This is a genomic window from uncultured Plantibacter sp. (assembly GCF_963518075.1).
Classification (GTDB): domain Bacteria; phylum Actinomycetota; class Actinomycetes; order Actinomycetales; family Microbacteriaceae; genus Plantibacter; species Plantibacter flavus_A.
This window is the reverse complement of the sequence record NZ_CAUQHZ010000006.1, coordinates 114,034-171,704: the sequence shown is the minus strand read 5'-3', so window position 1 is coordinate 171,704 and position 57,671 is coordinate 114,034. Positions and strand designations below refer to the sequence as shown.

Sequence of the window (57,671 nt, the reverse complement as noted above, 5' to 3'; positions counted from 1 at the left end):
GATCCCCTCGGCCTTCATCGCCTGCACCGCCTCGCCTCTGGCGAGGTGCTGCTGGGCCATGACGATCTGGCGCGGATCGTCGAGCGTCGATTCGACCACCGAGATGACGTCGAGGGCGAAGCCGGGCTCCGCGGGGTCCAACAGCTCGAACGCGGCGAGGGCGAACGGTGACAGCGGAGCGTTGAGCGCGAAGTTCGGCTGCAGTTCGACCGTGAGACCGATGACGACCTCACCCGTCTCGGGGTCGATCGTCTGGGTGATCACCCCTGCCGTGCGGAGGGTGCGGTAGATCTCGAGCGCCCGCCTGGCCAGGGCGAAGCGTCTCGCCCGAGGCTCGTGGTTGTCGAAGACGAGGGAGTGGATGGTGCCGAAGCTGTCGCCGCCGCGTGCGATGACGCTGAGCATCATCGCGTGGGTGAGCTGCATGTGGCTGGTCAGCGTTTCAGGCTCGGCCGCGACGAGGCGCTGGAAGCTCGGCTCCCCCCAGGACACGAACCCCTCCGGCGCCTTCTTCCGGATGATCTTGCGGCGCTTCTTCGGGTCGTCGCCGGCCTTCTCGATGAGCTTGAGGTTCTCGGTCTCGTGCTCGGGAGCCTGGACGACGACGGTGCCCGCGGTGTCGTAGCCGGCCCGACCCGCACGACCGGCGATCTGGTGGAACTCCCGGGCGTTCACCTGGCGCATCTTCGTGCCGTCGTACTTCGTGAGCGCCGTGAACAGGACCGTGCGGATCGGGACGTTGATCCCGACGCCGAGGGTGTCCGTCCCGCAGATGACGCGGAGGAGACCACGTTGGGCCAGCTGCTCCACGAGGCGTCGGTACTTCGGCAGCATGCCGGCGTGGTGCACGCCGATCCCGCTGCGGACGAGCCGGGACAGCGTCGTGCCGAACGCGGTGCTGAACCGGAAGTCGCCGATGGCGTCGGCGATCTCGTCGCGTTGCTCGCGGGTGACGACCTTGAGGCTGGTCAAGGCCTGTGCCCGCTCGAGCGCCGCCGCCTGCGCGAAGTGGACGATGTAGATCGGAGCCTGTCCCGTGTGGAGGAGGTCCTCCACGGTCTCGTGGATCGGCGTGGTCGCGTAGGAGAAATGGAGCGGCACAGGTCGTTCGACGCCGGTCACGATGGCGGTCTCACGGCCGGTCCGGCGCTCGAGGTCGCGCGCGAGGTCGCCGACGTCGCCGAGGGTCGCGGACATGAGGACGAACTGCGTGTCCGGGAGGGTGAGGAGGGGCACCTGCCACGCCCACCCGCGGTCGGGGTCGGCGTAGAAGTGGAACTCGTCCATCACGACCTGGTCGATGCCGGCGTCCTCGCCGTGCCGGAGCGCCAGGTTGGCGACGATCTCCGCGGTGCAGCAGACGATCGGCGCGTCGGCGTTCACCGAGGAGTCCCCGGTGACCATCCCGACGTTCTCAGCGCCGAACATCTCGACGAGTGCGAAGAACTTCTCGCTGACGAGCGCCTTGATCGGGGCCGTGTAGTAGCTGCGGCGACCGGAGCTCAGCGCCGCGAAGTGTGCGCCGGCGGCGACGAGGCTCTTGCCGGTGCCCGTCGGGGTGGAGAGGATGACGTTGGCGCCGTCGACGATGCCGATGAGCGCCTCCTCCTGTGCCGGGTACAGGCTGAGTCCGCCGGCCTCGGCCCAGGAGACGAACCGGTCGAAGACGATGTCGGGGCTCTCCCCCGTCGCAGCGATCAGCCGGCCGCGTTCCGCTGCGTCAGCCACCGGGTCAGAACGGGAGCAGCGGGTCGATGCCGACGGCGAGGAACAGGAGGGTCAGGTAGGTGATCGACCCGTGGAAGACGCGCATCGGCGAGACGTGCTCGTGACGGATCGCGAGGTTGTAGAGACGGTGGGTCTCGTAGACGAACCAGCCGCCGGACAGGAGGGCGACGGTGCTGTACAGCAGCCCCATGTCGGCCACCGGGATGAGCAGGAGCGAGCAGACGACCGTCGCCCACGCGTACAGGATGACCTGGAGGCCGACCTGCGCGCGACCGCGGACGACGGCGAGCATCGGCACGCCGACGGCCTGGTAGTCGCTGCGGTACTTCATGGACAGCGGCCAGTAGTGCGGCGGCGTCCAGAGGAACACGACCGCGAAGAGGATGATCGGAGCCCACGAGAGCGAACCGGTGACGGCGGCCCAGCCGATGACGACGGGGAAGCAGCCCGCGATCCCACCCCAGATGATGTTCTGCTGGGTGCGTCGCTTCAGCCACAGCGTGTACACGAAGACGTAGAAGAGGATCGCGCCGACGGACAGTGCGGCCGCGAGCCAGTTGGTGGTGGCGAGGAGCCAGACCGTCGAGACGACGCCGAGCGTCCACGCGAACACGAGCGCCTCGCGCGGCGTGAGCTCGCCGGTCACCAGGGGGCGCTTCTTCGTGCGGTCCATGACCGCGTCGATGTCGCGGTCGATGTAGCAGTTGAACGCCGCTGCGGAGCCGGCGCTCAAGGACCCACCGATGACGGTCGCGATGACGAGCCACCAGTCGGGCAGACCGCCCTTCGCGAGGATCATGACGGGGATCGTCGTCACGAGGAGCAGCTCCATGACCCGCGGCTTGGTCAGGGCGATGTACGCCTTCGCCTTGCGTCGGAAACCGAGCTTGGGGCTCGACACACGTTCTGCTACAGCGACGTCCATTGCTCCTCTAACGTTCGGTTCACCACGCACTGCTCGCCCGGTGCGCGGTCCGCAGACGATTCTACGACACGCGCAGGCGGCTCCCTACTCACGGTGCGCAGGCGCACGGTCCCTCACCAGGTGACGCCCGACGTGCAAGCGCTGCAACGATCCGTGACGTCGCGTGTTCGCGCTCGTCGAACATCGACCCCCGGCTGCAGGGGTTCGCTATGCTGGGAAGTGCTCGCCAGCCACTGTGCACGCGTGCGCCCCCCTTCACCCAGTTCGAAGAGCGGTGTCGTGTGCTCGGACGCCGAAGACGACGTGGGCCGCGAACGCACAGAAGAAGGCTCGACCGCTCGTCGGCCTCCTGTTCCGATGAGAAGGGTCAGTATTCAGTGGCAGATCTGCAGTGGGAAAGCATTGACAGCAAAGCAGTCGACACGGCGCGCATCCTCGCCGCCGACGCGGTGGAGAAGGTCGGCAACGGCCACCCGGGAACGGCGATGAGTCTCGCCCCCGCCGCCTACCTGCTGTTCCAGAAGGTCATGCGACGCGATCCGAAGGACCAGGACTGGCTCGGACGCGACCGCTTCGTCCTGTCGGTGGGGCACAGCTCGCTGACCCAGTACGTCCAGCTCTACCTGGGCGGCTACGGTCTGGAACTCTCCGACCTCGAGGCGCTCCGCACCTGGGGCTCGCTCACGCCTGGTCACCCGGAGTACGGCCACACCGACGGCGTCGAGATCACCACCGGTCCGCTCGGCCAGGGGCTCGCCTCCGCCGTGGGCTTCGCGTACGCGTCCCGCTTCGAGCGTGGCCTGTTCGACCCCGAGGCCGAGGCCGGCACGAGCCCGTTCGACCACTTCGTCTACGTCATCGCCGGCGACGGCGACCTGCAGGAAGGCGTCACGAGCGAGGCCTCCTCGCTCGCCGGTCACCAGCAGCTCGGCAACCTCATCGCGATCTACGACTCCAACCAGATCTCGATCGAGGACGACACCAACATCGCCTTCACCGAGGACGTCAAGGCCCGCTACGAGGCCTACCACTGGCACGTCCAGGTCGTCGACTGGAAGAAGACCGGCGAGTACGTCGAGGACGTCCACGCGCTGAACGACGCGATCGAGGCGGCGAAGGCCGAGACCGACAAGCCGTCGCTCATCATCCTGAAGACCATCATCGGATGGCCGGCTCCCAAGAAGCAGAACTCCGGCAAGATCCACGGTTCGGCGCTGGGCGCCGAGGAGCTCGCGGCCGTCAAGGAGGTGCTCGGCTTCGACCCCGAGCAGAACTTCTTCGTCGCCGACGAGGTCATCGAGCACACCCGCAAGGCGATCGACCGCGGTGCCGAGGCACGTGCCGAGTGGCAGCAGACGTTCGACGCCTGGGCCGCGGCCAACCCGGAGCGCGCTGCGCTGCTCGAGCGTCTCGAGGCCGGCGAACTCCCCGAGGGTGTCGAGTCGGCGCTGCCCGTGTTCGAGGCGGGCAAGGACGTCTCGACCCGCGCCGCATCCGGCAAGGTGCTCAACGCCCTCGGCCCGGTCATCCCCGAGCTGTGGGGCGGCTCGGCCGACCTCGCCGAGTCGAACAACACGACGATCGAGGGCGGTGCGTCGTTCATCCCGAGCGAGCACTCCACCCACGAGTGGACCGGGAACCCCTACGGTCGCGTCCTGCACTTCGGCATCCGCGAGCACGCCATGGCCGCGATCCTCAACGGCATCGTCCTGCACGGCCCGACCCGCGCGTTCGGTGGCACCTTCCTCATCTTCAGCGACTACATGCGTCCGGCCGTCCGTCTCGCCGCGCTCATGAACGTGCCGTCCATCTTCGTATGGACCCACGACTCCGTCGCCCTCGGTGAGGACGGCCCCACCCACCAGCCGATCGAGCAGCTCGCCTCGCTCCGTGCCATCCCGAACCTCGCCGTCGTGCGACCGGGTGACGCGAACGAGGTGGCCTACGCCTGGCTGGAGATACTCAAGCGTCGCGGCGGCCCGACCGGCATCGCCCTGACCCGTCAGAACATCCCGGTGTTCGAGCGCGGCACGGGCGACGCCACCGGCGAGACCTTCGCTGCAGCGTCGAACGTCGCCAAGGGTGCGTACATCCTCGCCGAGGCGCCCGGCGGCACGCCGGACGTCATCCTCATCGCGACGGGCTCCGAGCTCCAGCTCGCCGTCGAGGCCCGCGAGGTCCTGCGCGGCGAGGGCGTCAACGCCCGCGTCGTCTCGGTGCCCGCACTGGAGTGGTTCGAGGAGCAGTCCGCCGAGTACCGCGAGTCCGTCCTCCCGAAGGCCGTCACCGCACGCGTCTCCGTCGAAGCGGGTCTCGGGCTGACCTGGAGGAGCATCGTCGGCGACGCCGGCCGGACCGTGTCGATCGAGCACTTCGGTGCGTCCGCCGACTACAAGACGCTGTTCCGCGAGTTCGGCATCACCACGGAGGCAGTCGTCTCCGCAGCACACGAGACGCTCGGCAAGTAGCCCGGGCGAAGGAGACAGAAGAACATGACTGAAACCCCAACCGCCCAGCTGTCCGCCGCCGGCGTCAGCATCTGGCTCGACGACCTCTCCCGCGGACGCATCCAGTCCGGTGGGCTGGAGCAGCTCATCGCCGACCGCAACGTCGTCGGTGTCACGACGAACCCGACGATCTTCGCGTCCGCGCTCAGCAACGGCGACGTCTACGCCGAGCAGGTCGCCCAGCTCGCCGCCGACGGCAAGGACGTCACCGAGGCGGTCTTCGAGATCACCACCGACGACGTGGCTGCTGCATCGAAGATCTTCCGTGGCGTCTACGACTCCTCGAACGGGTACGACGGCCGCGTGTCGATCGAGGTCGAGCCGGGCTTCGCGCACGACGCCGCCGCGACGATCGAGCAGGCCAAGCAGCTCTGGGCCAAGGTCAACCAGCCCAACGCGATGATCAAGATCCCCGCGACGGTCGAGGGCCTCGAGGCCATCACCGCCGTCATCGGCGCCGGCATCAGCGTCAACGTCACGTTGATCTTCAGCCTCACCCGCTACCGCGAGGTCATCAACGCGTTCCTCACCGGTCTCGAGCAGGCGAAGGCCGCGGGCCACGACCTCTCGACGATCCACTCGGTCGCCTCGTTCTTCGTGTCGCGGGTCGACACCGAGATCGACAAGCGTCTCGACGCGATCGGCAGCCCCGAGGCGACCGCGCTGAAGAGCAAGGCCGGCGTCGCGAACGCCCAGCTCGCCTACCAGGTCTTCGAGCAGGAGTTCGCGAGCGAGCGTGCCACCGCGCTCCTCGAGGCCGGCGCCAACAAGCAGCGTCCGCTCTGGGCCTCGACGGGCGTCAAGTCCGCCGACCTCCCCGACACGCTCTACGTGACCGAGCTCGTCGCCGACGGCGTGGTCAACACCATGCCGGAGAAGACTCTCGAGGCGACCTTCGACCACGGCGTCATCACCGGCGACACCGTCACCGGCTCTTACGCGGCTGCGAACGAGGTCCTCGACGCCATCGCCGCACTCGGCGTGTCCTACGACGAGGTGACGGCGCTGCTCGAGCGTGAGGGCGTCGAGAAGTTCATCGTGTCCTGGGACGAGCTGCTCGAGACCGTGAAGACGGCTTTGGAGGCCTCCAAGTGAGCTTCAAGATCCGCGTGAGCGGCGCGGCGGAGGCCGCTGTCGCATCGGTGGTCCCGACCCTCGTCAGCGACCTCGTCGCGTCGCGCATCACGGACCAGGACCCCACGCTGTGGGGTCCTGCGGCCGAGGCCGAGGCGTCCAAGCGCCTCGGCTGGGTCCAGGCGGTCTCCGTCTCCCGCCCGCTGGTCGAGCCGATCCTCGCGCTCCGTGAGCAGTTCAACGACGAGGGCATCGACCACATCGTGCTCGCGGGCATGGGCGGTTCCTCGCTCGCACCCGAGGTCATCACGAACACGCTGGGCGGCAACCTGACCGTCCTCGACTCGACCGCTCCCGGTCGGGTCCTCGCGGCCCTGGCGGACCGCCTCGAGACCTCCGTGCTCGTCGTCTCCTCGAAGTCCGGCTCCACGGTCGAGACCGACAGTCAGCGCCGTGCCTACGAGGCCGCGTTCACGGCTGCGGGGATCGACCCCGCCGGCCGCATCGTCATCGTCACCGACCCGGGCTCCCCGCTCGAGGCGGCGGCGAACGAGGCCGGCTACCGGGTCTTCAACGCCGACCCCAACGTCGGCGGTCGCTACAGTGCGCTCACCGCCTTCGGACTCGTGCCGTCCGGTCTGGCCGGTGTCGACATCGGCGCGCTGCTCGACGAGGCCGACGCGGTACTCGGTGAACTCGCGATCGACGACGCTTCGAACCCGGGTCTCATCCTGGGCGCGGCGATCGGCGGCACCGTTCCGCTGCGCGACAAGGTCGGTCTCATCACCGACGGGACGCACATCGTCGGATTCCCGGACTGGGCCGAACAGCTCATCGCCGAATCGACCGGCAAGTCCGGTCGCGGTCTGCTGCCCGTCGTGCTCAACCCGCTCGCTCCCGAGCTCGAGTCGAAGCCGGCCGACCTCCAGATCGTCCGCATCGTCGACGACGCCCACGAGTTCCACCTGCTGCGCCACGACCGCCACGAGGGCGAGATCCTCGTCAGCGGCAGCCTCGGCGCGATGATGCTGGTGTGGGAGTACGCGACCGTCGTCGCCGGGCGCCTCATCGGCATCGACCCGTTCGACCAGCCGGACGTCGAGTCCGCGAAGGTCGCCACCCGTGGGCTGCTCGACAACCGTCCGGAGCCCGAGGCACCCGCCTTCGTCGCCGACGGTGTCGAGGTCCGCGGCTCTGCCGGTCTCCTCGACGGCGTGACCACCCTGTCCGGCGCCGTCGAGGCACTGCTCGCGCAGCTGCCCTCCGACGGGTACGTCGCGATCCAGGGCTACGTCGACCGTCTCGCCTCCCCGCAGCTCGAGAGCATCCGCGACCTCGTCGCGGCGAAGGCGGCACGACCCACGACCTTCGGGTGGGGTCCCCGCTTCCTGCACTCGACGGGTCAGTACCACAAGGGCGGCCCCGCGAACGGCGTGTTCCTGCAGATCACCGAGACGGCCCCCGTCGACCTGGAGATCCCCGAGCGCCCGTTCACCTTCGGCCAGCTCATCGAGGCCCAGGCGGGCGGCGACGCCCGCGTCCTCGCCGAGCACGGTCGTCCGGTCCTCACGCTGACGCTCACGTCGCCGGACCAGAACATCGTCACCCTCTTCGACGCCGTCAACGACTAGCGCGTCACTGCACAAGGAGCTTCATGTCCCCGGTGGAAATCACCCCGGAGTCCAACCCGCTGCGGGTGGACACCGACCGACGCCTCAATCGGATCGCCGGTCCGAGCGGCCTCATCATCTTCGGCGTGACAGGTGACCTGTCCCGCAAGAAGCTGATGCCGGCCGTGTACGACCTGGCGAACCGGGGCCTCCTGCCCCCTGGCTTCTCACTCGTCGGGTTCGCCCGACGGGACTGGGAGGACCAGGACTTCATGGAGGTCGTCCACGAATCCGTCAAGCAGTACGCCCGGACCGAGTTCCGCGAGGACGTCTGGAACCAGCTCGCCCAGGGCATCCGGTTCGTCCCCGGTGAATTCGGTGACGACGCGGCGTTCGAGAAGCTGAAAGAGACCATCGAGGAGCTCGATGCGGATCGCGGGACGATGGGCAACCACGCGTTCTACCTCTCGATCCCGCCGAAGGCCTTCCCGCAGGTCACCGAGCAGCTCCGTCGCTCGGGACTCGCGGAACCCGCTGACGGTCAGTGGCGCCGGGTGGTCATCGAGAAGCCGTTCGGCAGCGACCTCAAGACGGCTCGCGAGCTGAACGACATCGTGCAGTCGGTCTTCCCGTCGGACTCGATCTTCCGGATCGACCACTACCTCGGCAAGGAGACCGTCCAGAACATCCTGGCGCTCCGGTTCGCGAACCAGCTGTACGAGCCCATCTGGAACGCCAATTACGTCGACCACGTGCAGATCACCATGGCCGAGGACATCGGCGTCGGGGGTCGTGCCGGGTACTACGACGGCATCGGAGCGGCGCGCGACGTCATCCAGAACCACCTGCTGCAGCTCCTCGCCCTCACGGCGATGGAGGAGCCGATCTCCTTCAACGCGGCAGACCTGCGCGCGGAGAAGGAGAAGGTCCTCGCTGCCGTCCGCCTCCCCGACGACCTCGGGGCCGCGACGGCCCGTGGGCAGTACGCCGGTGGTTGGCAGGGTGGCGAGCACGTGCTGGGCTTCCTCGACGAGGACGGGATGAACCCGGAGTCGACGACCGAGACCTACGCGGCCATGCGGCTCGACATCAACACGCGTCGGTGGGCCGGCGTGCCGTTCTACCTGCGTGCCGGGAAGCGCCTCGGACGCCGCGTCACCGAGATCGCGGTCGTCTTCAAGCGTGCTCCGCAGTACCTGTTCGCGGAGAGCCAGACCTCGGCGCTCGGCCAGAACGCCTTGGTCATCCGCGTCCAGCCCGACGAGGGTGTCACCATCCGCTTCGGTTCGAAGGTCCCGGGTGCCGGCACCCAGGTCCGCGACGTCACCATGGACTTCGGCTACGGCCACGCCTTCACCGAGGCGAGTCCCGAGGCGTACGAACGTCTCATCCTCGACGTCCTGCTGGGCGACCCGCCCCTCTTCCCCCGTCACGAGGAGGTCGAGCTCTCCTGGAAGATCCTCGACCCGATCGAGGAGTACTGGGCCGCTCAGGACACGCCGCTCGAGCAGTACGCTCCCGGCACCTGGGGCCCCTCCTCGGCCGACGACCTCATGAACCGCGACGGACGCACCTGGAGACGACCATGATCGTAGACCTGCCAGACACGACCACGAGCAAGCTCTCGAAGGCGCTCGTGACCATCCGCGAGGACGGCGGCGCCGTCGCCCTGGGTCGCGTGCTCACCCTGGTGATCTCGACGCGGCTCGGAGCCGAGGAGGAAGCCATCGAGGCCGCCAACGAGGCCTCCCGCGAGCACCCCATGCGGGTCATCGTCCTCTCCACGGAGCACGACGACCAGCAGTCCTCCATCGGCGACCGGCTCGATGCCCAGATCCGCGTCGGCGGCGACGCCGGAGCGAGCGAGGTGGTCATCCTCCGCGCCTACGGTGCGGTGGCCGAGAACGAGGAGAGCCTCGTGACCGGTCTGCTCCTGCCCGACGCACCCGTCGTCGCCTGGTGGCCCGGTGAGGCACCCGAACGCGTCTCGACGTCACCGATCGGCCGCATCGCCCAGCGTCGTATCACCGACGCGTCCGCGGCGGCGGACACCCACGCCGCGCTCCGCGGTCGCGCGGCGAACTACGCCCCCGGAGACACGGACTTCGCATGGACCAGGCTCACGCTCTGGCGTGCCCAGCTCGCGGCGGTGCTCGACCAGCCGCCGTACGAGCCCGTCACGGCGATCGAGGTGTCCGGAGCATCGGACTCCCCGTCGACCGAGCTGCTCGCCGCCTGGCTCCAGTTGCAGTTGCAGGTCGACGTGACCCACGAGCTCAGCATGGCCCACGGGTCGAGCGGCATCCACGGTGTCCGCCTCACGCGGGCGTCCGGCAACGTCGTCCTCGAGCGACCCGTTCCCGACATCGCGACGCTGATCCAGCCCGGACAGCCGACGCACGACCTCTCGCTCCCCCGTCGCAGTCTGCGCGACTGCCTCGCCGAGGAGCTCCGCACGCTCGACCCGGACGTCTTGTACGGACAGGTCATCACCGTGGGCCTCCCCGGCCTCGGCGAGCCGGTCACGCTCCGCGCTCGGACCAGCTGATGCCGACCGAGCGACGCGTCCTCGTCTATCAGGACCGCGACCAGCTGACGACCTCGGTCGCCAAGCGGTTCCTGTCCCGAACCCGTGAACTGCTCGAGTCGCAGGAGACGGTCCACGTCGTCCTGACCGGCGGGACGGTCGGCACGGGGACGCTCGCCGCCGTGGCGGCGTCGAAGGACCGCGACCGGGTGGACTGGTCCCGGGTGCACCTCTGGTGGGGAGACGAGCGCTGGGTCGCTCGGGACGACGCCGATCGGAACGAGTTGCAGGCACGGGAGGCCTTGCTGGAAGCTCTGCTGGCGCTTCCGGAGCGTGGCCTCGTCGCCGAACACGTGCACGGATACCCGGCGCCGGAGGACGGCATCGACCTCGACGCCGCTGCGGTGCGGTACGCGGACGAGCTCCGTCGGTTCGCGCGACCCGGCGAGGACCACCCCCGGTTCGACATCACGTTCCTGGGTGTCGGTCCCGACGGTCACGTCGCGTCGCTCTTCCCGGAGCGGGCCGAGGTCTCGGTCACCGACACCTCGGTGGTCCCGGTGCGGAACTCCCCCAAGCCGCCATCGGAACGACTCAGCCTGACGCGGCCGGCCATCAACTCCTCCGTGCGGGTCTGGCTCGTCCTCGCCGGCACCGACAAGGCGTCGGCACTCGGCCTCGCCCTCGCGGGTGCCAGCTACAACGAGGTCCCCGCCGCCGGGGCCAAGGGACGCAAACGGACGGTGTTCTTCGTCGACCAGGATGCTGCCGCCGAGGTCCCGGATTCGTTGATCCTGCCGGAGTACTAGCAGAGGCCGGCCGCCGAGCCGGTGCCAGCATGCAGAAAGGCCGTTCCCCGAGGGGAACGGCCTTTCCACATATGTGGTCCTGGTTACTTCGCTGCCGTACCGCGGCGTGCACGGAGCTGCTGGAGTGCTTCTTCGAGCAGCTGCTCGGCTTCTTCCTCCGTGCGCCGTTCCTTCACGTAGGCGAGGTGGGTCTTGTACGGCTCGAGCTTCGCGACCTCCGGCGGGTTCGCCTTGTCGCGACCGGCCGGCAGACCGGACGTCGGGCAGTCGATCGTCTCGGGGATCTCCTCGTCGGGGACGTTCGCCGCGAAGTGGCGGACCGTCTCGTTGCCGAGGGCGTCCCAGTAGGAGATGGCGATGCGGTCCGCGTGGTAGCCGTGGTCCTGCTCGCCCATGGGACCGGCGCCGACGCGTGATCCCCTGATAGCGCTTCCGCCTGATGCCATGGTGTTTCCTCTTTCTCGTACTGTCGAGAGTGGTTCGGGTGTGATGCGTCGAGTTGCGTCCCCGGGATCGGGGCTTCGCGGCCGGTCTAGGCGGCGGCGAACTTCGTCAGGAGCCCGATCACGACGATGCAGGCACCCCAGGTCAGGCCGAGGATGACGGTGAAGCGGTTGAGGTTGCGCTCGGCGACCCCTGACGAACCGAGGTTGCTGGAGGAGCCGCCGCCGAACATGTCGGACAGACCGCCGCCGCGGCCCTTGTGCAGCAGGATCAGGAAAGTGAGCAGGAGGCTGGTGATGCCGAGCAGCACCTGCAGGATGACCTGGAGAATCTCCACGTGAGACCTTTCGCATTCGCGTTCAGAGGGGCTGAACCGCCGTCCAGTATACCTCGACGGTTCAGCGGACACGGCTCGGCCCGCGGCTGGTGCCGCGGGCCGAGCCGTGTCGGTACTGCTGGTGCAGCAGGTCGGTCAGAGTCCGACGTGCTGCGAGAAGCGGGCGATCCCGGCGAACTCGTCGGCGAGCAGGCTCGCACCGCCGACGAGGGCACCGTCGACGTCGGGTTCGCGCATGAAGCCGGCGATGTTCGAGGCCTTCACCGAACCGCCGTAGAGGATCCGCGTGCGCTGCGCCGCCTCATCGCCGAGGACCTCGGCGAGCGTGCTGCGGAGAGCGGCTGCGACCTGCTGCGCCTGGTCGGGCGTCGCCGCCTGACCGGAACCGATGGCCCACACCGGCTCGTAGGCGACGACGATGTCCGCGTCCGGTGCGAGTCCGTCGATGGCAGCCTTGAGCTGCGCCACGGGGACGGCCGACGGGCCGTGTTCCTCGAGGTCTTCGGCGGTCTCACCGATGCAGATGACGGGGACGAGGCCGTGTCGCACGGCTGCGGCCGTCTTCGCCTGGACGACCTCGTCGGTCTCGTTGTGCAGGGTGCGGCGCTCGGAATGTCCGACGAGCACGTAGCGGCAGTCGAGCTTCGCGAGGAACGCTCCGGAGATCTCACCGGTGTAGGCGCCAGCGTCGTGCTGCGACAGGTCCTGCGCGCCGTAGGCCAGCTTGAGCTTGTCGGCGGCGACGATCGTCTGGACCGAGCGGAGGTCCGTGAACGGCGGGAAGATGGCCACCTCGGCGTCGGCGTAGTCGTGGTTGCCGTCCTTGAGCGTCCAATCGAGCTTCTGGACGAGCGCGATCGCCTGGAGGTGGTCCAGGTTGAGCTTCCAGTTGCCGGCGATCAGGGGCACACGCGTGCGCCCGGGGGTTACTGCTGCCATCCGAGGACCTCCAGTCCAGGCAGACGCTTGCCCTCGAGGAACTCGAGGCTGGCGCCGCCACCAGTTGAGATGTGACCGAACTGGTCATCATCGAAGCCGAGCGCACGAACCGCTGCGGCCGAGTCACCGCCACCGACGACGCTCAGGCCGTCCGTGCGGGTGAGCGCTTCAGCGACCGCGCGCGTACCGGCGGCGAAGGGCGCGAGTTCGAACACGCCCATCGGGCCGTTCCAGAACACCGTCTTGGACGCGGCGACGATCTCGGCGAACGCTGCAGCCGTGTCCGGTCCGATGTCGAGTCCGAGCCCTGCGGCACCGAACGGGGTGTCCTCGATGGCGTCGGCCGGCCGCACGACGTGCTCGGCGTCGGCGCCGAACGCCGAGGCGACGACGACGTCGGTCGGCAGGACGATCGTCACGCCGAGCTCGTCGGCCTTCGCGAGGTACCCGCGGACGGTCTCGATCTGGTCCGCTTCGAGCAGGCTCGAACCGACGGCGTGCCCCTGGGCGGCGAGGAAGGTGAACAGCATGCCACCGCCGATGAGCAGCGAGTCGACGCGCGGCAGCAGGTGGCCGATGACGCCCAGTTTGTCGGACACCTTCGAGCCGCCGAGGACGACCGTGTAGGGGCGCTCCGGGGTCTCGGTGAGACGGTCGAGGACCTCGAGCTCGGCGGCGATGAGCAGTCCGGCAGCGCTCGGGAGCAGCTTGGCGAGCTCGTACACGCTCGCCTGCTTCCGGTGGACGACACCGAAGCCGTCGGAGACGACGACGTCGCCGAAGGCGGCGAGCTTGGCGGCGAACGCCTCGCGTTCGCCGGCGTCCTTGCTGGTCTCGGCGGAGTTGAAGCGCAGGTTCTCGAGCAGCACGACGTCGCCGTCGGTCTGTGCGGCGACGGCGTCGGTCGCGGCACTGCCGACGGTGTCGGCGGCGAAGGTCACGGGCTTGCCGAGGAGTTCCGACAACCGCTGCGCGACGGGCGCGAGGCTGTACTTCGCATCGGGTGTGCCGTCGGGCCGGCCGAGGTGGGAGACGATGACGACGCGCGCGCCCTGGTTGATGAGCGCGTTGAGGGTGGGGAGTGCCGCGCGGATGCGGCCGTCGTCGGTGATGACGCCGTCCTTCAGCGGGACGTTGAGGTCGAGGCGGACGACGGCTCGGCGGCCGCTGAGGTCGCCCAGCGAGTCGAGGGTGCGGAGGGTCATGAGGAGGGTCTTTCTCTGCGCTGAGCCATGACCACCGACGAAGCCGAACGGGCGCCCTGAAGATGATTCAGGACGCCCGTTCGGACCATGCGGTGTCTGGCTGCTCGGGTGAGGAGTGCGGCAGACAGCCGGTTGGTTAGAGGCGGTCCGCGACGTACTCGGTGAGGTCGACGAGGCGGTTCGAGTAGCCCCACTCGTTGTCGTACCACGAGGCGACCTTGACCTGCGAGCCGATGACCTTGGTGAGGCCGGCGTCGAAGATCGAGGAGTGCGGGTCGGTCACGATGTCGCTCGAGACGATCGGGTCCTCGGTGTACTTGAGGATGCCCTTGAGGGGGCCCTCGGCGGCGGCCTTGTACGCGGCGTTGATCTCCTCGACCGTGGCCGGGTTGGTCAGCTCGACCGTGAGGTCGGTGATCGAACCGGTCGGGACCGGGACGCGCAGGGCGTAGCCGTCGAGCTTGCCGACGAGCTCCGGGATGACCAGGCCGAGTGCCTTGGCTGCACCGGTGGAGGTCGGGATGATGTTGACGGCGGCGGCGCGTGCACGACGGAGGTCGCTGTGCGGGCCGTCCTGCAGGTTCTGGTCGGCGGTGTAGGCGTGGACCGTGGTCATGAGGCCACGCTCGATGCCGAAGTTGTCGAGCAGGACCTTGGCGAGCGGCGCGAGGCAGTTCGTCGTGCAGGACGCGTTCGAGATGATGTCGTGCGTCGCGGCGTCGTAGGTGCCCTCGTTGACGCCGAGGACGATCGTGGCGACGTCGCTGCCCGTGGCGGGAGCCGACACGAGGACCTTCTTGGCGCCGGCGGTGATGTGCTTGCGGGCGTCGTCGGACTTCGTGAAGCGACCGGTCGACTCGATGACGATGTCGACGCCGAGCTCGCCCCAGGGGAGGTCGGCGGGGTCGCGCTCCGCGAGCACGATGATGGGCTTGCCGTTGACGATGATCTTGTCGCCGTCGAGCTCGACCGTGGCGTCCAGACGACCCGTGATGGAGTCGTACTTCAGGAGGTGGGCGAGCGCCTTGTTGTCGGTGAGGTCGTTGACAGCGACGATCTCGAGGTCGCTGCCCTTGGCGAGGGCGGCGCGGAAGAAGTTGCGGCCGATGCGGCCGAAGCCGTTGATGCCGATCTTGACGGACACAGATGACTCCTGATACTGAGGCGCCAGACGGCGCGATTGTACGGTCTGCTCGGAGTGAGCGCCCTCCCCGAGTGAGGAGGAAGGTGGTCCGTCCCGGCCCGTGGGACCGGGACGGACCGGTCAACTACGACAGTACCAGCAGGCCGTTGGTCTGCTTGCGCGCGACCTCGAAGCGTGCCTGGACGTCGGCCCAGTTGACGATGTTCCAGAACGCCTTGACGTAGTCAGCGCGGACGTTCTTGTAGTCGAGGTAGTAGGCGTGCTCCCAGACGTCGAGCAGCAGCAGCGGGACGGTACCGGCCGGGAAGTTGCCCTGCTGGTCGAAGAACTGCTGGATGTTGATGCGCTGACCGAGGGTGTCCCAGGTGAGCGCGGCCCATCCGGATCCCTGCACGCCGAGCGCCGCGGCGGTGAAGTGCGCCTGGAACTTGTCGAAGCTGCCGAAGTACTCGTCGACGGCCGACTCGAGCTCGCCGGTCGGCTTGTCGCCGCCGTCCGGGGAGAGGTTGTTCCACCAGATGGTGTGGTTGACGTGACCGCCGAGGTTGAACGCGAGGTCCTTCTCGAGCTTGTTGACGTTCGTGAAGTCGTTGGCGTCGCGGGCCTCAGCGAGCTTCTCGAGGGCCGTGTTCGCACCGGCCACGTAGGTGGCGTGGTGCTTGTCGTGGTGGAGCTCGGTGATGGTCGCACTGATGTGCGGCTCGAGCGCACTGTAGTCGTACGGCAATTCGGGCAGTGAGTAAACAGCCATTCTTCGTGATCTCCTCGTGTTGTCCCGTGCGCTGTCTGCACACGGCTCTGAGCGTCATCACCCAGTCTAGTGAGCGGCAACCGTCGGGGGTCGGGGCTTGTTCCCAGCATGACGAACCGCGACGATGGCGGGTCGGCGAGGATTCACGAGCTGGTTCAGTCCTCGTAATCCGCCGGGAGGTTGGCGTCCGTGCCCGGGATGCCGAGATCGCTCGCGTGCTTGTCCGCCATGGCGAGCAGGCGCCGGATGCGGCCGGCGATGGCGTCCTTCGTCATCGGAGGGTCGGCGAAGTGGCCCAGTTCGTCGAGGCTGGCCTCACGGTGGTCGAGGCGCAGGGCACCGGCGTACTGCAGGTGGTCGGGGACCTCGTCGCCCAGGATCTCGAGGGCGCGCTCGACGCGCGCGCAGGCCGCCACGGCCGCCTGGGCGGAGCGGCGAAGGTTGGCGTCGTCGAAGTTGACGAGGCGGTTCGCGGTCGCCCGGACCTCCTTGCGCTGCCGCATCTCCTCCCAGGAGGTGACGGTGCCGGTGGCACCCATGAGCGACAGCATGCCGCTGATCGCGTCGCCCTCGCGGATGACGACCCGGTGGATGCCGCGGACCTCCCGCGCCTTCGCGGAGACACCGATGCGGCCGGCGGCACCGACGAGCGCCATCGCGGACTCGTTACCGGGGCACACGACGTCGAGCGACGCAGATCGGCCGGGGTCGGTGAGGGACCCGGTGGCGAGGAACGCCCCCCGCCAGACGGCGGCGAGTTCGTCGCGCGACCCGGTGGTCAGCCGGTTCGGCAGCCCGCGGACCGCACGCCGTCGTGCGTCGAGGAGTCCGGTCTGTCGGGCGAGGGTCTCGCCTCCCTCGATGACGCGCACCACGAACAGGCTCGGTTTGCCCGAGCTGCCGGGGTTCTGCACCAGGATCTCGCTGCGGATCCCGTAGAGCTCGCCGATGTCGCGACGCACCCGCTGGGCGAGGGTCGGACTGTCGAGTTCGGCTTCGATCGCCACGCGTCCGGAGATCGTGTGGAGTCCGCCGGAGAAGCGGAGCAGGGACGCGAGCTCGGCCGCTCGGACCGAGTTGCGGGTCTCGCGGACGAGCGCCAGTTCGTTCTTGACGTCGGCGGTGAGGGCCACGGTGGTTCCTATCTGTCGTGATCGCGCCGTCGGAGTGCGGCGTCGATCCTGCATGTTCGCGATCCGGAGGCGTAGTGCCTCGGACCGTTCGGGCTCCGCCGCGGCTGCGTCGGGCCCGTGGGCGTCATTCGCGCCCGAGGTCTCGGTGCCGGACGTGCACGGCGACGCCGGACTGGTTCCGCAGTCGGTCGGCGAGCTCGAGGGCGACCGCGACCGAGCGGTGCTTGCCCCCCGTGCAGCCGACGGCGATGGTGACGTGACGCTTGTTCTCACGCTGGTACCCCGCGAGGACGGGTTCGAGGGCATGGGCGTAGCTCTCGAGGAACTCGGCGGCTCCGGTCTGCGAGAGCACGTACTCACTCACCTCGGGGTCCTGACCGCTCAACGCACGCAGCTCCGGAACCCAGAACGGGTTCGGGAGGAACCGCATGTCGGCGACGAGGTCCGCATCAGGCGGCAGGCCGTACTTGAACCCGAAGCTCAGCACGGTGACCTGGACACCCGGTGTCTCCGCGCCGGCGAAGAGCTCACGCGTGGTCGTGGCGAGCTGGTGGATGTTGAGGTCGCTCGTGTCGATGATGACGTCACTCGACTCACGGATCTCGCTCAGTCGGTGACGCTCAGCCACGATGCCGTCGAGGATCGTTCCCTCGCCCTGCAGCGGGTGCGGCCTGCGGACGGCTTCGAACCGGCGGACGAGCGCCGCGTCGGTCGCCTCCAGGAAGATCATGCGGAGGTGCGTCCCGCCCCGGAGCGCCGGCACGATCTCCTGCAACTCGCTGAAGAAGTCGCGGCCCCGGACGTCGACCACCGCGGCGATCCGCGGCAGACGTGATCCGGCGCGCTCGGCGAGGTCGACGAGGGGACGGAGCATCTGCGGGGGCAGGTTGTCGACGACGTACCAGCCGAGATCCTCGAGCGCGTTCGCGACGGTGGAGCGTCCGGCGCCGGACATCCCCGTGACGATGAGGACTTCCTGCTGGTGCTGCGGCTGGCCCGGGGTCATCGACACGCTTTCCTCGAAGGTCTGAAGTCCCAGCCTACCCATTCCGCGAGGCTTGCGAGGGCTGTGCGGAGCCGGAGGTCAACGCCTCGTGCACCGTGGCCGCCAGTTTGTCGCCGATGCCCTTGACCTCGGTGATCTCGGCCGGCGTCGCGGTCTTCAAGCGGGCGACGGATCCGAAGTGTTTGAGCAGCTCGCGGACCTTCGCCGGACCGAGCCCGGGGATCTCGCCGAGGACGGTCGAGATGTCGCGCTTCCGCTTCTGGCGCTGGAAGCTGATGGCGAACCGGTGCGCCTCGTCGCGGACCCGCTGGAGGAGGAACAGCGCTTCGCTCCCCCGCGGCAGGATCACCGGATACGGGTCCTCGGGCAACCAGATCTCCTCCAGTCGCTTCGCCAGTCCGCACAGGGTGATCCCGGTCAGGCCGGACTCCTCCAGCGCACGCGCGGCGGCGGCGACCTGCGGTTGCCCGCCGTCGACGATGAGGAGCTGCGGCGGATAGGTGAACTTCCGGCGCTTGCGTTCCCCCGTGGTCTCGTCGACCGTCTCGACGGGCTCGGACGACGTGAGGTGCGCGAGTCGCCGGGAGACGACCTGGTAGATCGAGTCGGTGTCGTCGGTGGACTCGGCGACGCCGAAGCGGCGGTACTCGTCTTTCCGGGACAGCCCGTCCTCGAAGACCACCATCGACGCGACGATGTTGGTACCGCTCAGGTGCGACACGTCGAAGCACTCGATCCGCAGCGGCGCCTCGGGCATCCCGAGTGCATCGCGGATGTCCTCGAGCGCCTGCGTCCTGGCCACGAAGTCGGAGCTGCGCCGGGTCTTGTAGAGCATGAGGGCCTGCTTGGCGTTGACGACCGCGGTCTCCATGAGCGTCGCCTTCTCGCCGCGCTGGGCGACGCGGAGGGCGACCTTCGAGCCGCGGCGTTCGGCCAGCCAGTCCTCGAGGCTCTCGGCGTCGTCCGGCAGTTCCGGAACGAGCACCTCTCTCGGGACCTCAGTCCCGCTCGCGGCGGCGTACACCCGTTGGACGACGCTGTCGACGAGCTCGGCGGTCGACATGTCGAGCTCCTTGTCGACGGTCCACGACCGCACACCGCGGATGCGGCCGCCACGGACGACGAACTGCTGCACCGACGCGGCGAGCTCGTCGTGGTCGATGCCGAACAGGTCGGCGTCCACGGCGTCGCGCAGGACGACCGCGCTCTTCGCGAGCACCTGGTCGAGCGCCTGGAGCTGATCCCGGTAGACGGCCGCGGACTCGTAGTCCTGGCGGGCCGCGGCGGCCTTCATGTCGGCGGTGATGCGCGTCGTGAACCGGCGGTCGTTGCCGACCATGAACGAGACGAAGTCGTCGACGATCGCGCGGTGTTCCTCGATGGTGACCTTGCCGGAGCACGGCCCTCCGCACCGCCCGATCTGCCCGGGGAAACAGGGCTTCCCCGAGGCCATGGCCCGCTTGTACGCCGAGTCGGAGCAGGTGCGGATCGGGAAGACCTTGATCATGAGGTCGACCGTGTCGTGGACGGCCCAAATCTTCGGGTACGGGCCGAAGTACTTGGCCCCCGGGATCCGGGTGTTCCGGGTGACCATGACGCGCGGCGCCTCGTCACCGAGGGTGACCGCGAGGTACGGGTACGACTTGTCGTCGCGGAACTTGACGTTGAACGGCGGGTCGTACTCCTTGATCCACGTGTACTCGAGCTGCAGCGCCTCGACGTCGCTGCCGACCGTCGTCCAGGTGACCCCGGTCGCGGTCGTCACCATGCGGCGCGTGCGCTCGTGGAGGGTGTGCAGGGGCGCGAAGTAGTTGCTGAGCCTCGCCCGGAGGTTCATCGCCTTGCCGACGTAGAGCACCCGGCCCGAGTCGTCGCTGAAGCGGTACACGCCGGGCATGGTGGGGATCTCCCCCGCCTTCGGCCGGTACGCCAGACCACTTCCGCCGCGGACGGCCGCCACGTCAGCCCGCCTTGCGGCTGCCGCCGGCCTCTGCCTCGAACAGTTCGTTCAGGAAGAAGCCCGTGTGGCTGCCGGGGACCGTCGCGAGGTGCTCGGGTGTTCCCGCGGCGAGGACCGTCCCGCCACCGGCTCCACCCTCGGGGCCCATGTCGATGAGCCAGTCGGCGGACTTGATGACGTCGAGGTTGTGCTCGATCACGATGACCGTGTTGCCCTTGTCGACGAGCCCGCCGAGGACGAGCAGCAGCTTCCGGACGTCTTCGAAGTGCAGACCCGTGGTCGGCTCGTCGAGGACGTAGACGCTGCGCCCGTTGCTCCGCCGCTGCAGCTCCGTCGCGAGCTTGACGCGTTGGGCTTCGCCGCCGGACAGGGTCGTGGCGCTCTGGCCGAGACGGACATAGCCCAGGCCGACCTCGACGAGCGTCTTGAGGAACCGGTGGATCGAGGAGATCGGCTCGAAGAAGTCGGCAGCCTCGGCGATCGGCATGTCGAGCACCTCGGCGATGTTCTTGCCCTTGTAGTGGATGGTCAGGGTGTCGCGGTTGTACCGCGCTCCCCCGCACACCTCGCAGGCGACGTAGACGTCGGGCAGGAAGTTCATCTCGATCTTGATTGTGCCGTCGCCCGAGCAGGCCTCACAGCGGCCGCCCTTGACGTTGAAGCTGAACCGCCCGGCGAGGTAGCCGCGGACCTTGGCCTCCTGCGTCTCCGCGAAGAGGTTGCGGATCTTGTCGAAGACGCCGGTGTACGTGGCGGGGTTCGAGCGAGGGGTGCGGCCGATGGGCGCCTGGTCGACGTGGACCACCTTGTCGAGGTGCTCCAGACCCGTGACCCTGGTGTGCTTGCCGGGCAGCTTGCGCGCGCCGTTCAGCTTGTTCGCCAGGACCCGGTACAGGACGTCGTTGACCAGCGAGGACTTCCCGGAGCCGCTCACGCCGGTGACGGCGGTGAGGACTCCGAGCGGGAAGTCCGCGCTGACCTTCTTCAGGTTGTTCGCCTGCGCTCCGATCACCTGGATCTGACGCTTCGTGTCGATCGGGCGACGCTTCGCCGGGATCTCGATGGCCTTGCGGCCGGAGAGGTAGTCACCGGTGAGGGACTCGGTGTTGGCCTCGAGCGCCTCGTACGATCCGGAGTGCACGACACGGCCGCCGTTGACGCCCGCGCCGGGACCGATGTCGACGATCCAGTCGGCGGTGCGGATGGTGTCCTCGTCGTGCTCGACGACGATCAGCGTGTTGCCGAGGTCGCGGAGGGCGACGAGGGTCTCGATGAGTCGGCGGTTGTCGCGCTGGTGCAGGCCGATGCTCGGTTCGTCGAGGACGTAGAGCACGCCGGTGAGGCCCGAGCCGATCTGCGTCGCGAGGCGGATGCGCTGCGCCTCACCACCCGAGAGGGAGCCGGCGGTCCTGGCCAGGTCGAGGTAGTTGAGCCCGACCTGGATGAGGAAGTCGAGGCGCACCTTGATCTCACGGAGCACCTGCGCCGCGATGTGGGCCTCGCGGTCGCTCAGTTCGAGGCGGTCCATGAACTTCCGGGCGTCGGAGAGGCTCAGCTCGGCGACCTCCGCGATGCTGTGATCGTGGATCAGGACCGAGAGCACCTCGGGCTTCAGGCGACGACCGCCGCAGACCTGGCACGGGACTTCGCGCAGATACTCCGACCACCGCACCCGTTGGCTGTCGGTGTCGGCCTGGAGGTACTGCCGCTCGATGTAGGGGATGACGCCCTCGAAGCCCGAGGAGTAGCTCATCTCACGGCCGAAGCGGTTCTTCCACTTGACCTTGACCTTGAAGTTGTCGCCGCGGAGTACCGCCTCCTGGACCTTGGAGGGCAGGTCGCGCCAGGGGGTGTCGAGCGAGAAGTCGAGGTCGCGGGCCAGCCCGTCGAGCAGCTTCTCGTAGTACTGGTAGAGCCCCTTGCCCTGCGTGGTCCAGGGCACGATGACGCCCTCGTTGATGCTGAGTTCCTCGTCGCCGAGGAGCAGCTCCGCGTCGACCGACATGCGCGTGCCGAGGCCGGAGCACTCCGGGCAGGCACCGAACGGGGCGTTGAACGAGAACGTCCGCGGCTCGATCTCGGTCAGCTGCAGCGGGTGGTTGTTCGGGCAGGAGAGCTTCTCGGAGAAGGTGCGCCAGGCTTCGTCGCCCTCCTCGTCGACGAAGTTGATCGTCACGAGGCCGTCGGTGAGCTGCAGTGCCGTCTCGAGGGAGTCCGTCAGGCGGCCGAGGATCTCGGGCCCGGCGACGAGGCGGTCGACGACGACCGCGATGTCGTGCTTGACCTGCTTCTTGAGCGTCGGCGGCTCCGCCAGCTGGATCGCCTCGCCGTCGACGATGGCGCGTGCGAAGCCCTTGGCCGAGAGCTCCTTGAAGAGGTCGACGAACTCGCCCTTCTTCTGGCTCACGACGGGGGCGACGATCTGGTACCGGCGTCGCTCCTCGAGCTCCATCAGCTGGTCGGCGATCTGCTGCACCGTCTGGCGTTGGATGACCTCGCCGCAGACCGGGCAGTGCGGGACCCCGATGCGCGCCCAGAGCAGCCGCATGTAGTCGTAGACCTCGGTGATCGTCCCGACGGTCGACCGCGGGTTGCGGTTCGTGGACTTCTGGTCGATCGAGACCGCAGGGCTCAGGCCCTCGATGAAGTCGACGTCCGGGCGGTCGACCTGACCGAGGAACTGGCGGGCGTACGCCGAGAGCGACTCGACGTAGCGTCGCTGGCCCTCGGCGAAGATCGTGTCGAAGGCGAGCGAGGACTTCCCCGAGCCCGAAAGACCCGTGAAGACGACGAGCGAGTCGCGTGGGATCTCGAGGTCGACGTTCTGAAGATTGTGGACGCGGGCACCGCGGACGCTGAGCGTGGAGTGGTGATCTACCTTGGCAATTGACACCCTTCGAGTCTACGCAGCACCACCGACACCGGACTCCCGAGCGGTGTCTGTGGTACTGCGCTCTCAGCGAAGCGGCGGACTAGATGTGCCCGGCCTTGGCCATCTGTCGGAGTTCCTGCTTGAGTTCGGAGACCTCGTCGCGGAGGCGGCCGGCGAGTTCGAACTTGAGTTCGGCCGCGGCGGCCAGCATCTGGGCGTTGAGGTCGGCGATGATCGACTCCAGGTCGTTCGCGCCCTCGGCGGCGATGCCCTCCCGACGCAGGTTCGGCGTCGGACTCTTCTTCTTGCCGTTGTCGCGTCCGGCGAGCAACGCCGCGGTGTCCGCACCTTCTCGGGCGAGCGCCTCGGTGATGTCGGCGATGCGCTTGCGCAACGGCTGCGGATCGATGCCGCGCTCCTCGTTGTAGGCGATCTGCTTCTCCCGGCGACGGTCTGTCTCCTCGATCGCGCGCTTCATCGAGTCGGTCAGGACGTCGGCGTACATGTGGACCTCGCCGGACACGTTGCGGGCGGCACGACCGATGGTCTGGATGAGCGAGGTCGACGAGCGGAGGAAGCCCTCCTTGTCGGCGTCGAGGATCGCCACCAGCGAGACCTCCGGGAGGTCGAGCCCCTCGCGCAGCAGGTTGATGCCGATGAGGACGTCGTAGACGCCCTGCCGGAGTTCGCTCAGCAGCTCGACCCGCCGGAGGGTGTCGACGTCGGAGTGCAGGTAGCGGACGCGCACGCCGGCCTCCGTCAGGAAGTCGGTGAGCTCCTCCGCCATCTTCTTGGTGAGGGTGGTCACGAGGACGCGCTCGTCGCGTTCGGCGCGGACCCGGATCTCCTCGAGGAGGTCGTCGATCTGGCCGTTGGAGGGCTTCACGATGATCGCCGGGTCGACGAGGCCGGTCGGGCGGATGATCTGCTCGACGATGCCGTCCGCGATGCCCATCTCGTACTTGCCCGGCGTCGCCGAGAGGTACACCGTCTGGCCGACGCGGTTCTTGAATTCGTCCCACCGGAGCGGGCGGTTGTCCATCGCGCTCGGGAGTCGGAACCCGTGCTCGACCAGGGTGCGCTTGCGGGAGGCGTCGCCCTCGAACATCGCGCCGATCTGCGGAACGGTGACATGCGACTCGTCGATGACGGTGAGGAAGTCGTCTGGGAAGTAGTCGAGGAGGCAGTTCGGTGCCTCGCCGGCCGAGCGGCCGTCGATGTGGCGCGAGTAGTTCTCGATGCCGGAGCAGAAGCCGATCTGCTGCATCATCTCGAGGTCGAAGGTGGTGCGCATGCGGAGTCGCTGCGCCTCGAGGAGCTTGCCCTCGCGTTCGAGCGACTGGAGCCGCTCCGCCAGTTCTTCCTGGATGGTGCCGATGGCGCGCTGGATCGTCTGCGGGCTGGCGGCGTAGTGGGAGGCCGGGAACACCGACACCGCGTCGAGCCTCTTCACGACGTCGCCGGTGAGCGGGTGCAGGGCGTAGAGGGCCTCGATCTCGTCGCCGAAGAACTCGATGCGGATCGCGAGCTCCTCGTAGACCGGGATGATCTCGATGGTGTCGCCGCGCACACGGAAGTTGCCCCGCGAGAAGTCGACGTCGTTGCGGTTGTACTGCATGCCGACGAACTTGCGGATGAGGCGGTCGCGCCCGATGTTCTGCCCGACCTGCAGCGCCGCCATCGCCTCCAGGTACTCCTCCGCCGCACCGAGACCGTAGATGCACGACACGGTCGACACGACGATGACGTCGCGACGGCTCAGCAGCGAGTTGGTGGTCGAGTGCCGCAGCCGCTCGACCTCGGCGTTGATGGACGAGTCCTTCTCGATGAAGGTGTCGGTCTGCGGGACGTACGCCTCGGGCTGGTAGTAGTCGTAGTAGGAGACGAAGTACTCGACCGCGTTGTTCGGCATGAGTTCGCGGAACTCGTTCGCCAGCTGGGCCGCGAGGGTCTTGTTGTGCGCCAGGACGAGCGTCGGGCGCTGGACGGCTTCGATGAGCCAGGCGGTCGTCGCGGACTTACCGGTACCGGTGGCACCCAGGAGGACGACATCGGTCTCGCCGGCGTTGATGCGCCCGGACAGCTGCTCGATGGCGGCGGGCTGATCGCCGCTCGGCTCGTACTCGCTGATCACCTCGAAGGGGCGGACGGCGCGTGTTGGTTCCATGCTCCGAGTCTACGGAGGACCACCGACACCGCCGCCCCGCTTCGCCCACAGCGGAGCGGGGCGGCGCGCTCAGACGCCGTCCTGGCGGTCGGGCGCCGGTACGGCCATCGCGGCGGCGCGGTGCCAGACCGCGTCGACCTGGCTGAGGGTGTGCTCGAGCGAGCCGGAAGTGTCGATCACCACGTCGGCGACGGCTGCGCGCTGCTCCTCGGTCGCTTGGGCCGCGATGCGTCGTTCCGCCTCGCCCCGGTCGAGCCCGCGGAGGTCGACGAGCCGACGGGCGCGCTCCCCCTCCGGAGCTGCGGCGACGACCACGAGGTCGAACTCGTCGGCGCGGCCGGTCTCGACGAGCAGCGGGACGTCGTAGACGACGACGGCACCGGGGTCGTTCGAGGCTTCGGCGATCCGGGCCTGTGAACGCCGTTTGACCTCCGGGTGCACGATGGCGTTGAGGTCGGCCCGCGCCTGGTCGTCGGCGAAGACGATCGAGCCGAGCGCCGCGCGGTCGAGTGCTCCGTCGGGCCCGATCACGTCGGCACCGAAGCGCTCCGCGATGGCGGCCAGTCCCGGGGTCCCCGGCTCGACGGCCTCTCGTGAGAGGACGTCCGCGTCGATGACGACGGCGCCGTGTTCAGCGAGCCGGGCCGCGATGGTCGATTTGCCGGAGGCGATCCCGCCGGTGAGGCCGATGAGGTACATATCAGCCAGCGTACCCGCGGAGCGTGCAGCGCCTTCGACGAGCGCCCCTCGCACAACGCAGCAGGGGGCCGCCCGAAGGCGACCCCCTGCTGGACACCGACGCTGGTCGGTGCTGATGGGACTAGTTGCTCGAGAGCTTCTCGCGGAGGGCCGCGAGGGACTCGTCGTCAGCGAGCGTGCCGCCGCCGGCGGAGTCGCTCGAGAACGAGGAACCGGCCGACGAGGACGCGGTCGAGGAGGAAGCCTGGTTGGCCTCTTCGACGGCTGCGGCAGCGACCTGCTTCTTGTGCGCTTCCCAACGAGCCTGGGCGGCAGCGTAGTCCTGCTCCCACTTCTCGCGCTCGGCGTCGAAGCCTTCCTTCCACTCCTGCGTCTCGGCGTCGAAGCCCTCGGGGTACTTGTAGTTCCCGAGCTCGTCGTACTCCGTGAGCATGCCGTAGAGGGCCGGGTCGAACTCGGTGCCCTCGGGGTCGACACCCTCGTTGGCCTGCTTGAGGCTCAGCGAGATACGGCGACGCTCGAGGTCGATGTCGATGACCTTGACGAAGACCTCTTCGCCGACCGACACGACCTGCTCGGCGAGCTCGACGTGCTTGCCGGAGAGCTCCGAGATATGCACGAGGCCCTCGATGCCGTCTGCGACGCGGACGAACGCACCGAACGGGACGAGCTTGGTGACCTTACCCGGTGCAACCTGGCCGATGGCGTGGGTGCGGGCGAAGACCTGCCACGGGTCCTCCTGGGTCGCCTTGAGCGACAGCGAGACGCGCTCGCGGTCCAGGTCGACCTCGAGGATCTCGACGGTGACTTCCTGACCGACCTCGACGACCTCGCTGGCGTGCTCGATGTGCTTCCAGCTGAGCTCGGAGACGTGGACCAGACCGTCGACGCCGCCGAGGTCGACGAACGCGCCGAAGTTGACGATCGAGGAGACGACGCCCTTGCGGACCTGTCCCTTCTGGAGGTTGTTGAGGAAGGTGGTGCGGCTCTCGGACTGCGTCTGCTCGAGGAGCGCACGGCGCGACAGGACCACGTTGTTGCGGTTCTTGTCGAGCTCGAGGATCTTCGCCTCGATCTCCTGGCCGAGGTACGGCGTGAGGTCGCGGACGCGGCGCAGCTCGATGAGCGAAGCCGGGAGGAAGCCACGGAGGCCGATGTCGACGATGAGGCCGCCCTTGACGACCTCGATGACCGAACCGGTGACGACGCCGTCGGATTCCTTGATCTTCTCCACGTCGCCCCAAGCACGCTCGTACTGCGCGCGCTTCTTCGACAGGATCAGACGGCCTTCCTTGTCCTCCTTCTGGAGAACGAGAGCCTCGATCGTGTCGCCGACGTTGACGACCTCGGAGGGGTCGACGTCGTGCTTGATGGAGAGTTCACGCGAGGGGATGACACCCTCGGTCTTGTAGCCGACGTCGAGGAGGACCTCGTCGCGGTCGATCTTCACGACGGTGCCCTCGATGAGGTCGCCGTCGTTGAAGAACTTCAGAGTCTTTTCGACCGCTGCGAGGAAGTCCTCAGCAGATCCGATGTCGTTGATTGCGACCTGCTTGGGGGCGGTCGTTGCGCTTGTCATGTAGTAATTGCTCCAGGTGGACAATGATTCAGGCCGGCCTCGCGCACGGCTCCGGACCCGTGGATGACCACGGACGTTGATCGAAGCGATGCTGTTGTGTGAACCGATCCGGGGATCGGTGTCGCTCTGCGAGACGGGCAGGCGGATAGGACGTCACAATTGTGACAGTCCAGTCTAGCGATTTTCCGGGTCTGCAGGCAAGCCGCGGTCGGAGAGGATGTCCCGCAGCGCTGGATCGAGCGTCGGGTGCTCGAACCGGTAGCCCGCCTGCAGCAACCGCTCCGGCAACGCCCAGCGACTCTTCAGGACCAGCTCGCTCTCGGTCCGCAGGACGGACATCCCGATCTCCAGCAACCAGCGGGGTGCGGGGAGGCCGACCGGCATCCCGAGCACGTACCGCACGGTCCGCATGAATCCGCGGTTGTCGGTGGGGTTCGGTGACGTCACGTTGACGACGCCGTCGAGTTCGGGATGGCCACGGAGGAACCGGACGATCCCGATGACGTCGTCCAGGTGGATCCAGCTGAACCGCTGCCGCCCGCCCGGCGTCCCGAACCGGTGATCCGTGCCGGCGGCACGACGCGATCGGGAAGTGGGCCAGTGACCGTCCAGTTGGGGTCCGCCGAGGCCGAGACGCGCCAACCACCTGAGCGGGGTGAGTGCTCCGCCGTCCCCCAGGACGATCGCGATGCGGAGGGCGACCCGTCGTGTCCCGGGCAGCTCGTCCGCGAAGAACGCCTGCTCCCAGGCGGTCGCGACGTCGACGGAGAACCCGGAACCGATCTCACCGTCGGCCTCCGTCATCGGGCGGTCGTCGGCATGGCGGTAGATCGTGGCGGTCGACGAATTGATCCAGAGCGGCGGAGGCGAAACGGCTGCACGCACCGCCCGCGCCAGCTCCGTCGTCGTGTCCACGCGGGATCGGAGGATCTCGGCGCGGTTCGACGGGGTGTAGCGACAGTTCACGCTCTTCCCGGCGAGGTTGACCAGGAGGTCCGCGCCGTCGACCAGCCGGGCGATGCCCGCGTGGTCACCCCATCGCGCGTCGGCGGCACCACGCCCGATGACGGATACGGTGGCGCCGTCGGCCCGGAACGACTCGACCAGACGACGCCCGATGAACCCGGACGCGCCGGCGACGACGATCCGTTCAGCCGTCATCCGAGCATCGCCGTCCGCAGCGTGTCGAGCCCGACGCCACCGAGGTCCAGTGCCCGACGGTGGAAGTCCTTGATGTCGAAGGCGTCTCCGGCGCGGCCGGCCGCGTCGTCGCGGAGCTGTTCCCAGATGCGCTGGCCGATCTTGTACGAGGGCGCCTGGCCGGGCCAACCGAGGTACCGGTTGACCTCGAACCGGACGAACTCCGGCGACATGTTGACGTTGCGACCCATGAAGTCGAAGGCGTACTCGGCGGTCCAGGTCCCGCTGCCGTCCGGAAGCGGCTTGCCGAGGTGTACGCCGATGTCGAGGACGACGCGGGCCGCGCGCATCCGCTGACCGTCGAGCATGCCCAGGCGGTCCGCCGGGTCGTCGAGGTATCCGAGCTGTTCCATCAGGCGCTCGGCGTAGAGCGCCCATCCCTCGGCGTGGCCGGAGGTGCCGGCGAGCTGTCGGCGCCAGAGGTTGAGCGTCTTCCGGTTGACGACGGCCTGCCCGATCTGCAGGTGATGTCCTGGCACACCCTCGTGGTAGACGGTCGTGAGCTCGCGCCACGTGTCGAACTCGGTGACGCCGGCGGGGACGGACCACCACATGCGGCCAGGGCGTGAGAAGTCGTCCGTCGGGCCGGTGTAGTAGATCCCGCCCTCCTGCGTCGGCGCGATCATGCACTCGAGCGCGCGGATCTCCTGCGGGATGTCGAAGTGCGTGCGCCCCAGCTCCTCGACCGCACGGTCACTCGTCTCCTGCATCCACCGCTGGAGCGCGTCGGTGCCGTGCAGCTTGCGCGCCGGATCCTGTTCGAGGAATGCGACCGCCTCCTCGACGGACGCGCCGGGGAGGATCTCGTTCGCGATCGCCTCCTGCTCCGACACCATGCGCGCCAGTTCCTCGATGCCCCACTCGTAGCTCTCGTCGAGGTCGACCGTCGCGCCGAGGAAGCGGCGGGACTGCAGCGCGTAGAGCTCGCGGCCGATGGCGTCCTCCTGGGTCGCAGCAGGCAGCAGTTCGTGCGCGAGGAAGTCCGCCAGGCGGTTGTAGGCGACGGCTGCGGCGCCGGCACCAGTCGAGAGTTCGGCGGCGAGGGATGCCGGGAGCTGCCCGTCCGCCGGTCCGGCGTTGGCGGCGAAACCGATGAAGAACCCGTCGTCGGCGCCGGTGCGGAGGACCTGCTCGTACACCTCGGCCACCTGGCGGCCTGCCGGGGTGATCCCACGGGAGATGCCCTCGCGCAGGGTCTCGATGTACCCGTCGACCGCGTCCGGCAACGCGCCGAGGCGGGTCCGGATGGTGCTCCAGTCCTCGACCGTCGCGGTCGGCATCAGGTCGAAGACGTCGCGCAGTTCCTGCGACGGCGACGCGATCACGTTGAGGTCGCGGTACTGGAGACCGGCGTCCGACGAGGCGAGGTCGAGCTCCAGTTCCGCCGAGAGGTCGGTCTGGGTGACGCGGTCGACGGCGTCGACCGGTGCGGCGGACCGCAGCTCGCGAAGCGTGCGCGACGCGGCTTCGACGTACGCCTCGTGCCCGGCCGGCGAGTAGTCGCCGTACCGTCCGCCGACGTCCGTGCGGCCGATGTAGGTGCCGACCTCCGGCTTCAGCTGGACGAGGGTCTCCACCCAGCTCTCGGCGATGGCGTCGATCGGTGTGCTCTGACGAAGTTCTTCGTGGGACATGACGACGAGCCTAGTCCGCACCCGTCCGCCGCCCGGGTGCGGACCCGCAGGGCGCGCTCAGTGGGCTGCGGCGTCCCAGTCGTGACCGCGGCCGATCTGGACCTCCAGCGGTACCGACAGTTCGGCGGCACCGGCCATCTGTGCTCGGACGATGCGCTCCAGGGCGTCCCACTCCCCCTCGGCGACCTCGAAGATCAGTTCGTCGTGCACCTGCAGCATCATCTGCGAGCTGAGGGATTCGGAGCGCAGCTCAGACTCGATGCCGATCATGGCGCGTTTCATGATGTCGGCGGCCGAACCCTGGATCGGGGCGTTCAGCGCCTGGCGTTCGGCGTTCTCCCTGACCAGTCGGTTGGGGCTCGAGAGCTCGGGGAAGAGCCTGCGACGACCGAAGATCGTCTCGGTGTAGCCGTCGAGTTTGGCCTGCTCGACGACGTTGCGCAGGTAGTCGCGGACCGCACCGAAGCGCTCGAAGTAGTCGATCATGAGCTGCTTCGCCTCAGCGCTCGAGATCCGCAGCTGCTTCGAGAGCCCGAACGCACTCAAGCCGTAGGCGAGTCCGTACGACATCGCCTTGACCTTGTTGCGCATCGCGGGGGTCACGTCCTCGGCGGCGACGCCGAAGATGCGCGCGCCGACGAAACGGTGGAGGTCCTCGCCGGACTTGAACGCTTCGATGAGGCCGGCATCGCCGGAGAGGTGCGCCATGATCCGCATCTCGATCTGCGAGTAGTCGGCGGTCAGCAGGGTCTCGTACCCGGAGCCGGCTTGGAAGGCGGCGCGGATGCGGCGTCCCTCCTCGGTGCGCACGGGGATGTTCTGCAGGTTCGGGTCGGTCGAGGAGATCCGACCGGTGCTGGTCCCGATCTGGACGTACGTCGTGTGGATGCGGCCGTCGGGCGTGATCGCCTTGTCGAGGGTCTCCACGATCTGGCGGAGCTTCGTCGCATCGCGGTGCTCGAGGAGGAGCCCGAGGAACGGGTGCGGGCTCTTCTCCTGGAGATCGGCCAGGGCGCCGGCGTCGGTCGAAAAGCCCGTCTTGTTGGCGCGTGTCTTCGGCATGGCGAGCTGGTCGAAGAGGACCTCCTGCAGCTGCTTCGGTGATCCGAGGTTGACCTCGCGGCCGATCTCCGCATACGCGTTGCTCGCGAGCTCCGCAGCCCGGTTCCCGAGCTGCTCGGACAGGCCGCTCAGGATGTCGTGGTCGACCGTCACCCCGGTGAGCTCCATGTGGGCCAGCACCTGGAGGACCGGCAGTTCCATGTCGAGCAGCACGCCGAGCGACCCGGCGTCGAGCGCCGTGCGAGTGGCCTCGGCGACCCGGAGGGCGTACCAGGCGGTGCCGCCGACCCCCACTGGGTCGGTCTCGGGGACGAGCTGGTTCGGGTCGGCGACCGGCATCGTCTCGTCGAGATAGCGCGTGATGAGGTCGGCGATCGTCTTGTCGCCGCCGCTCGGACGCAGGAGCCAACCGGCGACCGCGGTGTCGTAGCCGAGTCCGCCGACCGTCAGGCCGGCGCGCGTGACCGCCTGGAGCTGCGGCTTGGCGTCGTGCATGATCTTCGGGGCGTCGCTCGCCAACCACGCCTCGAGCGGCGCGTAGTCGGCCTCACCGGGACGCCAGGCGAGCGAGACGATCTCCGTGGGCGTCGCGAGGCCGGCCGCGACCGGAAGGCCTCCGTCGAGGTCGAGGTGGAGACCGATCCCGGCGGGATGTGCGGCGACGGCACGGGTGATCCACGCCTCGAGCTCTTCGTCGAGCAGCTCCTTCTGCGGTGGCATGACCACGCCGCCCGCCTGCGGTGCGGACACGTCCGTGTTGGCCTCGAGTCCGTCGAGTTTGAGGACCCGATCGAGCAGCGTGCGGAACTCGAGCCGCCCGAAGACGGCCGCCACCGCGTCCGCGTCGATCGGTCGGCGTTCGAGGTCCTTCGGTCCGACAGACAGTTCGACGTCGGTGAGGAGCCGGTTGAGTCGGCGGTTGCGGACCGCGTTCTCCTTGTGCTCGCGGAGGCTCTCCCCCACCTTGCCGGTGATCTCGTCGGCGCGCTCGAGGATCTGTTCGAGGGAGCCGAACTGGTTGAGCCACTTCACGGCGGTCTTCTCGCCGACCTTCGGGATGCCCGGGAGGTTGTCGCTCGTCTCACCGACGAGCGCCGCGATCTCCGGGTACTGCTCCGGCCGGATGCCGTAGCGCTCGAAGACCTTGGCTCCGTCGTACCGGGTGAGCGCGGAGACGCCCTGGCTCGACGGGTACAGCAGGGTGACGTCGTCGGTGACGAGCTGGATGGTGTCGCGGTCGCCGGAGACGACGAGGACCCGGAAGCCCTCCTCGGCGCCCTGCTTGGCGAGGGTGGCGAGGATGTCGTCGGCCTCGTAGTCCTCTTTGCTGATCGTCGTGATGTTCATCGCCTTGAGCGCCTCTTCGAGCAGCGGCACCTGCCCCTTGAACTCCACCGGGGTCTCACCGCGCGTGCCCTTGTACTCGGGGTACTCGCGGGTGCGGAAGGAACGGCGCGAGATGTCGAAGGCCACGGCGATGTGGCTCGGGTTCTCGTTCTTGAGCAGGCTGATCAGCATGGAGATGAAGCCGTGGATGGCGTTCGTGTGCTGACCGTCGCGGGTTTGGAAGCTGTCGACCGGCAGGGCGTAGAACGCCCGGAATGCGAGCGAGTGGCCGTCGACGACGAGGAGGGTAGGCTTTTCTGATTCCGACACGCGCCCAGCCTACAAGCCGGTGCCGACACGGCTCAGGCCCGATCCGAAGGTGGACATGACGAACGAGACCGACGACGCACTCGAGTTCCTGCGGACGAGGGGCAGCGGCGCACTCGCCGCCAAGATGGGCATCGAGTTCACCGAGTTCACGGTGCAGCGATCCGTCGCCACCATGCCCGTCGAGGGCAACACCCAACCCGCGATGCTGCTGCACGGCGGGGCGTACGTCGTGCTCGGCGAGTCCCTCGGCTCGATGGCCGCCAACCTCTTCGCGGGCCCGGGCAAGCTCGCCGTCGGCATCGACATCAACGCGACGCACACCAGGTCCGCCACGGAGGGCCTCGTGACGGGTGTCTGCACCCCGATCCACCTCGGCCGCTCGCTCACCGTGCACGAGATCGCCGTCACCGACGAGCAGGGACGACGGTGCTCCACGATCCGCATCACGAACCTCATCAAGGACGCACCGACCGCCTGACGAGCCCGGCACCGAACACAGCGGAGCGGCCCGCCCCCGAGGGGACGGGCCGCTCTTGCGACGAGGGAGGAGCGCTACTTCTTGGCGCTGAGCTGCTCGATGATGGCCTGCGCGACATCGTGCATGGTGAGGCGACGGTCCATGGAGGCCTTCTGGATCCAGCGGAACGCCTCGGGCTCGGTGAGGCCCATCTTCTCGTTGAGGAGGCCCTTCGCCCGGTCGACGAGCTTGCGGGTCTCGAAGCGCTCGACCATGTCGGCGACCTCGGCCTCGAGGGTGATGATCTGCTGGTAGCGCGAGAGGGCGATCTCGATCGCGGGAAGGAGGTCGTTCGGCGTGAACGGCTTCACGACGTAGGCGAGGGCGCCTGCCTCGCTCGCCCGCTCGACGAGCTCCTTCTGGCTGAAGGCCGTGAGGAGGACCACCGGGGCGATGTGCGCCTTACCGATGCGCTCGGCCGCGGAGATGCCGTCGAGCTGAGGCATCTTGACGTCCATGATCACGAGATCCGGACGGAGTTCCGTCGCGAGGGCGACAGCGGTCTCGCCATCGCCGGCCTCGCCGACGACCTCGAAACCGTTGTCGCGGAGGATCTCGACGATGTCGAGGCGGATGAGGGATTCGTCCTCAGCGACGACGACGCGCCGTGGGGCTGCGGGAGGGGTCTCTTGCTCGGTCACCCTCAAATCCTACGGTACTCTGATGCAGGTTGCTGTTCGCCGTGCGGCGGACGCGCCGGTGTGGCGGAATGGCAGACGCGGAGCACTCAAAATGCTTTGTCGAAAGACGTGTGGGTTCGAGTCCCACCACCGGTACCAGGAACGAGCTGATGGCCCACCGGGTGCACTCGACCTGCCGACACGATGGGACCCGACACCATGACCGCAGAGCACACCGACCCGCGACAGGACGTCCACGACGCCAGCACCGACGACCGGCTCCAGGGCATCCTCGTGCAGGTCGCAGCAGACCGGTCCCTCACCCCGGACCTCGACGTCCGGGCAGCGCTGGCGGACCGTCTCAGCGACCAGGGCATCGACGTCGACGCCGCCGAGCTCGACCGTCTCGTCGGCTCACTGCCGGGTCAGCCCGGCGAGGAGCCCGGACCGTTCCTCACGGACGGCGCGACCTCGGCCGACGACGCGAACTGATCAGAAGCCGCGCTCGACGGCGGCGGCCGGACCGTCGGCCTCCGTCGTCAGCTCCGGTCCGCCGACGGCGTCGCCCGTCCAGGTGTCGACCCGCCAACCGGTCGTCGTGTCCCCGTCGACGATGATGACGCCCGTGTTCGTGATGGGGTGCGTGCCGATGAAGTGTCCGTCGACGTTCGCCCCGCGCAGCCCGAGCCAGGACCGGAGCATCGCTCCGTGGCTCACGACCACCACGCTCTCCAGTCCGGAGCCCTCGAGCTCCTCGATCACCGCGTCGAAGCGCGCGAACACCTCATGGCCGTTCTCGCCGCCCGGCATCCGGGTGTCGAGGTCGCCCATCGCCCACGCCACGATGGTGTCGATGTAGACCTGGACGGCCTCGGGCGACCCGAGCATCTCGTTGTCGCCGGCGCTGATCTCCCGGAGTCCGTCACGGACGATCACGGGAAGCCCGCTGACGTCGGCGACAGGTGCGGCGGTCTGTTGCGCCCGCACCGCGGTGGAGGCGTAGACCGCGTCGATCCGCTCCCCCACGAGCGCTTTGGGGAGGGCGGCCGCCTGCGTCTCGCCGAGTTCGGTGAGGACGGCCCCGGGGATCGCGGTGTCGAGCAGGCCGGCGACGTTGGACGAGGTCTGACCGTGTCTGATGAGGATGAGGCGCATACCTCCAGGGTAGGCGAGCGACCGGACGGCGGTCATCTCCCGGTGCGGAGTGTGTCGGGATCAGCTGCGCGGGGTCCACTGCGGTTCGGCGCTCCCCAGGACGGCCGCCGGGGACGCGTGGTCGTCGAAGGCGCTGAGCGCGGGGCGGGCCGTCGTCACCGCACCGTGGGTGACCAGGCACCGCGCTCCCGGGAGGTCGGACGGCAGGCGTTCCTCGGTTCGCGAGAGTCGCTGGAGCGCAGCACCGACGCGCGCGAGCGACACCGACGACCGGCCGGCATCACCGCCACCGACGACCCTCGCCACGTCGTCGACGATCGCCGCCGCCAGCAGGTATCCCGCGCTGTGGTCGAGCGCCTGCGCCGGCAGGGCACCCGGGACGCCGTCATCGCCCTCGACCAGTGCGATGCCCGTCGCGGCCTGGACCAGGCTGTCGAAACCTCGTCGATCACCCCATGGGCCCGTCGTACCCCAGGCGTCGACGGAGCCGGTGACCAGACCGTCGCGACCTCGCAGACCGAGGCGCTCGAGGGCGTGTGGCCGGTACCCCGTCACCAGGATGTCGGCCTCGTCGCTCAGCGTCTGCAGTGTCGCGAGGCCGCGCGGTGTCGACGCGTCGAGGGTCGCCGTCCGCTTCCCCTGGCCGCTGTCGGTGTGCTGCCAGGGGATCTCGGGGACCTGCGGTGGATCCACGCGCAGGACGTCCGCACCGAGGAGCGCGAGGGTCCTCGAGGACACGGGACCGGCGATCACCCGCGTCAGGTCGAGGACGCGGAGGCCGCGCAAGGGTTGCCGGCGCGTGGGCCGCACCCACGAGGCGATCCTCGAGCCGCTGGAGCCACCGTGGCGCCTGACGAGCGGTCCGTCACCGACCGAGGCCTGCGGTGTGGACGACCATTCGGCAGCGCTCCGGACGGCGACGAGCAGTGCGCCGACCCCGGCGGCCTCCGATTCCAGGTCGAGGGCCGAGCGGGAGGCGATCGCCGAGGCGAGCTCTGCGCGGGTGGCCTCGTCGCCGATCCCGAGCATGGCGCTCAGGCGGCGGCGATGGTGCGGGTAGTTCGCGTGCGTGCGCACCCAGCCGTCTGCTGCGGCGAAGAAGCCGGACAGTGGCGCGAACGCGTCCACGGCTGCTCCGTCGATCCGCAACAGGCGGTCGCTCTGGTAGGCCGCGGCGATCCGCTCGAGGTCGAGAGCCGTGTGCATCGGCTCGTATCCGAGGGCGATGCGGAGTCGGTCGGCGGCATCCTCCACGGCGCCGACGGCGACCGCGGCGAGCTCCAGGACGGCGAATCGGGAGGCCAGGAGTCCCGCCGCACCGGTCGCCTCACGGTCGACGCCTCCCGGCTCCAGGCCCACGGCGCTGCGGAGGGTGTCGTCGACGAGGACGGAACGGTTCATGGACATCAGGCTAGACCCACGGCGTCCGGAATCGCGGTGCCACCGCACACCCGGCGGACGACGAAGGCCGTGGTCCCCGTACGGGAGGACCACGGCCTTCGCTGCTGTCGACGACTAGAGGACGTCGCCCACCTTGTGGACGCGGATGTCGTTCGTCGTCCCGGGGATGCCGGGAGGGGAACCGGAGATGATGATGACCGGCTCACCGACGGCGGCCTTGCCCGTGGCGACGAGGACCTCGTCCACCTGGGCGACCATCTGGTCGGTGTGCGTCACGCGCTCGACGACGAAGGACTCAACGCCCCAGTTCAGCGCCATCCGACGACGGATGGCCGGGTCGGGCGTGAACGCCAGGATCGGGATCCGGTTGCGGAGACGGGCCATGCGGCGGACCGACTCCCCCGACTCCGTGAAGACGCAGAGGAACTTCGCCTCGACGAAGTCCGCCACCTCGACGGCCGCCAACGTGATCGCTCCGGCCTGGGTGCGCGGCTTCGTGCCGAGCGGCGGAACGCGGTCGAGACCGTGGATCTCGGTCGACTCGACGATCCGGGCCATGGTCTGGACCGTGATCACCGGGTAGGCGCCGACACTCGTCTCGCCACTGAGCATGACCGCGTCAGCACCGTCGAGCACCGCGTTCGCGACATCGGAGGTCTCCGCGCGGGTCGGGATGGGGCTGGAGATCATCGACTCGAGCATCTGCGTCGCGACGATGACCGGCTTCGCCATGCGGCGAGCGAGCTCCACCGCACGCTTCTGCACGATCGGGACGGCCTCGAGCGGGAGCTCGACACCGAGGTCGCCACGGGCGACCATGATCGCGTCGAACGCCTCGACGATGCCCTCGAGGTTCTCGACGGCCTGCGGCTTCTCGATCTTGGCGATCACGGGGACCTTGCGGCCCTCCTCCGCCATGATCTCGTGGACACGGTCGATGTCGGCTGCGTCGCGCACGAACGACAGGGCGATGAGGTCGGCGCCGAGACGCAGTCCCCAGCGGAGGTCCGCTTCGTCCTTCTCGCTGAGCGCGGGCACGTTGACGGCGACGCCGGGGAGGTTGATGCCCTTGTTGTTCGACACGGGGCCGGCGACGATGACGCGCGTGGTCACGACGGTGTCGTCCGCTTCAACGACCTCGACCTTGACCTTGCCGTCGTCGATCAGGAGGAAGTCGCCCGGCTTGACGTCCTGGGGCAGGCCCTTGAACGTCGTCGAGGAGATCTCCTTGGTGCCGAGGATGTCCTCGGTCGTGATCTTGAAGATGTCGCCGACGGCGAGGTCGTACGGGCCGCCCTCGAACTTGCCGAGGCGGATCTTCGGGCCCTGCAGGTCGACCAGGACGGCGACGGCACGGCCGGAGTCCTCGGTGGCCTTGCGCACGTTGGCGTAGATGGCCTCGTGCACGTCGTAGCTGCCGTGGCTCAGGTTCATCCGGGTGACATCGACCCCCGCATCGATGATGGCCCGGATGTTCTCATAGCTGGAGACTGCAGGCCCCAGCGTTGCGACGATCTTGGCTCGTCTCATGTGTGTGTGTTCTCCATGATTTCTGCGCGCGAGGCGCTTCGGTACTCACTGCTCGGCATGATGCGTCCGACGCTTGTCGTCCGCTTGAAAGCCTAGAGGGAGATGGGCTGGTCCGTGGGACGGACCGGGAAGGGAAGCTGGGTCTCGCCCTCGAGGTACTGGTCGACGGCCGCCGCCGCAGCGCGGCCCTCGGCGATCGCCCACACGATGAGGGACTGGCCACGACCGGCGTCACCCGCGACGAACACGCCGGGCTGGTTGGTCTGGTAATCGTGCTCCCGCGCCACGTTGCCACGCCCGGTGAAGGGGAGCTGGAACTGCGACTCGAGGGTCTCGCCCTCCGGGCCCGTGAATCCGAGTGCGAGCAGGACGAGGTCGGCCGGGATCTCCCGCTCGGTGCCACTCTTCGGCACGCGACGGCCGTCGATGAACTCCGTCTCGGCGACGCGGATCGCCCGCACCTCGCCGGCCTCGTTGGCGAGGAACTCGACGGTCGACACCAGGTACTCGCGGTTGCCGCCCTCCTCGTGTGCGCTCGCGACCTCGAAGAGCGTCGGCATCATGGGCCACGGCTGGTGCTCGGGCCGCTCCCCCGCCGGCTGCGTGCCGATGGCGAGGTTCGTGACGGAGGCGGCACCCTGACGGTGCGCCGTGCCGATGCAGTCGGCACCGGTGTCGCCGCCGCCAAGGACCACCACGTGCTTGTCCTCCGCCGTGATCTGGTCGGCGACCGTGTCGCCGGCGCCGACGCGGTTCGCCTGCACGAGGTACTCCATCGCGAAGTGGACCCCGGAGAGGTCACGACCGGGGATCGGCAGGTCGCGCGGCACCATCGCGCCGGTGGCGATGACGACGGCGTCGTAGCGGGCGCGGAGCTCGTCCCAGCTGATGTCGACCCCGATGTTCACGCCGGCGCGGAACCGGGTGCCCTCGTCCTGCATCTGCTTCAGCCGGATGTCGAGGTGCTTCTTCTCCATCTTGAAGTCGGGGATGCCGTAGCGCAGCAGACCACCGATGCGGTCGTCGCGCTCGTAGACCGCGACCGTGTGCCCGGCACGCGTCAGCTGCTGGGCTGCGGCGAGACCGGCCGGACCGGAACCGACGACGGCGACCGTCTTGCCGGTCAGCCGCTCCGGCGGGTGGGACTCGACCCAACCGTTGGCGAACGCCTGGTCGATGATCGACACCTCGACCTGCTTGATGGTCACGGCGGGCTGGTTGATGCCCAGCACGCACGAACTCTCGCACGGCGCCGGGCAGAGACGGCCTGTGAACTCCGGGAAGTTGTTCGTGGCGTGCAGCCGCTCGATGGCCGAGCGTCCCTCGCCTCGCCACATCAGGTCGTTCCACTCCGGGATGAGGTTGCCCAGCGGGCAGCCCTGATGGCAGAACGGGATGCCGCAGTCCATGCAGCGACCAGCCTGCTTGCGGACGGTCGCGGGGTCGCTCTGCTCGTAGACCTCTTTCCAGTCCATGATGCGGACCGGCACGGGCCGGCGCTTCGGGAGCTCGCGCTCCGGTACCTTCAGGAATCCCTTGGGATCAGCCACCGGTCACCTCCAGGATTCGGTTCCATACGATGTCGCCGTCGGGGTCGAGCCCCTCGTCGAGTGCGGTCTGTCGGGTCGCCAGGACCGCCGCATAGTCACGCGGGAGGACCTTGACGAACCGGGCGAGTGAGTCTTCGATGTCGGCGAGCAGCCGGCCGGCCAGCGGAGAACCGGTCTCCACGACGTGCCGTTCGAGGAGGTCGCGGACGATCTCGGCGTCGGCACTGTCGAGTTCGGACAGGGTGAGCTCCCCCGAGGCGAGGGAGTCGCGGTTGACCTGGTCGCGTTCGAGGTCGAACACGTAGGCCGTGCCGCCGGACATGCCCGCGCCGAGGTTCCGGCCGGTCCGACCCAGGATGACGGCGAGACCACCCGTCATGTACTCGAGCGCGTGGTCACCGACGCCTTCGACGACCGCCGTGGCGCCGGAGTTGCGCACCAGGAACCGCTCGCCGACGATCCCGCTCAGGAACATGGTGCCCTGGGTCGCGCCGTACCCGATGACGTTGCCGGCGATCACGTTCTCCTCGGGCGCGAAGGCTGCGCGCTCGGATGGCCGGACGACGATCTGTCCGCCGGACAGGCCCTTGCCGACGTAGTCGTTCGAGTCGCCGATGAGCCGCAGCGCGATGCCGCCGGGGAGGAACGCGCCGAAGGACTGCCCGGCCGAGCCGCGCAGGGTGATGTCGATGCTCCCTGCCGGGAGCCCGTTCTCGCCGTGCCGCCTGGTGACCTCGTGGCCGAGCATGGTGCCGACCGCCCGCTCCGTGTTGCGGATGGGCAGGTCGACCGAGAAGTGGCCACCGTGTTCGAGCACGTCCGAGGCGGCCGTGATGAGCTGCTGGTCGAAGTGCTTCTCGAGCTCGTGCTCCTGCGGCCGGCGGTTGATCCGCGGCTCGTCGTCGGCGAAGACGGGACCCACGAGGACCGGGGCCAGGTCGAGCCCGGACGCCTTCCAGTGGTCGATCGCCCGGTCGGCGTCGATCAGTTCGTTGTGGCCGATCGCCTCCTCGAGCGTCCGGAACCCGAGCTCGGCGAGGTACTCGCGCACCTCCTGGGCGATGAACTCGAAGAAGTTCACGACGAACTCCGGCTTGCCGGTGAACCGCTCGCGCAACACCGGGTTCTGCGTCGCGACGCCGACCGGGCAGGTGTCGAGGTGGCACACGCGCATCATGACGCACCCGGAGACGACGAGCGGTGCCGTCGCGAAGCCGAACTCCTCCGCGCCGAGCAGTGCGCCGATGACGACGTCGCGTCCGGTCTTCATCTGACCGTCGACCTGCACCACGACGCGGTCGCGCATGTTGTTGAGCATGAGGGTCTGCTGCGTCTCAGCGAGACCCAGCTCCCAGGGCGTGCCCGCGTGCTTCAGGGAGTTCAACGGGCTCGCGCCGGTTCCGCCGTCGTGACCGGAGACGAGGATGACGTCCGAGAGCGCCTTCGCGACGCCCGCGGCCACGGCACCGATGCCGGACTGGCTGACCAGCTTGGTGTGGATCCGGGCCTTCGGGTTCGCACGCTTCAGGTCGAAGATGAGCTGCTTGAGGTCTTCGATGGAGTAGATGTCGTGGTGCGGCGGCGGCGAGATGAGGCCGACGCCCGCCGTGGCATGACGCGTCCGCGCCACCCACGGGTAGACCTTCGTCGGCGGCAACTGCCCGCCCTCACCGGGCTTCGCGCCCTGGGCGAGCTTGATCTGGATGTCGTCGGCGTGCGTGAGGTACATGCTCGTCACGCCGAACCGGCCGGAGGCGACCTGCTTGATCGCGCTGCGACGCGTCGGGTCGAGGAGCCGGTCGACGTCCTCGCCACCCTCACCGGTGTTCGACTTGGCACCGATGCTGTTCATCGCGATCGCCAGCGTCTCGTGCGCCTCGCGCGAGATGGAGCCGTAGCTCATCGCGCCGGTCGAGAACCGCTTCACGATCGAGGCGACCGACTCGACCTCGTCGAGCGGGACGGGCGGGCGGGCACCGGTGCGGAGGGTGAACATCCCGCGGAGCGTCATGAGCTGGGCCGCCTGGGAGTCGACCATGTGGGTGTACTCGCGGAAGATGTCGTACCGGCGCGTCTTGGTCGCGTGCTGGAGCTTGAAGACCGTCTCCGGGTTGAAGAGGTGCGGCGAACCGTCGCGACGCCACTGGTACTCACCGCCGGACTGCAGGCGCTCGTGGGCCGTCGATGCGGCGTCCTCGGGGTACGCGTACCGGTGACGCTTCGCGTTCTCCTCGGCGATCACCTCGATGCCGACACCGCCGAGCTTCGTCTCCGTGCCGGTGAAATAGCTGTCGACGAGCTGCTGGCTCAGGCCGACGGCCTCGAAGGCCTGTGCTCCGGCGTAGGAGGACACCGTCGAGATGCCCATCTTCGACATGATCTTGAGCACGCCCTTGCCGAGCGCCTTGATGACGTTCTTGACGGCCTGCTCGCGGGTGACGCCCTGGATGAGGCCGCTGCGGACGAGGTCCTCGCAGCTCTCCATGGCCAGGTACGGGTTGATCGCGGAGGCGCCGTAGCCGATGAGCAGCGCGACGTGGTGGACCTCGCGCACGTCGCCGGCCTCGACGACGAGCCCGACCTTCATCCGGTTCTCGGCGCGGATGAGGTGGTGGTGCACGGCGGCGAGCGAGAGCAGCGAAGGGATCGGCGCGAGGTCGGAGTTCGAGTCACGGTCGCTCAGGACGATGAACTCCGAGCCTGCGAGGATCGCCTGGTCGACCTCGTCGCACATCTCGCGCAGGCGTGTCTCGAGTCCGGCCGAGCCGTCCTCGACGCGGTAGAGCGCCTTGACGGTCGTCGTCAGCGGGCTCGCCGGGTTCGGGTCGATGTGCTGGATCTTGGCGAGCTCGTCGTTGTCGATGACCGGGAAGTCGAGGACGACCTGCTTGGCGTGCTCCGGACCCCAGGAGAGGAGGTTGCGCTCCGGGCCGAGCCCGAGCTTCAGCGAGGTGACGACCTCCTCGCGGATCGAGTCGAGCGGCGGGTTGGTGACCTGGGCGAACTGCTGCACGAAGTAGTCGAACAGCAGCCGAGGGCGGTCGGAGAGCACCGCGATCGGGGTGTCCGACCCCATCGCGCCGAGCGGCTCCGCACCGTTCTGGCCCATGGGCTGCAGGAGGATGCGCACCTCCTCCTCGGTGTACCCGAAGGTCCGCTGGCGGCGGGTGACGGATGCCGGCGTGTGCACGATGTGCTCGCGCTCCGGCAGGTCGCTCAGGTTGATGCGTCCGGCGTCGAGCCAGTCGCCCCAGGGTGCCGAAGCCGAGAGCTCGTCCTTGATCTCGTCGTCCTCGATGATCCGCCCGGCCTCGGTGTCGACGAGGAACATCTTCCCGGGACGCAGGCGGCCCTTGCGCTTGACCCGGCTCGGGTCGACGTCGAGGACGCCGATCTCGCTACCCAGGACGACGAGACCGTCGGTCGTCTCCAGCCACCGACCGGGACGCAGGCCGTTCCGGTCCAGGGTCGCGCCGACGAGTGAGCCGTCCGTGAAGGTGAGGGCGGCCGGGCCGTCCCACGGCTCCATCTGCATGGAGTTGAACTCGTAGAAGTCGCGTCGCTCCTGCGACAGCCCGGTCTGCTTCTCCCAGGCCTCGGGGACCATCATCATCATGGCGTGCGGGAGGGACCGTCCGGTCAGCGTCAGCAGCTCGAGGACCTCGTCGAACGAGGCGGAGTCGCTCGCTCCGGGCGTGATGATGGGGAGCAGCGGGCGGATGTCGCCGATGAGCTCGGACTCGAGCTGCGACTGCCGCGCGCGCATCCAGTTGCGGTTCCCCTCGACCGTGTTGATCTCGCCGTTGTGCGCCATCATGCGCAGCGGCTGGGCCAGCGGCCAGGACGGGAACGTGTTGGTGGAGTACCGCGAGTGGACGATGGCGAGCTTGGTCGCGAACCGCTCGTCGGACAGGTCGGGGTAGAAGGGTTCGAGCTGGAGCGTCGTGACCATGCCCTTGTAGACGAGCGTGCGGCTCGACAAGGAGATGAAGTACGCCCCGAGCTCGCGCTCCGCCCGCTTCCGGAGCCGGAAGGCGAGTCGGTCGAGGGCGATCCCGGTCGGCGTCGACGCGCCGGTCCCCGTGACGAACAGTTGCTCGAACGCCGGCATGGCCGCACGGGCGAGCTTTCCCAACTCGTCGGGGTCGACCGGCACCTCGCGCCAGCCGAGGACGGTGAGTTCCTCCTCGGCGGCGATCGCGGCGATGCGCGTCTGGAGCTGTGCGCGCTCGGAGGCGTCGGTGGGCAGGAAGGCGATGCCCACGGCGTACGCACCGAGCGGCGGCAGCTCGAATCCGGCGACGCCGCGCAGGAAGGCGTCGGGCATCTGGGTGAGGATGCCCGCGCCGTCGCCGGTCCCGGCGTCGGAACCGATCGCGCCGCGGTGCTCCAGGTTGCGGAGCGAACCGAGCGCCGCGTCGATGATGCTGTGCGAGGCCTCGCCCGTCAGGGTCGCGACCATCGCCAGGCCACAGGCGTCCTTCTCGTTCGCCGGGTCGTACATGCCCTGCTTGGGCGGAACCGAGCTGAACGAAGCGTACGGTGCATGCGCCATGGAATTACCGTCCTCACGAAAGGGGATCAGAAGGGGACGTCGCTGGCCCTGGGATGAAACGGGTGATGGATCCCCTGCTGAGCCGGGATCCACCGGGCCGACGAGGGTGCGTTCAGCCTAGGAGCGAGAGCCGGTCTTGCTTGTGGCGACCGTGGCTTCGGACGACGGAGTGGATGACGCAGTGCGGTCTGATCCGTCGGCATCGTCGTCGGCGGAGGCACTGCGCAGCCCCAGGTTCTCCGCGTCGGTGTCGTAGTAGTCTACCGCAGCCTTCGGATCGGCCCAGGAACGGCCGGGGACGTACGGCGACGGCTCGGCACCCGTGTGGCGACGCGACTGGATGACGATGATCGCGAGTCCGACGACGATCGCGAGGATCGCGGCCCAGACGTTGGCGCGGATGCCGAAGAGGTACTCGCTCGGGTCGATCCGGATGGTCTCCCAGACCGTGCGACCGGCTCCGTACCAGATGAGGTAGACACCGAACAGGCGGCCCCACTGCGGGTTGAAGCGGTGTCCGATCCAGAGGATGACGGCCACCCCCAGCAGGTTCCAGATGATCTCGTACAGGAACGTGGGGTGGAAGAGCGTGCCGGCGGGCAGACCGATCGGGAACGCGGGGTTGCTGGCCTCGATCTCGAGGCCCCAGGGCAGGTCCGTGGGGAGCCCGTAGAGCTCGTGGTTGAAGTAGTTGCCGAGGCGTCCGAACGCCTGGGCGAGCAGCAGGCCGGGCGCGAGGGCGTCGGCGAAGGTCCAGAACCGGATCCCCGTCATGCGGCAGCCGATGTAGGCGCCGACTGCTCCACCGATGAGCGAACCGAAGATCGCGATGCCGCCCTCCCAGATGTAGAGCGTCCGCAGGAGGTCCGCACCCGGGTAGAAGTAGTCGCCGGGGTGGGTCAGGACGTGGAAGATCCGCGCACCGATGATCCCCAAGGGGATGGCCCACAGGATGATGTCGAGCACGATGCCCGGCTCGGCACCGCGCTTCGTCAGCCGCCGGGAGGTGAGGATGGTGGCGGCGATGATCCCGGCGATGATGCAGAGCGCGTACATGTGCACCGTGAACGGGCCCACGCTGAAGGTCGCGATGTCCGGGTTCGGGCTCGGGATGCTGAGGGGTGCAATCACTGCAGTGGTCGCCTTTCGTTACGAACTCTGATCGAGTGTAGGGCTTTCAGCATCGCGGACGTGCTGAGGATACCCTCAGCGGGCGGTGCCGGCCGCGAGTGAACGGGCGACCTCGGTGATCGCCGGGACACCGCCGTCGGCGAGTGCCTTGACGAACACGGATCCGACGATGGCTCCGTCGGCGTACTCGAGGACCGAGCGGACCTGCTCCGCGGTCGAGATGCCGATGCCGACGCACGCGTGCTGTGCCCCGGCCGTGCGGAGCCGACCGACGAGGGTCTTCGCAGCGGCGTCGAGGTCCTGCCGGGCACCGGTGATGCCCATCGTGGAGACGGTGTAGACGAAGCCGCGGGAGTGTTCGGTCACGAGCGACAGGCGCTCGTCGCTCGACGTCGGGGCTGCGAGGAAGACCCGGTCGAGGCCGTGTCGTTCGCTGGCGTCGAGCCAGTCCGCCGCGGCGTCGGGGGTGATGTCGGGCGTGATGAGCCCGGCTCCCCCGGCCGCTGCGAGGTCGGAGGCGAACCGTTCGACGCCGTACTGCAGCACCGGGTTCCAGTACGTCATGACGAGGACCGGGACGTCCACGGCGGCGCGGATGGCGCTGATGGCCGTGAAGACGTCGCGCAACCGGAACCCCTCCGCGAGAGCCGTCATCGTCGCGGCCTGGATGACCGCTCCGTCCATGACGGGGTCCGAGTAGGGCACGCCGAGCTCGAGGACGTCGACGCCGTTCTGCGCGAGCGAGATGGCGGCGTCGATGCTCGTCTGGAGGTCGGGGAACCCGACGGGGAGGTATCCGATGAGGGCGCCGCGGCGGTCCACGGAGGCCGCGTCGATCGCCGATGCGACCGGTGAGATCGTCGTGTGACCGGTGGCCGGGGCGGTCATGCGTTCCGCCCGGCCTCGTCGAGGAGCCCGAAGTAGGTCGCAGCCGTCTCGACGTCCTTGTCTCCGCGCCCGGAGAGGTTGATCAGGATGGTCGCCTCGGGGCCGAGCTCCTTGCCGAGGACGATGGCCCCGGCAAGCGCGTGTGCGGACTCGATCGCGGGGATGATGCCCTCGGTGCGGCTCAGGAGCCGGAAGGCCTCCATCGCCTCGGCGTCCGTCGCAGGGACGTACGTCGCCCGCCCGGTGTCGGCGAGCCAGGCGTGCTCCGGTCCGACGCCCGGGTAGTCGAGCCCGGCGGAGATCGAGTGGGACTCGACGGTCTGGCCGTCGTCGTCCTGCAGGACGAAGGTGCGGGCACCGTGGAGGACGCCCGGACGTCCGCGTCCGATGGACGCGGCATGCCGTGGGGTGTCGACGCCGTCGCCGGCCGCCTCGACCCCGTAGAGCGCGACGTCCGCGTCGTCGAGGAAGGCGTGGAAGATGCCGATCGCGTTGGAGCCGCCGCCGACGCAGGCGACGACCGCGTCCGGGAGTGAACCGTTCAACTCGAGGAGCTGTGCGCGGGCCTCTTCGCCGATGATCTTCTGGAAGTCGCGCACCATCACGGGGAACGGGTGTGGGCCCGCTGCGGTGCCGAAGATGTAGTTCGTCGTCTCGACCGAGGCGACCCAGTCGCGGTACGCCTCGTTGATGGCGTCCTTGAGGGTCCGCGATCCGGTCGTCACGGGGATGACGGTCGCGCCGAGGAGTCGCATCCGGGCGACGTTGAGCGCTTGGCGTTCGGTGTCGACCTCGCCCATGTAGATCGTGCAGTCGAGGCCGAAGAGTGCGGCCGCGGTGGCCGTGGCCACACCGTGCTGGCCGGCTCCGGTCTCGGCGATGACGCGGGTCTTGCCGATGCGCTTCGTGAGGAGCGCCTGGCCCAGGACGTTGTTGATCTTGTGCGAGCCGGTGTGGTTGAGGTCCTCGCGCTTGAGGAAGATGCGCGCGCCGCCCGCCGATGCGGCGAAGCGGGGCACCTCGGTGATGATCGACGGGCGGCCGGCGTAGTCGCGGAGCAGCGTCGTGAGCTCGGCCTGGAAGCTCTCGTCGGCCTTGGCGGCCTCGTAGGCCGTCGCGAGTTCGTCGACCGCGGCGATGAGCGCCTCAGGCATGTAGCGTCCGCCGAAGTCGCCGAAGAACGGGCCTGCCTCGTCTCGGAGGTGCGTCGATTCCGCGTGGGCGGGGGTGGCTGGTGACATGGTCATGCGGTGGCTCCCAGGAACTGTTCGAGGGTGGCGACGGGGTCGCCGGTGACGAGCGCCTCGCCGACCAGGACGACGTCGGCGCCGTCACGTCGGTAGGCGGCGACGTCGGTGGCGCGGAGCACGGCGGATTCGGCCACCTTGACGGCGTCGGCGGGGAAACGGTCGGTCAACGAGCCGAAGAGGTGTTGGTCGAGTTCGAAGGTGCTGAGATTCCGCGCGTTGACGCCGATGAGCCGGGCGCCGATGTCGCTCGCCCTCGACAGCTCATCGGCTGAATGGGTCTCGACCAGTGGCGTCATGCCGAGCTGCACGACGAGCTCGTGCAGCGACGACAGCGTGGCCTGATCGAGTCCGGCGACGATCAGGAGGACCAGGTCGGCGCCGGATGCCCGGGCTTCGAACACCTGGTACGGCAAGGAGATGAAGTCCTTGCGCAGGACTGGGATGCGGATCGCGGCCCGGACGGCCTCGAGGTCCTGCAGCGAACCACCGAACTTCCGGCCCTCGGTCAGCACACTGACCGCGCTGGCTCCACCCTGCTCGTAGAGCGAGGCGAGGAGCGCCGGGTCGGGGATGTCGGCCAACGCGCCGCGTGACGGGCTGGACCGCTTGACCTCGGCGATGATCTTGACCTGGTCGGCCGGGGCGAGCGCAGCGAGGGCGTCGACGGCCGGAGGGGCCTCGACGGCAGCGGCTTCGACGACTGCAGCCGGACGGCCAGCGAGGCGCCCGAGGGCGTCCTCCTTCGCGCCGGCCATCAGGTCGGCGAGCATGCTCAGTGCTCTTTCGCCACGGTCTTGGACCCACCGACGCCGTATCCCGCCTTGGCGAGGACACCGCCCGTGATCCACCCGAGGAGGAGGAGGCCGGCCGACGCCCACACGAGGACGGGCATGTCGAGCCAGAAGAAGACCGTACCGGCGGCGAACGCGACCAACATGATGATCACGGCCGTCCAGGCGGCGGGCGAGTGTCCGTGGCCGGGGTCCGAGGGGTCGGTGCTCATGGTTCTCCTTCTGTGCGAGTGCAAGTTCCAGTGTACCGGCAAGCGGTGCGCGGTTCCGTGCGTGGGCCACGAGTTCCCAGGTGGCCCGGGGCGCCGTCGTGGGTCGGCGGAGCGGTCAGCGCGTCGGGTCGTCGCCGCGGCTGAGGTCGTCCCAGGCGCCCACCGGGTCGGCGCTCGGGGCCGTCTCCACCTGGGTGAACCGGACCGCCTGGTACTTCTTCGACGGACCGGGCCACCGGCGGTGGGTGAGCACGGTCGCGAGTCCGGCGAGGCCGAGCACGACGCCGAGCACCAGGGTGATCGCCGGCCACGCGGTGAGCGTGGTCGCCGCGACGAGGTCGATGGTCGACTGACTTCCGGCCACGCCCGTGGCCTCGGTCACGGCCGCCGCGCCTGCGGTCGCCGGCGAGGCGAGCACCGCGATCGACGAGATCATCACGCAGGCGCCGATCACGGCCTCCAGCAGGCCGAGGATGATGCGGAACACCGGCCCGGCGATGGCCAGTGCCGCGACGAGGGCGAGACCGGCCAGGGCGAGTGCGGACAGAGCGGGAGCGGCGACGGAGCCGACCACGTCGAGCGCGCCGGAGTGTGGGCCGACGCCGACGAGGCTGATCGAGAGCCAGGTCTGGGTCCATGCCGCGAGGATGAGCGCGTCGGCGAGGACGGCGGTGACGAGGAGCAGGGTCTTCAGGCGGCGCTGACGACTGCGCAGAGCTCGTGACTCGAGCTCGTCAGTCGCGGACGGTTCGTCGGGCCTCGGCGGCTCCACCGGTCCGGACTGGGGTGCTGCAGTGCTCTCGGTCATGCTCCAACTCGATTCATGGTGTCGGCGTCGGTGCTGCGACGACGTCGAGGCTTCGGCCGTCGAAACAGCTGCGCGTCCCCGTGTGGCAGGCGGCACCGTGCTGATCGACCTCCACCAACAGGGTATCCCCGTCGCAGTCGTAGGCGAGCGCCCGGACGAACTGCACGTGGCCGGAGGTGTCCCCTTTGCGCCAGTACTCCTGTCGTGACCGGGACCAGTAGGTGACCCGCCCCTCGGTCATCGTCCGGCGGACGGCCTCGGCGTCCATCCACCCGAGCATGAGCACCTCGCGTGAGTCCCACTGCTGCACGATCGCGGGCAGCAGGCCATGCGCGTCGAAGGTGAGCTGCCCGATCGCGGTCTCCGGATCGGCGCCCACCGGGATGGTGATGTCCGCGCTCATGCCCGCACCGTCCAACCGGCGTCGGCGAGTTCCTGTTTGACCTGGCCGATCGTCAACTCGCCGTTGTGGAAGACGCTCGCGGCGAGGACGGCGTCGGCACCCGCGGCGATCGCGGGTGGGAAGTCGGCGAGGCGGCCTGCTCCCCCGGACGCGATGACCGGAACCCGGCTGATCTCGCGCATGGCGCTGATGAGCTCGGTGTCGAACCCGGCCTTGGTGCCGTCGGCGTCGATCGAGTTCACCAACAGCTCGCCCGCACCGCGTTCGATAGCCTCGGCGGCCCAGGCGAGCGCGTCGAGCTCGGTCTCTCGTCGGCCGCCGTGTGTCGTGACGATCCATCCGGATGCGCTGCCGACGTGTCGCTTCACGTCCAGGGACAGGACGAGGACCTGAGCGCCGAAGCGGTCGGCGATCTCCCCCAGCAACTCCGGCCGGGCGATCGCGGCGCTGTTCACGCCGACCTTGTCCGCCCCACTGGCCAGGAGCCGGGAGACGTCCTGGGTCGAGCGGACCCCGCCGCCGACCGTGAGCGGGATGAAGACCTGCTCGGCGGTGCGGCTGACGAGGTCGTAGGTGGTGTCGCGTTCGGCGACGGTGGCCGTGACGTCGAGGAAGGTCAGTTCATCGGCGCCCTGTTCGGCATAGCGCTTCGCGAGCTCGACGGGATCGCCGGCATCGCGGAGGTCGAGGAAGTTGACGCCCTTCACGACGCGCCCGTCGGCGACGTCGAGACAGGGGATGACTCGGGTGGCGAGTGACACGGAGGCCTCCGCAGGGCGACTGGGGCGGGTGATGATGGAGGGGGCGACTCAGAGTCGGGCGGCGTGGATGGCCGTGACGAGGATGGCGCGTGCGCCGAGCTCGTAGAGGCGGTCCATGACGTCGTTCGCGTCGCCGCGAGGGATCATGACCCGGACCGCCACCCACTCTGGGTCGCGGAGCGGCGAGATCGTCGGCGACTCGATGCCACCGGCGACGGCGGTCGCCTGCTCGAGCAGCCGGACCGGGAGGTCGTAGTCGACGAGCACGTACTGCCGCGCGACGAGCACGCCCTGCAGGCGGCGGATGAGCGTCGCCGTGGTGGGCTTCGTCTCCGGCGACGCGATGAGCACGGCGGTGGAGTCGAGGATCACCGGGCCGAAGATGCCGAGGCCGGCCTTCCGGAGGGTCGTGCCGGTGGACACGACGTCCGCCACCGCGTCCGCGACCCCGAGCTGGACCGCCGACTCGACCGCACCGTCGAGGTGGACGAGCGTGGCATCCACACCGGCGTCGCGGAGGAAGTTGCCGACGAGGCCGGGGTAACTGGTGGCGACGGTCTTCCCCGCGAGATCGGAGAGCTCGGAGAACTCGTCGGCAGGACCGGCGAAGCGGAACGTCGAGCCGCCGAAGCCCAGCTCGGCGAGTTCGGTGGCGGCGGAGTGCGAGTCCAGGAGCAGATCGCGCCCCGTGATGCCGATGTCGAGGGCGCCGGAACCGACGTAGGTCGCGATGTCGCGCGGACGGAGGTAGAAGAACTCGACGTCGTTCCGTGCGTCGACGACGTGGAGCTCCTTGGTGTCGCGACGGGTCGCGTAGCCGGCCTCCTGCAGCATCTCGACGGCGGTCTCGGACAGCGAGCCCTTGTTGGGCACGGCGACTCTCAGCATGGGGTGACTTTCGTGTTGTGCGACGGTGTCTCGACAGGGTGATCAGGAGGCGCGGCGGATGCGCCGCGACGAGCTCCTACAGATGTCGGTAGACGTCGGCGGGGGTGAGCCCCTTCGCCACCATCATCACCTGCACGTGGTAGAGCAGCTGGGAGATCTCCTCGGCCGTCTCGGTGTCGCTCTGGTACTCGGCCGCCATCCAGACCTCGGCGGCCTCCTCGACGATCTTCTTCCCGATGCCGTGCACACCCGTGTCCAGTTCGCGGACGGTGCCGGAACCCTCCGGCCGGGTCTCGGCCTTCAGGCGCAGCTCGTCGAACAGCTCGTCGAAGGTTTTCACGTGCTCCAGGGTACCGGTTCCGGGCGGCGGTGCGCACCGCGGACGCGCTCGACCGGCCCGCCGGGTCAGTGGGTGTGCGTCGACGCCTCGGCGGCGGCCCGGAGGAGCGCGATGTTCGACGCCGGATCGGAACCGCTGTAGACCGCCGACCCCGCGACGAAGGTGTCCGCGCCGGCGGCGGCAGCGATCCCGATCGTGTCCGCGGAGATCCCGCCGTCGACCTGGAGCCAGACGTCGAGACCGGTGCGCGCGACCTCGGCCGACAGCGCCTGCAGCTTCGGCATGGTCTCCGGCATGAACGACTGTCCGCCGAACCCCGGCTCGACCGTCATGACGAGCACCTGGTCGAACTCCGGCAGGAGTTCCAGGTACAGCTCGATGGGCGTGCCGGGCTTCACGGCGATCCCGGCGCGTGCCCCGATGGAACGCAGGCGTCTGGCGAGGGCGACGGGGTCGCTGGTGGCCTCGGCGTGGAACGTCACCGAGTACGCCCCGAGCTCGGCGTAGCCGGGAGCCCATCGATCGACGTCCGAGATCATGAGGTGGACGTCGAGCGGGACCGGAGACACGTCCTGGATGCGACCGACCATCTGCGGACCGAACGTGAGGTTCGGGACGAAATGGTTGTCCATGACGTCGACATGGACGAGGTCGGCGCTCGCGATCCGCTCCAGGTCGGCCTGGAGGTTCACGAAATCGGCGGACAGGATGCTCGGGTTGATGCGCGCGGACATGTGCTCGAGCCTATCGATCGACAGCGGGTCCGGCCGACTCCGCAGGCTTGCGAAGGAGGGCGATGTACATGGCGTCGGTGCCCTGGCGGTGCGGCCAGAGCTGGACCGCGCCACCGGGTGCCGCGGCGTCGAGCGGTTCGGTCGTGACCTGGTCGAGCACCGCGGAGGTGTCGAGCCGCTCCATCCCGGGATGGGCTCGCAGGGCGCTCTCCACGATCAGTGCCGTCTCGCCGACGTGCGGCGAACACGTCACGTACGCCACGATCCCGCCGGGAGCGAGCGCGGTTATGGCGGCATCGAGCAGTGAGCCCTGCAGACGGGTCAGCTCGGAGACGTCCTTCGGCGTCTTCCGCCACCGCGCCTCCGGTCGTCGTCGCAGCGCGCCGAGCCCGGTGCACGGGGCGTCGAGGAGGATGCGGTCGTAGGTCTCGGGATGCGCTGCCGCGAGCGTCGTACCGTCGGCGGTCGAGACCGACACGTCGAGCGGGACGCCTGCGAGGGCGCGCTCAACGAGACGGGCCCTGGCGGGGACCAGTTCGTTCGCGTCGAGGCGTGCCTCCCCGGCGAGGGCCTCGGCGGCCAGCAGCGCCGCCTTGCCCCCAGGCCCCGCACAGAGGTCGAGCCATCGCTCGCCGGACCGCACCGGCACCGCCCGCGTCAGCGCGAGCGCGGCGAGCTGCGAGCCCTCGTCCTGGACGCGGAGGCGCCCGCCGCCGGTCCCGACGAGTTGCACCGGGTCGCCGCCGGCGCTGCGGAAGCCGTACGGCGAGAACCGGTTGGGTTCGGCGTCCTCGGGCCGGTCGGCGAGCCCCGGGAGTGCGATGAGGTTCACCTGTGGGGCGAGGTTGTCCGCGGCCAGCGCGTCCTCGAGTTCGTCGCCGCGGTCCTGCAGATCGAGCGCCTGTCTGATGGCCCGAACGACCCACGCCGGGTGTGCGGTGCTCACGGCCAGGCGATCGGTGTCGTTCGTGGCCTCAGCCAGCAGGATCCGCTCCCACTCGGCGGGTTCGGTCCGCGAGATGGTGCGGAGGACGCCGTTGGTGAAGCCGGCTGCGGACCGTGAACCCGCGGAGCGGGCGAGCTCGACCGACTCGTTCACGGCGGCGTGGCCTGGGACGCGCATGGAGAGCAGCTGATGGGCTCCGAGCCGCAGGACGTCGAGGATCGCGTCGTCGATCTCGGTCACGGGACGCTTGGCAGCGTGCGCGATGACCCGGTCGTAGTACCCGCGTCGGCGGAGGGTGCCGTACGTCAGTTCGGTCGCGAGGCCGGCGTCCGCCGGACTCAACTTCGCCTCGGCCAGCCGGTGCGGCAGGAGGAGGTTCGCGTAGGCGTCCGAGGTGCTGACGGCGTGGATGACGTCGAAGGCCACTCGGCGTGCCGGCTGCACGGTCGCCGAGTCACGCGGACGCGTGGGACGCTGGCGTCCTCGACGGGGTTCCACGTCGCGGGGCCGTCGGTCGCGGCGTCGCTGGCCCTCGGGCTGCTGGCCGCTCACGCGGTGACCAACCGATCGGTTCCCGTGGACGCACCGCGCCACCAGTCGGCGGCCGGCATCGCCGTCCGTGCCGCCGGCTGCACCTCCAGGAGTTGCAACGGGGTGTCCGCCGTGCCGACCAGGACGAGGCCGTCGACGGACACGATCGTCCCGGGCGCCGGCGGATCCGTCGGCATGGTCGACACGGGGACGGCGCGGTGCACCTTCACCCGCGCCTCGTCGAGGACGGTGAACGCGCCCGGCTCGGGGGTGACCCCGCGGATCTGCGACCACACGTCGGCGACGGGGCGGTCCCAGACGATCCGGCCGTCCTGGCCGTCGAGCTTCGGCGCGAGGGACACCTCGCCCTGCTGCGGGGCCGCGACCGCGGTGCCGGCGGCGATGGCGGCGACGACCTCGGCAGTGAGCGGTGCGCCGAGCTCGGCGAGCCGGTCGAGGAGCTCCCCCGACGTCTCGCCCTCGGTGATCGGCGTCTCCACGGTGGCGAAGACGTCTCCGGCGTCAAGAGCCGGCACGAGCTGGAAGACCGACGCGCCGGTGACCGCGTCCCCGGCCATCACGGACCTCTGGACGGGCGCCGCGCCGCGCCAGGCCGGCAGCAACGAGAAGTGCAGATTGATCCAACCGTGTGCCGGCGCGGACAGGAGGGGTTCACGGACGAGCCCGCCATACGCGACGATCACGCCGAGTTCCGCACGGAGCGCGACGATCCGCGCCGTCGCGTCGTCGTCGAGACGTGCAGCGCGGATGACCGGGAGCCCGAGCCGTTCGGCGGCCGCTGCCACCGGCGACGGGGTCAGGACCCGCTTGCGGCCGAGCGGGGCGTCGGGTCGGGTCACGACGGCCGCGATCTCGTGCCCGGCCGATACGAGGGCGTCGAGCGTCGGGACGGCGACGGCGGGGGTGCCGGCGAAGACCAGCCTCATGCGGTTCGGACTTCGTGGACGGGGTGGATCATGACAGCATCTCCGGATCGTCGAATCGTACTCTGAGTGTAGGCGGGGCTTTCGGCGCCCGCCTGCCGGGGGTCGGCCGTCGACGCTTCGCCGCCTGCGCGACGACGGTCGCCCGCAACTGCTCGGCGACCGCCCTGGCATGGCCGTAGTCGACCCGCAGGATCGCGACGCTGTCGCCCGCCTCGTCGACGGTCGGGCCGAGCACGCGGCTCCGGTATTCGGCGGGCAGCGCGGCGAGAGCGGCATCGACGGCGTCGCGGGTGCCGGTGAGGGTCGCGCTCCGGACCGCGGGAGGGAACCCGAGCTCTCGGCGCTCGGCGAGCTCCTCGCTCGCGAACCGCGGTTGCTGCCAGAGGGCGAAGGCGTTCGCCACGGGGGCCTCGACGCCGATCAGCAGCACCGGCGCGCGTGGAGCGGCCAGGGCTGCGGCGTTCGACCACCACCGTAGGCAGTCCTCGGCGACACGGAGCGACTCCCGCGCCAGCATGCGGTCGGCGTCGACCAGGAGGACGGCGGCATAGCCGCCCGCAGCGACGGGCTCCGCGCCTCGGGTCGCGATCACCAGCGCCGGCTCCGGGCCGACCTCGAACTTGGGGGCGTCGCCGTCCGACACCACGACCCGGTACCGGGGGAACGCCCGGCCCAGTTCCTCGGCGGTCCGGCCGGTGCCGGCGGCCGTGACACGGAACGCGGTGTCGTGACAGGTCTCGCACGACCACCCAGCCGCGAGGTGACCGCACCACCGGCAGGAGGGCTGCGAACGGGCTGTGACGAGTTGGAGTGGACCGTGGCACACCGAGCAGTGGGCCCTCGTCCCGCACCGGCGACAGGCGAGGTGCGGCGCGTACCCCGGCCGCGCGACCTGGACCAGCACGGGTCCGTGATGCAGTGCCTCGTCGACCGCGCGCCAGGCGCTCGACGGGATCCTCGCCTGGCTCGTCATGGCGTCGTCGCCACTCGCCCGGGACACGACGACTCTCGGTCGTATCGGCGGGGTCGGTGCGACCTCGCGCAGCCAGCCGAGTTCGACGAGTCGCTGCGTCTCGGTACTGCGTGAGTGCGCGGCGAAGACGAGGGCGGAGCCGCTCATCTCCTGCCGGGTCAACGCGACGTCGCGGGCATGCACATAGGGGGCGAGCTGCTCCTGGTGGAGGGGGTCGCCGTCGTCCCAGAGGGCGATGAGTCCGAGGTCGTGCGCCGGTGCATAGACGGCCGACCGATTGCCGACGACGATCCGGGGCACCGGATGCAGGCCGTCCAGGTAGGCGCGGTAGCGAGCAGCCGGGGTCTGCTTCGCATCAGCCCTCGCGACCGCGGCACCGACACCGAGGTCGTCGAGCGCCGCCAGGAGGTGTTCGACGTCCCGGTAGTCGGGGACGCACAGGATCGCACTCCTCCCCTCGGACAGCTGGTTCACGGCGAGAGCCGCCAGCGTGAACGACCAGTCCGGGAGCCACACGCCCGCGCTCGTCGCGGTCAGGGTGGGGATCGCGCTGATCGCGTACCGCTCCCCCGGCGCGAGACGGTCGAGGGTGCCGGGGGCGTACCCCGGGACGGTGCGCCGCTCGACCGACGGAGGTTCCGGCGGGGTCGCGGCGGTCCAGGTCTTCTCGACCCGGACCTGTCGCGGCGGGATGGCGAGACGCAGGACGTCCATGGCGCTGCCGGCGCTGCGGTCCGCGACACGGCGTGCGAGCGTCCACAGGCTCGGGGTCAGGACCGGCACCGACGAGACGACCGAGCTCAAGGGGCTGAGCGCTCCGCCGAACTCGCTCGAGTCGGCGAGGTCGACGATGAACCCGTTCGCCGACCGACCCGCCGAGCGCAGCGGGACCGAGACGCGCGCGCCGAGCACGGCGTCGTCGGCCAGTTCGTCGGGGATGGCGTAGTCGAACAGGTGGTCGAGCTGTGGCAACGGGGAGTCGAGCACCACCCTCGCGACCCTCGCGCCGACCACGGCTACAGCCCGGCTGCTGACCGCAACGCCTCCACCCGGTCGAGACGCTCCCACGTGAAGTCGGGGAGCTCGCGGCCGAAGTGCCCGTACGCCGCCGTGGCGGCGTAGATGGGGCGGATCAGGTCGAGGTCGGCGATGATCGCGGCCGGACGGAGGTCGAAGACGTCGCGGATCGCGCGCGTGATGTCGGCCTCCGGCACATGGGCCGTCCCGAAGGTCTCGACGTAGAGTCCGACCGGCGCGGCCTTGCCGATGGCGTAGGCGACCTGCACCTCGAGACGTTCGGCGAATCCGGCGGCGACCGCGTTCTTCGCCACCCAGCGCATGGCGTACGCGGCCGAGCGGTCCACCTTCGACGGGTCCTTCCCGCTGAAGGCCCCACCGCCGTGTCGAGCCGCTCCGCCGTAGGTGTCGATGATGATCTTGCGTCCGGTGAGCCCGGCGTCGCCCATCGGGCCACCGACGACGAAGATGCCGGTCGGGTTGATCAGGTGCGTCACGTTCGAGCTGTCGAGCTCGACCGTCGCGAGGACCGGTTCGATGACGTGACGCTGGACGTCGCGGCGCAGCTGCTCCGTGGAGACACCCGGATTGTGCTGCGTGGAGACCACGACCGTCTCCACGGTCTTCGGGAGGAAGCCGTCGTACCCGATGGTGACCTGGGTCTTGCCGTCCGGGCGCAGGTAGTCGAGCTGGCCGGACTTGCGTACCTCGGCGAGTCGCTCTGCGAGACGGTGCGCGATCCAGCTGGGCAGCGG

Annotated in this window: 47 protein-coding genes and 1 tRNA gene (2 of these 48 only partly in view); 9 read left to right on the top strand and 39 right to left on the bottom strand. The window is 69.2% G+C overall.

Annotation, left to right across the window (positions count from 1 at the left end):
- Together RWN05_RS09635 and RWN05_RS09630 are read right to left on the bottom strand one after the other, a co-directional pair.
- A protein-coding gene (locus tag RWN05_RS09635) for a DUF3516 domain-containing protein (protein WP_314139380.1) crosses the window boundary here: on the bottom strand, nucleotides 1-1,728 show its 5' portion. It extends 822 nt beyond the left edge of the window; only the first 1,728 of its 2,550 coding nucleotides appear in the window; it begins with the start codon at nucleotides 1,726-1,728; its stop codon lies off the left edge, out of view.
- Between the two features lie 4 nt (nucleotides 1,729-1,732).
- Nucleotides 1,733-2,653 (bottom strand): heme o synthase, encoded by a 921-nt coding sequence (locus RWN05_RS09630; protein ID WP_079002528.1) that lies wholly within the window; start codon nucleotides 2,651-2,653, stop codon nucleotides 1,733-1,735.
- Nucleotides 2,654-3,030: 377 nt separating this feature from the next.
- Between RWN05_RS09630 and tkt the strand changes: the two genes are divergently transcribed.
- Genes tkt through pgl form a run of 6 tightly spaced genes read left to right on the top strand, consistent with a single transcriptional unit; the run spans nucleotide 3,031 to nucleotide 11,180 of the window.
- On the top strand, nucleotides 3,031-5,121 hold the full coding sequence (gene tkt, locus RWN05_RS09625; RefSeq protein ID WP_314139379.1) for a transketolase: 2,091 nt from the start codon (nucleotides 3,031-3,033) through the stop codon (nucleotides 5,119-5,121).
- Between the two features lie 24 nt (nucleotides 5,122-5,145).
- Nucleotides 5,146-6,255, top strand: a complete 1,110-nt coding sequence (tal, locus tag RWN05_RS09620) for a transaldolase (RefSeq protein ID WP_121290634.1) — start codon at nucleotides 5,146-5,148, stop codon at nucleotides 6,253-6,255.
- Nucleotides 6,252-7,865 (top strand): glucose-6-phosphate isomerase, encoded by a 1,614-nt coding sequence (locus RWN05_RS09615; RefSeq protein ID WP_314139378.1) that lies wholly within the window; start codon nucleotides 6,252-6,254, stop codon nucleotides 7,863-7,865. The genes tal and RWN05_RS09615 overlap by 4 nt, the downstream gene beginning before the upstream one ends.
- Nucleotides 7,866-7,888: 23 nt before the next feature.
- Nucleotides 7,889-9,433 (top strand): glucose-6-phosphate dehydrogenase, encoded by a 1,545-nt coding sequence (gene zwf, locus RWN05_RS09610; protein ID WP_064296929.1) that lies wholly within the window; start codon nucleotides 7,889-7,891, stop codon nucleotides 9,431-9,433.
- Nucleotides 9,430-10,392, top strand: coding sequence for a glucose-6-phosphate dehydrogenase assembly protein OpcA (locus RWN05_RS09605; RefSeq protein ID WP_064296928.1), 963 nt, complete (start codon nucleotides 9,430-9,432; stop codon nucleotides 10,390-10,392). Before zwf ends, RWN05_RS09605 begins: the two co-directional genes overlap by 4 nt.
- Nucleotides 10,392-11,180 carry a 6-phosphogluconolactonase gene (gene pgl, locus RWN05_RS09600; protein ID WP_064296927.1) on the top strand — a complete coding sequence of 263 codons (789 nt, stop codon included), beginning with the start codon at nucleotides 10,392-10,394 and terminating at the stop codon, nucleotides 11,178-11,180. Before RWN05_RS09605 ends, pgl begins: the two co-directional genes overlap by 1 nt.
- Nucleotides 11,181-11,263: 83 nt before the next feature.
- Here pgl and RWN05_RS09595 read toward each other — a convergent pair whose 3' ends face one another.
- The 16 genes from RWN05_RS09595 to polA all read right to left on the bottom strand — a co-directional run bounded on the left by RWN05_RS09595 (nucleotide 11,264) and on the right by polA (nucleotide 32,968).
- On the bottom strand, nucleotides 11,264-11,626 hold the full coding sequence (locus RWN05_RS09595; protein ID WP_064296926.1) for an RNA polymerase-binding protein RbpA: 363 nt from the start codon (nucleotides 11,624-11,626) through the stop codon (nucleotides 11,264-11,266).
- A gap of 86 nt (nucleotides 11,627-11,712) precedes the next feature.
- The gene (gene secG / locus RWN05_RS09590; RefSeq protein ID WP_056005661.1) at nucleotides 11,713-11,961 is read right to left on the bottom strand and encodes a preprotein translocase subunit SecG; all 249 of its coding nucleotides are present in this window, start codon (nucleotides 11,959-11,961) and stop codon (nucleotides 11,713-11,715) included.
- Between the two features lie 135 nt (nucleotides 11,962-12,096).
- Complete coding sequence (tpiA, locus tag RWN05_RS09585; protein ID WP_314139375.1) at nucleotides 12,097-12,900, bottom strand: triose-phosphate isomerase; 804 nt, start codon at nucleotides 12,898-12,900, stop codon at nucleotides 12,097-12,099.
- On the bottom strand, nucleotides 12,888-14,105 hold the full coding sequence (locus tag RWN05_RS09580; RefSeq protein WP_064296924.1) for a phosphoglycerate kinase: 1,218 nt from the start codon (nucleotides 14,103-14,105) through the stop codon (nucleotides 12,888-12,890). The genes tpiA and RWN05_RS09580 overlap by 13 nt, the downstream gene beginning before the upstream one ends.
- Before the next feature lie 136 nt (nucleotides 14,106-14,241).
- A complete protein-coding gene (gene gap / locus RWN05_RS09575; RefSeq protein WP_064296923.1) occupies nucleotides 14,242-15,249 on the bottom strand; it encodes a type I glyceraldehyde-3-phosphate dehydrogenase in 1,008 nt (335 codons plus the stop codon).
- Nucleotides 15,250-15,373: 124 nt separating this feature from the next.
- Nucleotides 15,374-16,000 carry a superoxide dismutase gene (locus RWN05_RS09570; protein WP_064296922.1) on the bottom strand — a complete coding sequence of 209 codons (627 nt, stop codon included), beginning with the start codon at nucleotides 15,998-16,000 and terminating at the stop codon, nucleotides 15,374-15,376.
- A gap of 155 nt (nucleotides 16,001-16,155) precedes the next feature.
- Complete coding sequence (whiA, locus tag RWN05_RS09565) at nucleotides 16,156-17,133, bottom strand: DNA-binding protein WhiA (protein WP_064296921.1); 978 nt, start codon at nucleotides 17,131-17,133, stop codon at nucleotides 16,156-16,158.
- 124 nt (nucleotides 17,134-17,257) lie between these two features.
- On the bottom strand, nucleotides 17,258-18,139 hold the full coding sequence (gene rapZ / locus RWN05_RS09560; RefSeq protein ID WP_064296920.1) for an RNase adapter RapZ: 882 nt from the start codon (nucleotides 18,137-18,139) through the stop codon (nucleotides 17,258-17,260).
- Between the two features lie 34 nt (nucleotides 18,140-18,173).
- Nucleotides 18,174-20,099 (bottom strand): excinuclease ABC subunit UvrC, encoded by a 1,926-nt coding sequence (gene uvrC, locus RWN05_RS09555; protein ID WP_314139373.1) that lies wholly within the window; start codon nucleotides 20,097-20,099, stop codon nucleotides 18,174-18,176.
- A gap of 1 nt (nucleotide 20,100) precedes the next feature.
- Entirely contained in the window at nucleotides 20,101-22,992 is a 2,892-nt protein-coding gene (gene uvrA / locus RWN05_RS09550) for an excinuclease ABC subunit UvrA (protein WP_314139372.1), read from the bottom strand.
- Between the two features lie 79 nt (nucleotides 22,993-23,071).
- Nucleotides 23,072-25,138, bottom strand: coding sequence for an excinuclease ABC subunit UvrB (uvrB, locus tag RWN05_RS09545; RefSeq protein ID WP_064296918.1), 2,067 nt, complete (start codon nucleotides 25,136-25,138; stop codon nucleotides 23,072-23,074).
- A gap of 69 nt (nucleotides 25,139-25,207) precedes the next feature.
- Nucleotides 25,208-25,837 carry a dephospho-CoA kinase gene (gene coaE, locus RWN05_RS09540; protein ID WP_071260194.1) on the bottom strand — a complete coding sequence of 210 codons (630 nt, stop codon included), beginning with the start codon at nucleotides 25,835-25,837 and terminating at the stop codon, nucleotides 25,208-25,210.
- A 121-nt stretch (nucleotides 25,838-25,958) separates the two neighbouring features.
- Nucleotides 25,959-27,416 (bottom strand): 30S ribosomal protein S1, encoded by a 1,458-nt coding sequence (gene rpsA, locus RWN05_RS09535; protein WP_056005690.1) that lies wholly within the window; start codon nucleotides 27,414-27,416, stop codon nucleotides 25,959-25,961.
- A 174-nt stretch (nucleotides 27,417-27,590) separates the two neighbouring features.
- Nucleotides 27,591-28,577 (bottom strand): DUF1731 domain-containing protein, encoded by a 987-nt coding sequence (locus RWN05_RS09530; protein WP_314139370.1) that lies wholly within the window; start codon nucleotides 28,575-28,577, stop codon nucleotides 27,591-27,593.
- Nucleotides 28,574-30,250, bottom strand: a complete 1,677-nt coding sequence (locus tag RWN05_RS09525; protein ID WP_079002523.1) for a DUF885 domain-containing protein — start codon at nucleotides 30,248-30,250, stop codon at nucleotides 28,574-28,576. The genes RWN05_RS09530 and RWN05_RS09525 overlap by 4 nt, the downstream gene beginning before the upstream one ends.
- A 57-nt stretch (nucleotides 30,251-30,307) precedes the next feature.
- Nucleotides 30,308-32,968: a DNA polymerase I gene (gene polA / locus RWN05_RS09520; RefSeq protein WP_314139369.1), complete on the bottom strand. Its 2,661-nt coding sequence runs from the start codon at nucleotides 32,966-32,968 to the stop codon at nucleotides 30,308-30,310.
- Nucleotides 32,969-33,023: 55 nt separating this feature from the next.
- Here polA and RWN05_RS09515 point away from each other — a divergent pair, with 55 nt between their 5' ends.
- Nucleotides 33,024-33,446 (top strand): hotdog fold thioesterase, encoded by a 423-nt coding sequence (locus RWN05_RS09515; RefSeq protein WP_079002521.1) that lies wholly within the window; start codon nucleotides 33,024-33,026, stop codon nucleotides 33,444-33,446.
- 74 nt (nucleotides 33,447-33,520) lie between these two features.
- Here RWN05_RS09515 and RWN05_RS09510 read toward each other — a convergent pair whose 3' ends face one another.
- Nucleotides 33,521-34,126: an ANTAR domain-containing response regulator gene (locus RWN05_RS09510; RefSeq protein ID WP_064296913.1), complete on the bottom strand. Its 606-nt coding sequence runs from the start codon at nucleotides 34,124-34,126 to the stop codon at nucleotides 33,521-33,523.
- Nucleotides 34,127-34,180: 54 nt separating this feature from the next.
- Here RWN05_RS09510 and RWN05_RS09505 point away from each other — a divergent pair.
- Nucleotides 34,181-34,264, top strand: a tRNA-Leu gene (locus RWN05_RS09505).
- A 60-nt stretch (nucleotides 34,265-34,324) separates the two neighbouring features.
- A complete protein-coding gene (locus RWN05_RS09500) occupies nucleotides 34,325-34,597 on the top strand; it encodes a hypothetical protein (RefSeq protein WP_124769355.1) in 273 nt (90 codons plus the stop codon).
- On the opposite strand, the gene RWN05_RS09495 is transcribed toward RWN05_RS09500, so the two are convergent.
- The 20 genes from RWN05_RS09495 to metK form a co-directional block, all read right to left on the bottom strand.
- Entirely contained in the window at nucleotides 34,598-35,260 is a 663-nt protein-coding gene (locus RWN05_RS09495; protein WP_071260372.1) for a histidine phosphatase family protein, read from the bottom strand. It lies immediately after the preceding gene.
- A gap of 60 nt (nucleotides 35,261-35,320) precedes the next feature.
- Entirely contained in the window at nucleotides 35,321-36,661 is a 1,341-nt protein-coding gene (locus RWN05_RS09490) for a CoA transferase (protein WP_314139367.1), read from the bottom strand.
- Nucleotides 36,662-36,775: 114 nt separating this feature from the next.
- The gene (gene pyk, locus RWN05_RS09485; RefSeq protein WP_064296910.1) at nucleotides 36,776-38,191 is read right to left on the bottom strand and encodes a pyruvate kinase; all 1,416 of its coding nucleotides are present in this window, start codon (nucleotides 38,189-38,191) and stop codon (nucleotides 36,776-36,778) included.
- Nucleotides 38,192-38,283: 92 nt separating this feature from the next.
- Complete coding sequence (locus tag RWN05_RS09480; RefSeq protein ID WP_079002519.1) at nucleotides 38,284-39,741, bottom strand: glutamate synthase subunit beta; 1,458 nt, start codon at nucleotides 39,739-39,741, stop codon at nucleotides 38,284-38,286.
- Complete coding sequence (gltB, locus tag RWN05_RS09475; RefSeq protein ID WP_314139365.1) at nucleotides 39,734-44,296, bottom strand: glutamate synthase large subunit; 4,563 nt, start codon at nucleotides 44,294-44,296, stop codon at nucleotides 39,734-39,736. The genes RWN05_RS09480 and gltB overlap by 8 nt, the downstream gene beginning before the upstream one ends.
- Before the next feature lie 117 nt (nucleotides 44,297-44,413).
- Nucleotides 44,414-45,427, bottom strand: a complete 1,014-nt coding sequence (gene lgt / locus RWN05_RS09470) for a prolipoprotein diacylglyceryl transferase (RefSeq protein WP_079002517.1) — start codon at nucleotides 45,425-45,427, stop codon at nucleotides 44,414-44,416.
- 75 nt (nucleotides 45,428-45,502) lie between these two features.
- The gene (gene trpA, locus RWN05_RS09465) at nucleotides 45,503-46,315 is read right to left on the bottom strand and encodes a tryptophan synthase subunit alpha (protein ID WP_314139364.1); all 813 of its coding nucleotides are present in this window, start codon (nucleotides 46,313-46,315) and stop codon (nucleotides 45,503-45,505) included.
- Complete coding sequence (gene trpB, locus RWN05_RS09460; RefSeq protein ID WP_369808438.1) at nucleotides 46,312-47,562, bottom strand: tryptophan synthase subunit beta; 1,251 nt, start codon at nucleotides 47,560-47,562, stop codon at nucleotides 46,312-46,314. The genes trpA and trpB overlap by 4 nt, the downstream gene beginning before the upstream one ends.
- Nucleotides 47,559-48,335: an indole-3-glycerol phosphate synthase TrpC gene (gene trpC, locus RWN05_RS09455; protein WP_314139363.1), complete on the bottom strand. Its 777-nt coding sequence runs from the start codon at nucleotides 48,333-48,335 to the stop codon at nucleotides 47,559-47,561. Before trpC ends, trpB begins: the two co-directional genes overlap by 4 nt.
- A 2-nt stretch (nucleotides 48,336-48,337) precedes the next feature.
- Nucleotides 48,338-48,568 carry a DUF6704 family protein gene (locus RWN05_RS09450; protein ID WP_064293851.1) on the bottom strand — a complete coding sequence of 77 codons (231 nt, stop codon included), beginning with the start codon at nucleotides 48,566-48,568 and terminating at the stop codon, nucleotides 48,338-48,340.
- 115 nt (nucleotides 48,569-48,683) lie between these two features.
- On the bottom strand, nucleotides 48,684-49,376 hold the full coding sequence (locus RWN05_RS09445; protein ID WP_079002514.1) for a Trp biosynthesis-associated membrane protein: 693 nt from the start codon (nucleotides 49,374-49,376) through the stop codon (nucleotides 48,684-48,686).
- Nucleotides 49,377-49,389: 13 nt separating this feature from the next.
- Complete coding sequence (gene hisI, locus RWN05_RS09440) at nucleotides 49,390-49,779, bottom strand: phosphoribosyl-AMP cyclohydrolase (RefSeq protein WP_064293850.1); 390 nt, start codon at nucleotides 49,777-49,779, stop codon at nucleotides 49,390-49,392.
- Complete coding sequence (gene hisF / locus RWN05_RS09435) at nucleotides 49,776-50,540, bottom strand: imidazole glycerol phosphate synthase subunit HisF (protein WP_071260176.1); 765 nt, start codon at nucleotides 50,538-50,540, stop codon at nucleotides 49,776-49,778. Before hisF ends, hisI begins: the two co-directional genes overlap by 4 nt.
- 48 nt (nucleotides 50,541-50,588) lie before the next feature.
- The gene (gene hisG, locus RWN05_RS09430; protein ID WP_064293848.1) at nucleotides 50,589-51,428 is read right to left on the bottom strand and encodes an ATP phosphoribosyltransferase; all 840 of its coding nucleotides are present in this window, start codon (nucleotides 51,426-51,428) and stop codon (nucleotides 50,589-50,591) included.
- A 76-nt stretch (nucleotides 51,429-51,504) separates the two neighbouring features.
- The gene (locus RWN05_RS09425) at nucleotides 51,505-51,768 is read right to left on the bottom strand and encodes a phosphoribosyl-ATP diphosphatase (protein ID WP_064293847.1); all 264 of its coding nucleotides are present in this window, start codon (nucleotides 51,766-51,768) and stop codon (nucleotides 51,505-51,507) included.
- A 65-nt stretch (nucleotides 51,769-51,833) separates the two neighbouring features.
- A complete protein-coding gene (gene rpe, locus RWN05_RS09420) occupies nucleotides 51,834-52,502 on the bottom strand; it encodes a ribulose-phosphate 3-epimerase (RefSeq protein ID WP_314139360.1) in 669 nt (222 codons plus the stop codon).
- A 10-nt stretch (nucleotides 52,503-52,512) separates the two neighbouring features.
- Entirely contained in the window at nucleotides 52,513-53,892 is a 1,380-nt protein-coding gene (locus RWN05_RS09415) for a transcription antitermination factor NusB (RefSeq protein WP_314139359.1), read from the bottom strand.
- 104 nt (nucleotides 53,893-53,996) lie between these two features.
- Entirely contained in the window at nucleotides 53,997-54,926 is a 930-nt protein-coding gene (gene fmt / locus RWN05_RS09410; protein ID WP_314139358.1) for a methionyl-tRNA formyltransferase, read from the bottom strand.
- Between the two features lie 28 nt (nucleotides 54,927-54,954).
- Nucleotides 54,955-56,889 carry a primosomal protein N' gene (locus RWN05_RS09405; RefSeq protein ID WP_240555449.1) on the bottom strand — a complete coding sequence of 645 codons (1,935 nt, stop codon included), beginning with the start codon at nucleotides 56,887-56,889 and terminating at the stop codon, nucleotides 54,955-54,957.
- Between the two features lie 26 nt (nucleotides 56,890-56,915).
- Nucleotides 56,916-57,671, bottom strand: the 3' portion of a protein-coding gene (gene metK, locus RWN05_RS09400; protein WP_064293843.1) for a methionine adenosyltransferase. Its footprint extends 438 nt past the window's final position; only the last 756 of its 1,194 coding nucleotides appear in the window; its start codon lies beyond the right edge, outside the window; its stop codon occupies nucleotides 56,916-56,918.

What these genes read in the sequence shown, in the direction of transcription:
- RWN05_RS09450 (WP_064293851.1), bottom strand. Translation starts at nt 48,568, where the DNA reads ATGAGCACCGACCCCTCGGACCCCGGCCACGGACACTCGCCCGCCGCC.
- RWN05_RS09605 (WP_064296928.1), top strand. Translation starts at nt 9,430, where the DNA reads ATGATCGTAGACCTGCCAGACACGACCACGAGCAAGCTCTCGAAGGCG.
- gltB (WP_314139365.1), bottom strand. Translation starts at nt 44,296, where the DNA reads ATGGCGCATGCACCGTACGCTTCGTTCAGCTCGGTTCCGCCCAAGCAG.
- RWN05_RS09500 (WP_124769355.1), top strand. Translation starts at nt 34,325, where the DNA reads ATGACCGCAGAGCACACCGACCCGCGACAGGACGTCCACGACGCCAGC.
- RWN05_RS09490 (WP_314139367.1), bottom strand. Translation starts at nt 36,661, where the DNA reads ATGAACCGTTCCGTCCTCGTCGACGACACCCTCCGCAGCGCCGTGGGC.
- trpC (WP_314139363.1), bottom strand. Translation starts at nt 48,335, where the DNA reads ATGCTCGCCGACCTGATGGCCGGCGCGAAGGAGGACGCCCTCGGGCGC.
- fmt (WP_314139358.1), bottom strand. Translation starts at nt 54,926, where the DNA reads ATGAGGCTGGTCTTCGCCGGCACCCCCGCCGTCGCCGTCCCGACGCTC.
- trpA (WP_314139364.1), bottom strand. Translation starts at nt 46,315, where the DNA reads ATGACCGCCCCGGCCACCGGTCACACGACGATCTCACCGGTCGCATCG.
- hisI (WP_064293850.1), bottom strand. Translation starts at nt 49,779, where the DNA reads ATGAGCGCGGACATCACCATCCCGGTGGGCGCCGATCCGGAGACCGCG.
- hisG (WP_064293848.1), bottom strand. Translation starts at nt 51,428, where the DNA reads ATGCTGAGAGTCGCCGTGCCCAACAAGGGCTCGCTGTCCGAGACCGCC.
- trpB (WP_369808438.1), bottom strand. Translation starts at nt 47,562, where the DNA reads ATGACCATGTCACCAGCCACCCCCGCCCACGCGGAATCGACGCACCTC.
- RWN05_RS09515 (WP_079002521.1), top strand. Translation starts at nt 33,024, where the DNA reads ATGACGAACGAGACCGACGACGCACTCGAGTTCCTGCGGACGAGGGGC.
- rapZ (WP_064296920.1), bottom strand. Translation starts at nt 18,139, where the DNA reads ATGACCCCGGGCCAGCCGCAGCACCAGCAGGAAGTCCTCATCGTCACG.
- tpiA (WP_314139375.1), bottom strand. Translation starts at nt 12,900, where the DNA reads ATGGCAGCAGTAACCCCCGGGCGCACGCGTGTGCCCCTGATCGCCGGC.
- pyk (WP_064296910.1), bottom strand. Translation starts at nt 38,191, where the DNA reads ATGAGACGAGCCAAGATCGTCGCAACGCTGGGGCCTGCAGTCTCCAGC.
- RWN05_RS09630 (WP_079002528.1), bottom strand. Translation starts at nt 2,653, where the DNA reads ATGGACGTCGCTGTAGCAGAACGTGTGTCGAGCCCCAAGCTCGGTTTC.
- coaE (WP_071260194.1), bottom strand. Translation starts at nt 25,837, where the DNA reads ATGTACCTCATCGGCCTCACCGGCGGGATCGCCTCCGGCAAATCGACC.
- RWN05_RS09525 (WP_079002523.1), bottom strand. Translation starts at nt 30,250, where the DNA reads ATGTCCCACGAAGAACTTCGTCAGAGCACACCGATCGACGCCATCGCC.
- RWN05_RS09530 (WP_314139370.1), bottom strand. Translation starts at nt 28,577, where the DNA reads ATGACGGCTGAACGGATCGTCGTCGCCGGCGCGTCCGGGTTCATCGGG.
- RWN05_RS09595 (WP_064296926.1), bottom strand. Translation starts at nt 11,626, where the DNA reads ATGGCATCAGGCGGAAGCGCTATCAGGGGATCACGCGTCGGCGCCGGT.
- RWN05_RS09445 (WP_079002514.1), bottom strand. Translation starts at nt 49,376, where the DNA reads ATGACCGAGAGCACTGCAGCACCCCAGTCCGGACCGGTGGAGCCGCCG.
- pgl (WP_064296927.1), top strand. Translation starts at nt 10,392, where the DNA reads ATGCCGACCGAGCGACGCGTCCTCGTCTATCAGGACCGCGACCAGCTG.
- rpe (WP_314139360.1), bottom strand. Translation starts at nt 52,502, where the DNA reads ATGTCCGCGCGCATCAACCCGAGCATCCTGTCCGCCGATTTCGTGAAC.
- RWN05_RS09495 (WP_071260372.1), bottom strand. Translation starts at nt 35,260, where the DNA reads ATGCGCCTCATCCTCATCAGACACGGTCAGACCTCGTCCAACGTCGCC.
- uvrB (WP_064296918.1), bottom strand. Translation starts at nt 25,138, where the DNA reads ATGGAACCAACACGCGCCGTCCGCCCCTTCGAGGTGATCAGCGAGTAC.
- tal (WP_121290634.1), top strand. Translation starts at nt 5,146, where the DNA reads ATGACTGAAACCCCAACCGCCCAGCTGTCCGCCGCCGGCGTCAGCATC.
- zwf (WP_064296929.1), top strand. Translation starts at nt 7,889, where the DNA reads ATGTCCCCGGTGGAAATCACCCCGGAGTCCAACCCGCTGCGGGTGGAC.
- RWN05_RS09570 (WP_064296922.1), bottom strand. Translation starts at nt 16,000, where the DNA reads ATGGCTGTTTACTCACTGCCCGAATTGCCGTACGACTACAGTGCGCTC.
- rpsA (WP_056005690.1), bottom strand. Translation starts at nt 27,416, where the DNA reads ATGACAAGCGCAACGACCGCCCCCAAGCAGGTCGCAATCAACGACATC.
- RWN05_RS09580 (WP_064296924.1), bottom strand. Translation starts at nt 14,105, where the DNA reads ATGACCCTCCGCACCCTCGACTCGCTGGGCGACCTCAGCGGCCGCCGA.